Raw genomic sequence first — 57143 nt, forward strand, 5'->3', positions numbered from 1 at the left:
AAGGGCAACCTGCCAGGACAGGACGCAGAATACGCTGCTCAGCGCAATCGCTGCGGCCCCATAGACCGCGCCGGTCAGACCAAGAACAAAGGGAGCGATAGCGACCGCCGCCAGCACAAGGCTATATCCAAAAATCTGGTGACGGGTGGACTGGCGTCCAGCGACCACCGGCATCATCGGCACACCGGCTTTCGAATAGTCGCTGTTCACAAACAGCGCCAACGCCCAGAAATGCGGCGGGGTCCAGAAGAAGATGATCGAAAACAGCAACACCGGCATCAAGGTGACATCACCGGTAACGGCGGCCCAGCCGATCGCCGGCGGGAACGCGCCAGCGGCACCACCAATAACGATATTCTGGGGCGTGCTGCGCTTCAGCCAGATCGTGTAGATTACGGCGTAGAAGAAGATGGCAAATGCCAAGAACGCGGCGCTGAACCAGTTCACGGCCAAACCCATCAACAGCACGGAAAAGGCCGACAGACCGATACCGAAATGAAGCGCCGTTTCGCGATCCATACGCCCGGCCGGCAGCGGCCTTTGGCTGGTCCGCTTCATGACCGCATCGATATCCGATTCATACCATTGATTGAGCGCCGCCGAAGCGCCTGCCCCCAGGCTGATCGCGAGAATCGCGGTGAAGCCAATCACTGGATGAATGGATCCTGGTGCTGCCAGCAAACCGCACAGCGCGGTAAAGATGACCAGCGACATCACGCGCGGCTTGGTCAGCGCAAAGAGATCCTTCGCACTCGCCAGCCCCTGTATCGTTTGCGCCGCTGTGGTCATATGTCTTTCCAAGCCTTCGTCTGGTTGCTCAGATCACTTGATCTGAGGCAGCGTTTCGAACTGGTGGAACGGTGGCGGGCTGGACAAGGTCCATTCCAGCGTCGTTGCACCTTCGCCCCAGTAATTGCCTTCCGCCTTGCGTCCGGCCATCAGCGACCACCCGATGTTGACGAAGAAGACCAGAATGCCGACCAGCATCACGGCATAGCCGATCGAGCTGATCTGGTTCCAGTAGGCAAACTGCTCCGGATAGTCGGCATAACGACGTGGCATGCCTTGCTGTCCGAGGAAGTGCTGCGGGAAGAACAGGATGTTAACGCCGATAAAGAAGATCCAGAAATGGAGCTGCCCCAGCAGTTCGTTGTACATCCGGCCCGACATTTTCGGGAACCAGTAGTAGAAGCCGGCAAAGATCGAGAAGACCGCACCCAGCGACAGCACATAGTGGAAGTGAGCAACCACATAATAGGTGTCGTGCAGGTTATCGTCGATACCGCCATTGGCCAGAACAACACCCGTCACACCACCAACGGTGAACATGAAGATGAAGCCCAGCGCCCACATCATCGGGGTTTTGAAGGTCATCGAACCGCCCCACATGGTCGCGATCCACGAGAAGATCTTGATGCCGGTGGGCACCGCGATCACCATGGTGGCAGCAGTGAAATACATTTTCACGTTAACCGACATGCCGGTGGTGAACATATGGTGCGCCCAAACGACGAACCCGACCACACCGATGGCGACCATTGCATAGGCCATGCCGAGATAACCGAACACCGGCTTGCGGCTGAACGTCGCGACGATATGGCTGATCATGCCGAAACCGGGCAAAATCATGATGTAAACTTCCGGGTGACCGAAGAACCAGAACAGATGCTGGTAGAGCACCGGATCACCGCCGCCGGCCGCATCATAGAAGGTCGTACCGAAATTACGGTCGGTCAACAGCATCGTGATCGCAGCAGCGAGCACGGGCAACGAGAGCAGCAGCAAGAAGGCGGTAACCAGAACCGACCAGACAAACAGCGGCATTTTGTGCAGGGTCATGCCCGGCGCACGCATGTTGAAGATGGTGGTGATGAAGTTGATCGCACCGAGAATGGACGACGCGCCCGCAAGGTGAAGCGACAGGATCGCCATATCCACTGCAGGACCAACCGATCCGCTGGTCGAGAGCGGCGCATAGACGGTCCAGCCCGTGCCAGCACCCAGGCCGGTACCGCCCGGCACGAAGGTCGAGCCGAACAGCAGCAGGAAGGCGGGAACCAGCAGCCAGAAGCTGACATTGTTCATGCGCGGAAAAGCCATGTCCGGCGCGCCGATCATCAGCGGCACGAACCAGTTGCCGAATCCGCCGATCATCGCCGGCATGACCATGAAGAAGACCATGATCAGGCCGTGCGCGGTAATCAGCACGTTCCACAGGTGATAGGCCTCGTCGAGCGAGGCTTCGCCGCCGCCCATCAGGCCATTGTGGGCGGTCGCCCACATCTGCAGATACTGAATACCCGGTTCAGCCAGCTCAAGCCGCATCAAACCGGAAATCGCACCGCCGATAACGCCCGCGACAATCGCGAAAATCAGATAAAGGGTACCAATGTCCTTGTGGTTGGTCGACATGAACCAACGCTGGAAAAAAGCTGGCTTGTGATCCGCATCATGCGCGTGATCATCGATATGGCCATCTGCTGTGATAGTTGTCATTGTCACTTACCCTTATTGCGTAACTGGCGCAGAAGCTGCCGGTGCGGCGGCTTCGGTTGAACTGGATGCTGGCACCAACTGTGGTGCAACGACCGTCGAAGTCTCTTCGACTGCACCAGAGCCTTCAGCGCTGACCTCATTCACCGCTGCCTGTCCTTTTGGCGTTCCGCCATTGGCGCGGACCCAGTCGTTGAATTTTTCTTCCGAAAGCACTTCCACTGTGATCGGCATGAAGCTGTGGCGCGCACCGCAAAGCTCGGAGCACTGACCATAATAGACGCCTTCACGGTCGATCTGCAGAACCTTTTCATTGATCCGGCCCGGCACGGCATCAAGCTTGAACCACGCCGAAGGAATGGCAAAGCTGTGAATGACGTCAGCTGCGGTAATCAGCAGCTTGACCGGCTTGCCAACTGGAATGACCATCCGGTTGTCAGCAGCCAGCTGATACGGCTCGCCGCGCGCCTCGGCTTCCTCTTTGGACAGCATGTTGGAAATGACTTCGAAATCACCATTGTCGGGATAGCTATAGCCCCAATACCATTGATAGCCGGTCACCTTCACGGTGAGCGCATCTTCCGGAGCAGGTTCAAACTGACGGGCCAGCAGGCTGATCGACGGCACCGCGATGACCACCAGGATCAAAACCGGGATCACCGTCCAGATAATTTCGATGAAGGTATTATGGGTTGTTTTGGATGGTTCGGCATTGGCACCGCGCCGGAAACGAACGACAACCCAAAATAGCAGAAAGAGTACAACCAGACTAACACCGAACATCATCGGGATCAGGATCGTACTGTTAATCCAGCGAGCGGTCTGTCCGGTCGGGCTAAACTGTTCCTGAAAATTGACACCACCATCAACCGGCATACCGATGCCCGGCGTTGGTTTCATGGGCGTATATAGAGCTGGATCCAGTCCGGAAGCGGGCTCTTCCACCACCGTTGGCGCTTCTGCTGCTGGTGGATCGATAACAGGTGCCGCTGGCAACACCACTTGCGCAGATAATGCCGTAGGCGTGAGAATCAAGCTGATCGCCAGAATCCAAGCTTTTACAAAATGAGTCATATATCGCTCAACCCTATTTTACCCCAAGTTTCGGTAGTTTTCCGGCATCGGCTCACCATCAAAAAGTCAGCAAGCCCGGCCCGGATATCGTCCGATTGGGGCGGCTTATAGGCATGGTTGCCGCAACCCTCAAGCTACGGAATGGATATTTTTTCAGTTTTTTGCCTTTAATTTCTCTGGCAATGCAGCGGCAATATGCCCATTTGGGCAAAAGCAAGCAAAACAGAGCGGGATGGCAGAGTGACCGAAGACGAGATTTTAGACGAATTCAGAAGCAGCGACGCCTTGCTCGAGGGCCATTTCATTCTCTCTTCCGGACGCCACGGCGCGCAATATCTGCAGTGCGCGCGATTGCTGATGGACCCGCAGCGGGCAGCGCGTATGGCCAACGCCTTGGTTGCAAAAATTCCTCAGAATATCAGACGTTTGATCGATATTGTTGTCTCTCCTGCGATGGGCGGCGTGATCATCGGCCATGAGATGGGACGCGCACTGGGCCTCCATGCATTGTTCCTCGAACGCCCCGAAGGTACGTTTGAATTGCGCCGCGGATTCAGACTGGAACCGGGCCAGAAGGTGCTGATGATGGAAGACGTCGTGACCACGGGCCTGTCCTCACGCGAAGCCATTCAGGCCATTCAGAACGCGGGCGGTGAAGTGATTGCCGCAGGCGCATTGATCGACCGGTCAAACGGCGCAGCCCAGTTTGATGTGCCCTTCTTCCCGCTGCTGACGCTGGATATTCCCTCCTATGCGGCCGATGCGCTGCCGCCCGAACTGGCCGCGATTCCCGCAATCAAACCCGGCAGCCGCGCCGAGATCCCGGCCAAGTGACTATTTCATCCCCGCTCAGACTCGGCGTCAATATCGACCATGTTGCTACCATCCGTAACGCACGCGGCGGCGATCATCCCGAACCCGTCCGCGCAGCCCTGGTCGCGGCGGAAGCAGGTGCGGATGGAATCACCGCGCATCTGCGCGAGGACCGGCGTCATATACGGGACGACGACCTGACCGTGCTGATGGACACGCTGACCATCCCGCTGAACCTGGAAATGGCCGCAACCGACGAGATGCTGGCCATCGCCTTGCGCCACAAGCCGCACGCGGCCTGCATCGTGCCGGAGAACCGGGAGGAACGGACCACAGAAGGCGGACTGGATGCCGCTGGCCAGCACAACAGGCTCGCCGATTTCGTCGGACAGCTGAAAGAAGCCAATATTCGGGTCAGCCTGTTCATCGAACCCGATGCGCGCCAGATCGATGCAGCGATCCGTCTTGGCGCACCGGTCGTCGAATTTCATACCGGTCGCTATGCGGAACTTGCCGGATCCGAACGCGAAGCCGAATTGCGCCGGATATCCGATGCCGCAGCGCTGGCCGCCAAAAACGGCATCGAACCCCATGCCGGACACGGCCTGACCTTCGACAATGTCATCCCCATCGCAGCGATCCCGCAGCTGAAAGAATTAAACATCGGCCATTTCCTTGTCGGCGAAGCGATCTTCAGCGGCCTCGACGGCAGCATTAAACAGATGCGCCAGCTGATGGATGATGCGCGGTGACAATGGTGATGAATCTTTCCTCTCCGTCGCAGATGGGGAGGGTGACCGCCCGAAGGGTGGTGGAGGGGCCCATCACCCCAAGACCCAATTCTGCCCCCCACCCCTTCGTCGCCACCTCTCCAAAGCTTCGCTGCAGGGAGGATTTTTCATGATCATCGGGCTCGGCTCCGACCTCTGCAATATCGAGCGCATCCAGAACTCCCTCGACCGCTTTGGCGAGCGCTTTGAAAATCGTGTCTTTACCGAACTCGAGCGCGCCAAGGCTGCGCGGCGGCCATTTACCAAGGCCGGCACCTATGCCAAACGCTTCGCCGCCAAGGAGGCTTATTCGAAAGCCGTCGGCACCGGTTTCCGCGCCGGCGTCTTTATGAAGGACATCGGCGTCATCAATGCGAAGAGCGGCGCGCCGACTCTGGCCCTGACTGGCGGCGCGAAAAAACGCCTCGACGCGCTGACTCCGGCAGGATATGAGGCCGTTGTTCATCTCACACTCACCGACGATCATCCATGGGCACAGGCGTTCGTGATCATTGAAGCCCATCCGCTTTAGAATCAGACGTCGCATGGACCAGGAAACCAAAGACAAGAATATGGCACTAGACAATACCGCCGACAGCAACGCCGCCGACAACCGGGATGATGAAAAAACCGACTGGTTCGGTGAGATCAAGAGCATCGCGCTGCTGCTGCTTGCGGTACTGGCCTTCCACAGTCTGGTCGCCAAGCCCTTCTATATTCCTTCGGTCTCGATGATGCCCGGTCTGCTGGTCGGCGACCGCTTGATCGTCAGCAAATATGCCTATGGCTGGTCCTGGGTATCACCGACCTTTCATGTCGTGCCGCGGGTTTCGGGCCGCCTTTTCGGCAAAATGCCCGAACGCGGCGACGTCGTCATCCTGACCCCACGAGATCAGAGCAGCGACTATATCAAACGGGTGATCGGCCTGCCCGGTGACACGATTGAACTGCGCGGCGGCCAGGTATTTCTCAACGGCGTCGGCGTCAGACAGGAAGTGCAGCCTGACTTGCAGGTGCCAATTGATAAAAACAATCCCTGCAGCCCGAATGAATTTCCCGGCGCACGCGGCGTCGATGCGGCCGGCAATCCGGTTTGCAACCTGCCGATCGTGCGCGAGACCCTGCCCAATGGCGTGAGCTACAATATTATTGATCTCGGCCCGCAATATACCGATGACGTGGCGCCGGTCAAAATCCCGGAAGGTGAAGTCTATGTGCTGGGCGACAACCGCGACCTCAGCGCCGACAGCCGGGTCGCCAGTCCGCTGGGTCTCGGCGGTCCGATTCCCTGGGAGAATATCGGCGGCCGCGCGGAATTCATCACCTTCTCGCTGGATGGCAGCACGACGCTCAATCCATTGACCTGGTGGGGCGCCTTCCGCAGCGGACGGGCCGGCACCAGCCTGCGGCCCGACAAGGCGGTCACCACCAGCAAATAAACGTCAAACAATGTGACGCTTAGAGTTGCAGTCCTGCGGTTTCGTCCAGGCCTGCCATGATGTTGAGATTCTGCACGGCCGCGCCGGACGCGCCCTTGCCGAGATTATCCAGCCGGGCAATGAGCCGGGCATGATAGCCGCCGGCATTGCCGCAGACGAACAGCTCCAGCCGGTCTGTCGGGGCGTCCTTTTCGCTGATCAACAGCTCGGAAAGCCCGCTACCGCTCTGCACCGACACGATCTTCGAACCGGCATAAAAGGAACTGAGCGCGTCCAGTAACTGGTCCGCAGTGACCGATCCGATTGCTCCGAGATGCAGCGGGATATCCACCAGCATGCCCCGAAACGCCCGGATCACCGACGGCGCAAAAATGACATCATGGCTTAATCCGCCGTGGATCTTCATTTCCGGCATATGCTTGTGATCCAGATTCAGACCATAGCCACGAAACCCCAGATCGGGCTCCGCTTCAAAACGCTCGATCAGCGCCTTGCCGCCACCGGAATAGCCGGAGACAGCGTTTAACACATAGGGCCAGTCTGTCGGCAGCAGGCCGTTAGCGATCAACGGTGCGATCAGCGCCAGAAAGCCGGTCGGGTAACAGCCCGGATTGGACACGAACCGCGCATTGGCAATACGCTCGCGCTGCCCTTCGCGAAATTCGGCAAAGCCATATACCCAGCCCTCGGCGGTCCGGTGCGCGGTCGAGGCATCGATCACCCGCGTCCGGTCGTTGTCGATCAAGGCCACCGCTTCCCGCGCCGCATCGTCGGGCAGGCAGAGAATGACAAAATCGCTGTCGTTGATCGCCTCGCGCCGTGCGGCGAGATCCTTGCGCTGCGCTTCGGGCAGCGAAACCATATTAAATTCGCCCCGGCCCGATAACCGGTCGGCAATTTCCAGTCCCGTGGTGCCGACGGCACCGTCGATAAAGATTGTCTGCGTCATAAAAGCCTCAGGACAGCCGTTTGCGCGCCAGTACCGGCTGTTCATTGTCGGCGGCAAAGCGCGCAACCACGTCGGCCAATGGTTCGATCACCACCTGCATCGCGTGGGACGTCGAATGGATCATCCGGTCCTGGTCGACCATCAGGCCCACATGATCGGGGAAGAACACCAGATCGCCGCGCCGTAAATCCTCACCCTCGCCGATCTCCTCGCCCAGCGCGGCCTGCTGCTGGTCGCTGTCGCGCGGCGCTGCAATGCCGGTCAGCATCAGGATCATCTGGATCAGGCCCGAACAGTCCAGACCATCACCGCTGCGACCACCCCACAGATAGGGGGCCCCGATCAGCTGTTCGGCCAGCGCTGCCGTACCATTGCTGCCGTCGAAAACGACCTTGGTGCCAATTGGCTGCACATGACGGACATGGACAAAACCCTTGCCGGTCTTCAGAAAATTACCGCATTCGCTCGGTTCACTGCACGCGATCCGCGCGCCCATCGGCAGCCGCTTCATCACGCCCGATTTGAAATCCGGTTCGATGAAGATCAACGCCGCACGGGCCGACACCAGATGGGTCGGCTCCGCAGTCTTTTTCTGATGCTGCAGCGCATGAACCGGGACATAACCGACATAGCCGTCATGGACGCTATAGCCCCAGGCCCAGTCACCGGCGATATCCAGGACGTGAAAATCCTCGCCATGCAGCAATTCGGAAATCGCTTCATGATCCTTGCCGCCCTGCTTGCGGATCATCGCTTTCGGGGCCGAACAGCGCATTGGCATCGGCGCAGCATAATGCGGCGCAAACATCTTGCCGGCGAGCGCGATATCGGCAAGATCGCCGCGATGCGCAGTGATCCGCGGATCGAAATCCGCTTCCGGACCATTCAGCACGAACTTCGCGTGCGCGCCTGTATCTGCCGTTTCCATGTCCATGCGTACATTAATCCCAATAGCGATATGGATGTCGGCGTCTCTGCGGTTTGAGCACCAGGATAGAAACCGTCGACAATCGACGGCCTTTAGACGACCTGGGGCGGGTTAATCAAGCTGTGTCGCTCCGGCCCGCTTTCGCGACGCTCATCGCCGCTCCCGGAAGGATTCCTGATTGCGGAGATGCCTATTGAGCCACAACGCCCCATTTGCCGTCAAAGCGCGCCCAATAGCTGCCGCTGGACCAGCTATAGGTCCCGTCCTCGGCCTTGTAGGTAACGCGCACCGGCGACTGCATGTTGGCGTCCAACACCTGATAGACCCGGCCGCCCAGCACCGGGATGATGCTATAGCTTTCAGCTATTTCTGTGGTGCCATTGGTCAGCACCTCCCGCGCAAAGGCCTTGGCGCTATCCACCGGATATCCGAGCCGTTCGGCATCCCGGAACATCGGTGCCTGCAGGGCGAAAATCATATCGATATCGCGGGCAACGGCGGCCTTCTGGAAACTCTCGATCGCGTCTGCCAGTCCCGCGTCTCCGGCAATCTCGGCGCTCAGATATTCCGCGTCGACCGGCCGATCATGGACAAAAGTGAGAATCTTCGTACCAGGCGCGTCAAATTCGACTTCATCGACAAAGTCATCGCCCGGTATCGCCCCGCGACAGCCCTGGGTGATCGAAAAGCGCGCATCGTCGCCGTCATATTCGATCCGGATCTCATTCTCGCCCTCGACCAGCCAGTCGGTAAAGGTCCCACCGCCGCTGCCCGGTCCTTCTTCGGTGCGCAAATAGACGCCGTTGACAAATATCCTGGCGCTGCCCGATCCCAGCCGGTCCTGCAGACCATGCTCGGTGATACAGCTCTCCGCGCTCTCCCCCTGGGTTGCAGCAATCGTCGTCAGGGCAATGGCGGCGGCAAGCAGCCCGCGCAGGAGGTTCGGTGTGATCATGCGCCACATTTGCCGCAAATATCGCGGCGGTCAAGCCATGCTGACGTTTGTCCCGGAACGGTGGATCCGGAACCGCCGCAATAAACCGTTCGCCCTATCCTGCACTCGAGCCACCCCCACAAAGGACCAATCGGGCGACCATATTCATCGGCCAGCAATAATCGCCTGACCACTCAGATGGTTCATGCGGAATTTTTCCGGACAGCCCCCGTCCGGACCATTGGAAGGAGCACAATGATGAATCACATTACCCCCACCCGTACCACCGGCCTTCTGTTCGGCGCGCTGGCGCTGTCAACACCGGTCAGCGCCTACGCGCAGCAGGAAGACCGAGAGGATATCATCGTATCCGGCCAGCAGGAAATAGCCTATGCGGAACCGGATCTGGCCACCGCGCCCGCAGGACCGGAGATCGAAGGCATCATCTCCGCCCGTAGCAACGACCGACTGCAAATCACCGCTGAGGATGGCAACCGGACCGTCATCGCCCTCGCCGACGCCACCAGAATCAGGGCTAGCAAGGGCTTTCTGGGCCTCGGCCGCGAGACACTGGCTGCCGATTCGCTGCTTAACGGCCTGCCAGTGTCGGTCGATACCGTGCAATATGGTGGCGAACTGGTCGCCAGCCAGATCAGCCTGCGCAACAGCGACCTCAAGACCGCCACCATGATCCACAACGGCACTGCCCAGGGCTTTGCCGAGCAGACCGCGGCGACCGAGGCGCTGCGCGGCCGCATGGCCGATATCGACCAGTATAATGTGAAGGGCACGACCAACGTGAATTTCGACACCGGCAAGGCGGTGCTGTCCGAACAGGGCAAGGCCGATCTGTGCGCCACCGCCGAGGCCGCCGAAGCGATGGACAACGCCCTGCTGCTGGTCGTCGGCTACACCGATTCCACCGGCAGCGACGAGCTCAACCAGCGACTGAGCGAAAAACGCGCCGGCCGCGTCGTCAACTATATCCAGCAATATTGCGGCTGGAAGCCCTATCGCATGCTGACCCCGACCGGCATGGCCAAAGCCGACCCGCTGGCGAGCAACGACACCGCCTACGGCAAGGCCCAGAACCGCCGGGTCGCGGTCAATATCCTGGTCAGCAAGGGCCTCGACGGGCTGTGAGCCATACGGGATGCGCTCCGGCGCATCCCGGCACGGCCGCCGGGCGGGAGCCGTCATTTGCTTCGATGTCCGAAAATGGGTGGGGAGCGGTCATTCAAGATGAGCGATCCGTATGACAGCTTCGGGGCCGGAAGGGGCCTGGCAGGTTCTGGATTAAGACTGGCTATATCTGTCCCAAAAGCCCGCATTCGATTTTATTGACGCCGCCTTCGGGGTTCTCTCATGCTCTTTGGTGAAGACAAATCGGCATGCACGAAAAAGCTCGCAGAATCGTAGCTGAGGAGCCGAGGAGCAACCGGTCTAATTTCCAGATATTTCCCAAGGTCCCTCGGCGACATGACCTTGGTTTTGAGCATTTTAAACGGAGCCTTATTTCGATGGGTTTCGCACGCATCGAGCAAGGGCCAGTCTGAGGTTAGAAAGCAGAACAAATTGTTACGTTCGGCAGTCCGAATATGCCAACTGTCTTTGTCGCATCTCTCATTGCCGAGCTGATTTCCCAAGACGTTGAAAATCTGGTGGAATAATTGGTCGCCAGAGTTCCGCATTCGGGCCTGAGCTGCAGCAAGATGTTCAGCCAACAACTGTTTGGTGGTTTTTTGTGGCAGCGTAACAGGAGAACCGAAAACAGACCATCGAACGTTCCCGTCAATGCTGGGCATTTCAATACCCTGCAGCAAGGAATAGTCAAAATAGCTATAGCCACGGTACCGGCCAGGAGGATGAAACTCTCGTTCATCGATGAGTTCAGCCGAGCTATAAAGTTCTATCATCCCCTTTCTCGCAAGGTAGGCGATGCCCGTCAGGTACGGGAGAAAGTCGTAGTCATTCGGCCGACTTTTGCCATTCGCGGAACTTTTTGCTTCGGTTTCCTCTCGCTCTTTTTCCTCGTTATGAACCGGGACCCGCGCCGCGTAACCGGTGCCGCCCCCCTTGGGTCTCCGCCCTTCACCTGTACTGATCCAATATGTTTCGTGCGTCACCGCAAGTGCCAACACCGAACTATCGACGAGGACTTTAAGTGGACCCTCTCTCTTCAACCTCTGCTGAGCCCGCAAAGTGGACGCGTGCAGAACTAGCTGCGCGATAGAGGGCGACAATCGGTAGCGCGCCCAATTCCTGATTCGCTGAACCAACATGCGCTAATGTATGCAGCTTTCCTGCCCAAATCCAACATTTGGAGCGCGTCGAAAAATCGGCGGCCGAACAGGCGACCGCGATCGGGACGCTCCGCACTCGCTCTGATCGTCTGAATTGAGGGCGCAAAGCGGACATAAAACCGAGTTTCGGCGAATGTCTGATATTGGGGCTAAAACGTCCATTCCCGGCAAACTCCCGCTATCTAGCCCCCGAACCGCCCCTGCAAATAGCGCCAGCTCGCCCGCAGACCCAGCGCTTCGCCGCCCTGTGGCCGTCCCGGCTTGGCCGCCGGTCGCCAGGCGAACGTGTCGAAATGCGCCCAGGGCACCGATTCCGGCGTGAATTTCTTCAGGAACAGCGCGGCGGTAATACAACCGGCAAAGCCGCCGGAAGCGCTGTTCACGCAGTCGGCAATCGGGCTGTTCAACATCGCATCATAGCCGGACCATAAAGGCATCTGCCACAGCGGATCGCTTTCCGCTTCGCCCGCCTGCAGCAGGCCATCGGCCATATCCTTGTCATCGCAGAACATCGCCGGCAGATCGGGGCCCAGCGCCACCCGCGCCGCACCGGTCAGCGTGGCGAAATCGATGATCAGTTCCGGCTCTTCCTCGCCGGCCAGAGTCAGGGCGTCACCGAGCACCAGTCGGCCTTCGGCATCGGTATTGGTAACCTCCACGGTCAGCCCCTTGCGACTGTTCAGGATATCGCCGGGTCGCAGCGCGTTGCCGTCCACCGAATTCTCGACCGCCGGAACCAGCAGATGCAGATGGACCGGGAGCTGTGCCTCCATCACCATTCGGGCGAGCGCAATGGCGTGGGCCGCGCCGCCCATGTCCTTTTTCATCAGCAGCATGCCAGCGCCGGATTTCATCGACAGCCCGCCGCTGTCAAAACACACGCCTTTGCCGACAATCGCGATTTTCGGATGGTCGGCCTTGCCCCATTTCAGCTCGATCAACCGCGGCGCATGGGCGCGCATCGCCGCCTTGCCGACGCCGTGAATCATCGGGAAATGTTCCTCAAGCGTGTCGCCGCGCGTGACTTTCACTTCGCCGCCATGGGTTGCAGACAATTTGTCGACGATAGTTTCAAGCTTGTCCGGGCCCATGTCAGCCGCTGGCGTATTGACCATGTCCCGCACCATTGCGGTAGCTTCCGCCTGTCGCACCGCCTCGTCCTTCTGGGCGATCGCGTCGCCGACCAGCAGCACGCTCGGTCCCTGCCGGTCGGGCAAGTCCTTGTAGCGGTCGAATTCATGTTGCGCGATCAACCAGCCGAACAGCGTTCCCTTGGCGCTGGTCTCGGTCAGGCGATATTTACCCTCGGGCAGACCGTTGCCCAGCCTCGCAAGCGACCACGGATCGAGTTTTTCATGATCCTGCACACCGGCGACGACCGTGAAATCGTCCGCCACCGACTTGTCATCGCTCTTCGCCCCGTTGACCGGCAAAACCAGAAACGTATCGGGCTTGCCGGTAAATTGATTGGCCTTCACCAGCGCCCGGATCGAGTCCGGTTGCCCCTTCAGCCAGTCTTCAAAAATGCCGCTATCCACAATCTGGATGGAGCGTGCGGTCTGGCCGGTATCGGCCTCGATCAATGCCTTAAAATCAGTCATTTGCCCGCTATAGCCAGAGAATAGCCGAAGCGCGAGGGCCTATTCGGCAGCGATCGCTTCCGCTTGCTCGTGCTGCACCGGTCGCGCGCTTTTGACCGCTCCGGGCTTGGAAAAGACCATCACCCCGTCATCGACCGCCTTGTGCCGCAGATTGATAATGTCCTTCGGAAAATTCTGGTTGAGCTTCCACGGTTTGCGGTCGCCCTGTTTCGGCAGATGATCGATCGCCCGCTGGACATAGCCCGAGCTGAAATCCAGCATCGGCTCGGTTCCGATCGCCTCGTCCGTCGGCAGAGTCGGCGTCGCAATAGGCGTTCCGTTCCGGTGCATATAGTTGATCAGGCGGCAGACATATTCGCTCGTCAGATCGGCTTTCAGCGTCCAGCTGGCGTTGGTATAGCCCATGGTCATGCCGAAATTCGGAACGCCGGAGAACATCACGCCCTTGTAGTTGATCGTCCGGGCAAAATCGACCGGCTCGCCATCGACCGAAAACACTGCATTGCCGCCCATCGCCATTTTGAGCCCGGTCGCGGTCACAATCACATCCGCTGCCAGCGTCTTGCCGGATTTCAGCTTGATGCCGTCTCTGGTAAATGTCTCGATCTGGTCGGTGACAATCGACGCGCGGCCCGACTTGATCGAATCGAACAGATCGCTGTCCGGCACCAAGCACAGGCGCTGGTCCCACGGATTATAGCTCGGCGTATAGTCGGCCATATTGACGTCCGGCCCCATTTCCTCGCGCACCATCTCAAGCAGACGCCCCTTGAAGGCCGCCGGTTTCTTGCGCGCCAGATTGAACATGAACAGGCCGAGCAAGACATTTTTCCAACGTGTCAGAAAATAGGCCGCCCTGGACGGCAACAGCTTGCGCAGCCGCAGCGCCCATTTGTCTTCGCCCGGCCGCGAGACAATATAGGTCGGCGACCGCTGCAACATCGTCACATGCTCTGCGGTATCGGCCATCGATGGCACCAGGGTGACGGCGGTCGCGCCGCTGCCGATCACGACCACTTTCTTGCCGCTATAATCGAGATCGTCCGGCCAGAATTGCGGATGGACGATTGTGCCGGCAAAGTCTGCCTTGCCCGGAAAGTCCGGATCATGGCCTTCCTCATAGCTGTAATAGCCGGAGCACATGTGCAGAAAATTGCACTGTACGCTGCTGATAGAGCCATCGCCCTGCTGCAGGCTGACCGTCCACAGCGCTTCTTCGCTCGACCAGCTGGCATCGATCACCTTGTGGTTGAACCGGATCTTGTCCTGCAAGCCATATTCGTCGACGGTTTCGTGCAGATAGTTCAGGATCGACGGCGCATCGGCAATCGCCCGACGCGCGGTCCACGGTTTGAAATTGTAGCCCAGCGTATACATGTCGCTGTCCGACCGGATGCCCGGATATTTGAACAGATCCCAAGTCCCGCCCAGCCGCTCGCGCGCCTCGACAATGGCGAAGCTTTTGCCCGGACATCGCTTGGTCAGGTGAACCGCAGCGCCAATGCCGGACAGGCCGGCACCGACGATCAATATGTCGAGAATCTCATTTTCCATCGGCCTCTATTACTGACATTGATGTCAGTTGGCAATAGAGTGGTTTTGCCCGGCCCGATATGCAGTTCTATTCACCCGTCAGCGTGAGGCGGCGAAACAGGGCGGCGTCGAGCTTTTCATCGAAACGGCAGCCGACCTCCCCATCGCGGCACCACATCGCGGTCGCGGTGATCGGGCCGCTGCCTTCGAACCGCAGCCAGACCCTGCTGTCTTGGGCGAAGACCGCCTTGCTGGCCACCCGGCATCCATAAACCGAAAGTTCGATCAATCTGGCTGTTTTGGTGGATTTCCCATCGGGCTTGATCGCGGTGCGGCGGATCTCGACCGGGTGAAGATGGTGGGCTCGCTGCTCGATCCGTGCCGACTGCACGGTACGATATTGCGAATTCAAATAGCCCATCCCTAACCCCTTATGATGATTGGGCTTAGCGACTGCCAATCAACAAAGCGTTAAGCGAGGGCGCGGGCGATCAGCCTGCCAGGGCCTGAGTCATTCTGCGGCTTCGAGCGCCGGCTCGCTATCCTCCGCGCCGTGCTGCGAATTCGGCCCGTAAAACCGCAGAACCCCGTCGTCGATCGGATCGTTCAGCAGGATATTCTTGTCGTACAGATAATCCTGATTGAGCTTCCACGGCATCTCTGTGCTGTTGCGCGGCAATTCGTGGAGCGAGCGCTGGAGATAGCCGGAGGAAAAGTCGAACAGCTCCTCCTGCTCCAGCTCCTTGCCGAGCGCCGGATTGGCGATCCGGGTCGACGTCGCGTCCATATGATTGATCACCCGGCAGACATATTCCGAAACGATATCCGCTTTCAGCGTCCAGGACGCGTTGAGATAGCCGAACACGATCGCCAGATTGGGAATGTCGGAGAACATGCAGCCCTTGTAATAATAATGATCGGGCCAGCGCACCGGCTTGCCATCGACCGAGAAAGCAACCTTGCCGGCCACCGCCAGCTTTAGCCCCGTCGCCGTGACAATTACATCAGCGTCCAGCGTCTCGCCGGATTTCAGCCTGATCCCGTTCTCCGTCACCGTCTCGATATGGCCGGTCTTCAAATCGGCCCGGCCCGCGGCGATCGCCTTGAACATGTCGCCATCCGGCACCAGGCACAGGCGCTGCTCCCACGGCCCGTAAGGCGGCGTGTAATCGTCCTTCACATATTTCTCGCCAAGCTCTCTCTTCATCGGCTTTTCAAGCTTGTCGATGACTTTCTGCGGATTGTCGCGGGCGGTGCGGAAGGTGAGATCCTGCATCTTCACATTCTTCCAGCGGGTGATGCTATAGGCCCATTTGTCGGGCAGGATCTTGCGCAGGATATTGGCGAGCCAGTCTTTCGACGGCCGCGCCGCATACCAGGTCGGCGTCCGCTGCAGCATCGTCACATGGCTGGCTTTCTCCGCCAGCACCGGCACGATCGTCACCGCGGTCGCGCCGCTGCCGATGATCACGACCTTCTTGCCGGAATAATCAAAATCCTTGGGCCAGAATTGCGGATGCACGACATCGCCCTTGAAGTCGCCGATCCCCTCGATCTTCGCATCATAGGGATTGTCATAATCATAATAGCCAGCGCCCATATAGACGAAATTGGCGTGCAGGATGGCGGTGCTGCCATCGGCCTTCTCCGCCGTCACCGTCCAGCGCGCTTCCTCGCTCGACCAGCTGGCGGACAGCACCTTGTGGCCAAAGTGGATATGGCGTTCCAGATCATGCTTCGCCTTGATCCGGTGGAGATAGTTCATGATCGACGGACCATCGGCGATCGATTTCTGCTCGGTCCACGGCTCGAAACTGAAGCCCAGAGTGTGCATGTCGCTGTCGCTGCGGATGCCGGGATATTGGAACAAGTTCCAGGTCCCGCCAATTTCCTCGCGCCGCTCGACGATGGCAAAGCTCTTGCCCGGACATTTGTCGCGCAGATGGACCGCCATGCCGATCCCCGAAATCCCCGCCCCGACGATCAGCACATCGACAGAATCCGATGCCATGGTTTGTGTTTGCGCGCTCTGTGTAGCCATGCCGTCTCTCCCAGCTTTTGCCCGGTTATGCCATCACCCGCGACCAGTTGCAATTGACAATTTAATCGAACGGTTAAGGCGCGGGCCCGAGCGCCAGCCAAGGCGGCCATAGGCAGCCGGGAGCACGAACGGATCATGCCCGAAACGGTACGCTCCTTCTTCTTCTCCCGTGAGGGAGAAGGATACGAAGCCTTATCCGCAGGATTAGGCGCAGTTGGATGAGGGCGTTCTGCATTTTGAAGCGCAACCCAGCTCCGACTAGTCAGCAAGCTGCCAAGTCTCCTCATCCCTCTCCCGCAGGGGAGAGGGGAAAATCCAGAGAGAGGTTACTTAACACCCCCGCCAAAGCGTGATAGCGCCGCGCCATCGAAAGTCTTGTCCTCTTGATCGGCCTCGCCCTCGCCGCCACTGGCCTTACGCTGATGCTGCGCAGCGATCTGCCGTTTATTCGCGGCGAGACCCGCCGCGTCCCGGCCCAGATCGTCCGCCACCAGCTCATCCGCCGCGGCGGCGCCACCCTGTATAATGCGATCCTGCTAGTCCCGGACGAGCGCGGCGGCTTCATCGAGGTCCGCGATCCCCTGACCACGCCCTTCCCGACCCCGGTGATCGGCGAGCGGCTGACCGTCGTCCATCCCAAAGGCTACCCCGGCCTGGCGCGGATCCCCTATCCATGGTTCCGCGGCGGGATCTATGCGGGGCTGGGCTATCTGCTGGTGATCTGCGTGCTCGGGCTGACCGGCCTCGGCTGAAGCCATGGCCTCCGCCCCGAACAGCGGCTAGGGTGATCCGATGACGGAAAAGCACGGCATCCCGATCACCCGCCAGGCGGCAACGCCCGCCAAAGCCGCCGCAATCCGCGCTGCCGTCGCCCGCACCACCACACTCGGCCCCGGCGGCGACTCCTCGCGCCTCGCCACGCCGGAAGATGCCGCGCGGTTACACGAATTTCTCGAGGACCCGCGGATCCACGCCGCGATCTACACCCTGCCCCGCCCGCTGACCGTGGAGTCGGTGCGCGCCTTCATCTCCGGCCACCAGAGCGAGCGCGAGTGCGGCACCGGCCTGCTGTTCCTCACTTTCGACAAAGCCGGCCGGATCAGCGGCTACAGCGACCTGTGCCTCTGGCCCGAATGGGCGGCCGGCGAGCTCGGCGGCGCGATCCACCCCGACCGCCAGGGCCAGCGCCAGGGCAGCAGCGGCGCAAAGCAGAGCTTCGCCTGGATGTTCGACCATCTCGGCCTCGACCTGATCTGCGAAACCGCCGCCCCCGACAATATCCGCACCGCCCAGCTACTCGACCATCTCGGCTTCCGCCGGATGGGCGAGATCACCAGCCAGCGCCCGGACGGCACGACCAGGCCCTCGCTGGTCTGGGAGATCACCCGGGCGGAATGGCAAAAAACGCCAGGATGACAAAGCAACCTATTTCCCTTATTCCCAGCCCGTTACCAGCCGACGAAGAAGAATAGGACCATGCCCAGACTGATTTTGATGCTTGCCCTCTCGACCCTGTTCGGAACGGCCGCTCTCGCCGCTGACGGCAAGCCCGACATTAACCAGGTCTATCAGACCCACAGCAATTGCCACATTGCCTATGATCTGCTGACCGAAGAAGTGGCCGCCGGCAAGCGCCCCTCTGACGAGGAGATCAACTGGGCCAACAGCTATGAGGCAAAAACGCTCGAGGAAGGCGCATATTGCCCGCCCCCTCCGGACCAGCTCCGCGTGCGGGCTACCGACCATGTGATCAGCACCAAGACGGGTCTGGACCGGACCATGGCTTATGCCGGAAAACAGGATGATCCGGTCGCCACCTTCGAAGCGGGCTTTGCCTTCTTCCTGGGCAAATTCGGGGAAGAATCGCGGGCGGACGGCTATCAGCTGGTTGGCATGGCAGCAGACTGGGGCGACCCCATTGCCCAATTTTCGAAAGCGGTCTGGCTGTCCACCGGGAAAATCGGCGGCCAGCGGGACAATGCCGCCGCGCTGCCGCTGCTCGAGGCCGCTGGCGAGGCCGGGCATCTGGACGCCATGTTCAACGCCGGCCTGTTCCACATGAACGGTCTCGGCACCGCCAAAGACCCGAAAAAATCCTTCTACTGGTTTCGCAAGGCCGCCGAAGCCGGGCATCTCTATGCCGCGATCATGGCGTTTGACCAGATCAACAGCGGCGCCGGCGTCAAGCAGGACTTTGACCTCGCCTACCGCCTGTCCCGCAATATTGCGCAGGCGGGCTCATCTTATGGCATGGTGATGGCCGCCTCGTCGCTGCTGCAGGGCAAGGACCCCTATGACCATCAGGATGAAATTCTCTACTGGCTGGATCAGGCCAATATCCATGGCGATGCAACGATCCGTGCCCAGGCCCAGAAAGCCCGGAGCGCCGTCATGGCCGACTTTGACCGCCACAACGCTCCGCCGCAATATGTGCCAAAGCGGCGCAAGGCCTGCCCGATGCAGAAAGTCTGCCTGGTCGACCGGTTCAGCGGTGCCCAGAGCTGCACCACCCACAAGGATTACTGGAGCGACTGCGACTATTGACCGACGCCGGAGTGGCTGAGCAGGCGGCTAGGCGCAGTTGGATTAGACGAAGACTGTGTCTTTGGTGATGATGCCATCCAGAGCGGTATCGTACAAAGTGTGGGACGCTGCCCTCTCAATCGTATTCTAGTCTCAACCTGTCCCATTCATTTAACAACCACTGGAAACGGGCTTCGAAAATGCGTTGTTCATCACCCAACATTTGGACCCGACCGATTGAGTAATTTTCGCCCCTGATTACATCTAAAATACGAAGATCATCCTCCGGAACATTAGGAAAGGTATTACGCATAATCCATAATCCTATCCGGGCAGCTTCTAATGACAAAACCGGTTCCGGACAAAAGTAAGGATACATAAAGTGCTCTTCTTCAGTTCCGTCGCGTACCGAGAGAATATTATTCACTTTAACGGTAACGTCTAACGCTTCGTTTGGATAGACACCTGACAGCGCATCCGCCGGAACGAAAGGTTCGTTGGTCCACCGACGGCGTTCATTCCACCACAAGAGAAAGCCGTCTCTGAGCCTCGGATAAAGTCTTGCCCGCCGATAATTGGTAGCGATATGTTCCTCAACATCAGTGTGAAGATCATTGGTGCCGAACACGTGGTTTTTTGCCGAATACCAAAATGGAGAATAAAAGTCTGGCCCTCCACTTTCAATACCTGAGTCTCGCGCTATCGTATTTCTAATATCTTCACGCAATTTCGATGTTCGCAACCTATCGTCAGCGTACATCAACTGAAGCAGCTTCCTGAGCGGAATGTTTCGAATGGACATAACTTTATCTAACCTGTTGGAGGATTGGGATCGTTCCCATGACTATCGCTCTGGGCAATTTTCCCATCGCGATTGTGAATTCTAAATTCAGTCTGTTGATTGCGACTAATTTGGCGGCCTTCCTTCACAGCTTCACTTTTAGTTTCATAGTGGCCGCTAGCCCGCTGACTTCCGCCACGTTTCACATCCCAACCACCTTTAGGGTTAGGTACGACGTGATGGCTTTCGGGACCTTTTTTTGGCATTTCGAATCTCCTTATCGAATTTTTCTGTTCGATATATCGAACGACGAACGCCTATTGTCAAGAACATATTTGTTCGATATATATCGAACACCATTCAAGGAGACAAAAGATTAGGAATCATGGGTAAAACGCTAGGACAAAAATTATTGGAAAGCCGAACGCGTAAAGGTCTCTCCCTCGACGAATTGGCAAAGATTGCTGAAACAAGTAAAAGTTATTTGTGGGAGTTAGAGAATCGCGACGTACGAAAACCGTCTGCCGAGAAACTTGCGAAAATAGCAGATGCACTTGGTGAATCTGCAAGTTACTTGATGGACGATAAATCAGAACCTGATGAAGCCCAAAAGCAAGAAGCGTTTTTCCGAAAATTTAGTAAATTGGACAAGAACGATCAGGCTAAGTTCCAAGAAATGATAGAAATCTGGAGTAAGGAGAAATAAGTCTTCCAAAAACTCCATCTGGATGGGCAATCCATCTGACAAAAATGTTGACTGCCTTCAATGCAGCTCACGGACTTGATCGATTCCCGATCAACGTGGGACTGGTCGCTCAGGAGTATTCAAAAAGTGTGTTTCCTGACGAACCGATTACTTTAGTAGAAGGCAAGAACTTTACGGGCAGTTTTGAAGGAGCGCTAGTCAGGAACCCTATCAAACCGAAAGAATGGGGCATTTTTTATAATTCAGGACTAAGTTCCAAAGGGCGTATAAATTTTACTTTGGCCCACGAACTAGGTCATTATTTATTGCATCGAGCTTTGGTCATAAATGAAATCTCATGCTCCAAAACCGATATGCGGGCATGGGATTCTGAATACGGAAAAATGGAGAGTGAAGCTAATGAGTTTGCCTCCTTCCTGCTGATGCCACTTGATGATTTTCGTGCGCAAACAAAGTCTTGGAAAGTGTTTAGAATTCGAGATTTCGCGGCATTAGGCACACGTTATGAATCGTCAACTACTGCTACCATCTTAAAATGGCTAGAAATCACAACTAAGAGAGCAATGGTCGTGGTTAGCAAAGACGGCTTCATTGATTGGTCGTGGAGCAGCAAGCCATTACTAAAAAGTGGCGTCTATTTTCGCGCGAAACAGGAAACCATACCAATTCCGGATAAAAGCCTGGCTGCAAAGGGGCCCTCTGAAATATCAATTGATGGCGAATGGCTTCCAGAGGGTGTCTGGGCAGATCAAGAAGAAGTTTTTGAAACTGCTTTATTCTCTGATTTTCATAACCAGACGATTTCATTGCTGATATATCCAAATACCCCGCCGGGATATCAACGGTAAAGTCTCTCTTTCCTACACAAAACCAAATAGGTTATATTCCGTCCCTTTAACAAACCACTCCCAAACCCGCCGCACCCCCTGTGCCGCGCTCGGGATGGTTGCCGGAAAGGAATATGACCAATGACCTATCAGGATGAATTTGCGCGGCGGCTGGGCCAGGCGCGGGGTGCGGCAACGGGCGAAGGCGGGGCCAGCCGTCCCTGCGAGGCGCGCAGCGACGCGGCGATCCAAGGCGGGGAACGGCGCGCTGGATTGCTTGGCGGCGCTCGCAATGACGAACCAACGGACGAGAGGGAGAGACGTCATCCTGAACTCGTTTCAGGACCCCGGGCGGCCAGACCGGAAGATGGTGGGAAGACGGACGAGGTTGAGAGTGGTGAACACGCTCCCGATACGCCCGTTCGTCTCGAGCGCAGTCGAGAGACTGGTGATGGCGCAGAGGTGTCTCGACTTCGCTCGACACGAACGGATAGGGAGACACAACCACCCTCGTGCTCCGCGCTCGACGCGGAGCCCTGTGCTCAAAACACCAACGCCCCGGCAGACGCGCAGAGCTCCGCGTCAAGCGCGGAGCACAGCCCCTCCTCCTCCCGCACCCCTCGCCACGATGGCTGGCTCCCCGAATTGCGCGTCAAATTCCTCGAGGCCCTCGCCCGCACCGGCAATGTCGGGGCCTCGGCCTATTATGTGCAGCTCAGCCGCCAGTCGGCCTATGACCTGCGCCGCCGCGACCCGGATTTTGCCCGGGCGTGGCGAGCGGCGCTGGTGCTGGCGCGCGATGTGGCGGAGGATGCGCTGCAGGAGCGGGCGATCGAGGGCATTGAGGAGCCGGTCTTCTATCACGGCGAGTGCGTGGCGACGCGGCGGCGCTATGACAGCCGGCTGCTGCTGGCGCATCTGGCGCGGCTAGACAAGATCGCCGAGGAAATCCCGGCCCAGCGCGGCGCCGCCCGTTTTGAAGACATGCTGGAGGCGATCCGCACCGGCGATGACACCGCCCCGCTGATCGCCACCCCGACCGACGAAGAACTGGCCGCAGCCGCGGCCCGCGCCGAAGCCCTGCAGCCGCCGGTGGAGGAGGATGGCGACGAATTTTACGCGGTCACCTTCCCCGACCAGGACGGCCCGCCGGACTATTACCGGATGACCCCCGAGGAAGCCGCCGAAATGGAACGCGACGTCCCCGGCCTCACCGCCATCCCCACCGGCACCCGCAACGACACGGTCGCCTCCGCCCTGCACTACGAAGAACTCGCCCGCGCCGAGCTGGCGGAAAAAGCCGCCGAGGATGACCCCTGGGTGGAGGAGGGGGACGATGCGGAAGAGTTAAGAATATGACCCTGTAAAGTTTGTCAAGAATAGGTGCTGGAAAACCGGCCCTCGTCATCCTGAACTTGTTTCAGGACCCCGTATGTCTTCCCACCATGTTCCGGTTTGGACGGCTGGGGTCCTGAAACAAGTTCAGGATGACGACTCTATACGGAAGCAGAGTGATGATGAACACATTCACCGTTCGTCTCGAGCGCAGTCGAGAGACCGGTTATGGCAACGAGGTGTCTCGACTACGCTCGACACGAACGGATATGGAGGCCTCCCGACCTCGTGCTCCGCGCTCGACGCGGAGCCCTGCGCCCAAAGCACGATGGCAGATGGCCGCGCAGGGCTCCGGATCAAGTCCGGAGCACAGGGCGTGAGGACGGGATATGAAGCGCGATAAAAATATACAAAGAATCGTCATCTATCTTGTCATCCCCGCGCAGGCGGGGATCCAGATAGAGCTGACCGTAGCAACGAAAGCGCCGGTAAACTGGATTCCCGCCTGCGCGGGAATGACCAAAGGCCTAACCGGCAACCCCAAACAGATCATGCTCATCGGCATCTTCAATCACCGCATCGACAATATCACCCACGGCCAGATCCGCGCCCACATTGCGCAAGAAAACATTGCCGTCGATCTCCGGCGCATCGGCCTCGGACCGCGCGGTCGCCCCGATATCGCCATCTTCATCCGGCTCACCGATCTCGTCGATGATCACCGGCAGCGTACGGCCGATCTTCGCCTGCAGCTTGGCGGCGCTGATCCGGGCGGTTACTTCCATGATCCGCTGGTAGCGCTCTTCCTTGACCTCTTCTGGCACCGCGCCATCGAGACGATTGGCTTCGGCCCCTTCGACAGGCTCAAAGCGGAACGCGCCGACCCGGTCGAGTTGGGCTTCCTCGAGCCAGTCGAGCAGATATTGAAAATCCGCTTCGGTCTCGCCGGGAAAGCCGACGACAAAGGTCGAGCGGATGGTGAGATCAGGGCAGATATCGCGCCACGACTTGACCCGCTGCAGCACCTTGGCCTCGTTGGCCGGGCGCTTCATCCGCTTCAGGACATTGGGCGCGGCATGCTGGAACGGGATGTCGAGATAGGGCGTGATCTTGCGCTCGGCCATCAGCGGAATCACCTTGTCGACATGCGGATAGGGATAGACATAGTGCAGCCGGCTCCAGACGCGCTGACCTTCGGGCGTCCTGAGCTCGCCCAGCGCCGCCGCCAGATCGGTCATATGGGCGCGGACCTCGCGGCCCTGCCCGGTCGGACCATTCCACACCCGCGGTTCGTGCCGGATATCGACGCCATAAGCCGACGTATCCTGGCTGATCACCAGCAGTTCCTTCGTCCCCGCCGCAACCAGCTTCTCCGCTTCGCGCAGGATCGCATCGGGACGGCGCGACACAAGGTCGCCGCGCAGGCTGGGAATGATGCAGAAGGAACAGCGATGGTTGCAGCCTTCGGAAATCTTGAGATAGCTGTAATGGCGCGGCGTCAGCTTCAGGCCGGCTTCCGGCACCAGATCGACAAAGGCACCGCGCGCCGCGGGCGCTGCCGCATAGACCGCGGTCACCACATCCTCGTATTGATGCGCGCCGGTCACGGCCAGCACATCGGGGAAGCGCTTCATGATCACATCGGCTTCATTGCCCATGCAGCCTGTGACGATCACCCGGCCATTCTCGGCCATCGCCTCGCCGATCGCCTCGAGGCTCTCTTCCTTTGCGCTGTCGAGAAAACCGCAAGTGTTGACCAGCACCACATCCGCACCGGCATAGTCCGGCGACAGGTCATAGCCGTCGCTGCGCAGCTGCGTCAGAATCCGTTCGCTGTCGACCAAAGCCTTGGGACAGCCGAGCGAAACCATGCCCACTTTGGGCGGAGAGGGAATTTGGGTAGCCATAGGGCGCGGCCTTTAGGCCTGTTTGCCCGCCGAGTCACGATCAATGTTCGGCAACCCCCGCCCCGCCTCCATACGCACCCCCCGTACCCCGGCGAAGGCCGGGGCCCATCTAGGAACCATCACCCTTGCCCCATGGCCGAAGGACGAAACACCGTACCGCCAAAGCGCCCCCCAATTGCCCAAACCGCCGGATTTGGGTACAGGAGATGGACCCCGGCGCAGACCGGGACACATTCTGGGGAGGATGCAATGAACATATTTGACGTGAACTGGCTGGCCGTCGTGCTCGCCGCGCTGGCGGGCTTTGTCGTTGGCGGCATCTGGTATGGCCCGATCATGGGCAAGAAATGGATGGGCGCGGTCGGCCTGACCGAAGAGCAGATCAGGCAGGGCAATATGGGCGCGATCTACGGCGGTGCCTTTGCCTTCAGCCTGGTCGCCTCGTGGACGCTGGCCCACACGTTCGCGACCTATGCGATGGACCTGTCGTTCGGCGTCAAGATCCTGACTGCCTTTGGCGTCGCGCTTGGCTTTATCGTGCCGGCGATTGGCACCAACTACCTGTTTTCGCAGAAAAAACCAACGCTGTTCTTCATCGATGCCGGCTATTGGCTGCTGTTCTACATCGCGATGGGCGCCGTCCACGCCTGGTTCGGACAGGCGGCATAGGCGGTGGGTCGCGGTATCATCGACTTGATTTGGCCGGGAAGTCGCCGGGGCTGCCAACAAATGGGAGGGAGAGGCAGCGCCCGACTTGCTCTATCAATGGTTCACGCGGCGAACCGTTCCCGGCCCTCGTCAAAAAAGATGCCGCGGCGATGAACGCAATCAGCTCTTCGTGCGTAAGGCTCACATCAACAGGGATGAGCGAGAGCAGGAGCAGCAGCATGGAACTGGTGGATATTTTGCGATGGACCGCCAGCATCATCGGCATGATCGCCGCGCTGATGGTCGCGCTCAACGCCGGAGCAAAAATAACCGGCTGGGGCTTTGTCCTGTTCTGCGGATCGTCGGTCGTCTGGGTGACCAGCTCGCTGCTCGATGGCAACAACCCGCTGGCCGTGCAGAATGTCGTCTTGCTCGGGATCAACCTGCTCGGCGTCTACCGCTATCTGTGGCGCAAAGAGAAACCCAAGGCGGCAGGATGAAGCGGAGGTCAGCGCCCGGCCAGGGTGTCCGCTATGATCCGCCAGACCTTGGGGTTGAAGCCCAGCCCCATATGCCCGCCGTCGACGCGGATGTTGCGGGCGTGAGCGTTGTAGATATCCTTGGCGATCTCCGGTCCGACAATCCCGTCCCGGTTGGAGTAGAGCACGGTCAGCGGCTGCCGGATACCGATGCTGTTGCGCTCGTGGACTTCGCGCTCGAACTGGTCGAGCCGAATGCTCGCCGACCGCGCAAAGCGCTTGCCCGGCGTGGTATATTTCGGGCCGCCGATGATCGGCGTACCCATGGTGATCACCTCCCGCACCAAATGCGGCGACTGGCGAGCAACCTCGCGAGCGATGATCCCGCCGAGCGACCAGCCGATCAGCGTGAACGGCTGCTCGCCATTCTCGGCGAAGCGCGCCTCGGCGACAGCGGTGAAGCGCGCGATATCCTTGTCGACCGAGCCCCGGTTGCGGCCCAGCGACCAGTCGGCGACGTCATAGTTGATACGCTTGAGAAAGGCCTCCAGCGGGCGCAGCGACAGTTCGCTACCACCATAGCCCGGGATCAGATAGACTGGCCGGCCGTCGCCGCGCGGTGCCGTAATCAGGCGCGGCCATTGCAGGCCAAAGCGCACCAGATCGAGCGGCAGAGACAGTTCACCAAGCTGCGCCGTGCGGCTCGGCGGGCTCAACCCGGTCGGCATGTCTATGGATTCGGACATCATAAGGCTCCGTCGTTCGATCGCCAGAATAGATGTTTATCTCGCAGGCGCAACATGAACCATGGAACAGGCTTGTTCAGTCCGTCTTCTTGGCATCATTCTCGGATCCGTTGCCAGGAATGATCTCGACAATGATATCGCCCGCCTCCAGCGCGGCTGCTTCGTTTTCCCAGAAGCCATAGACAGCATCGCCGCGATAGATCCGCACGCCGAGGCCAGAGCCGACCACTTCGCTCATCGCCATACCGACCTCCGCTTCGGTGACCGCCCGCTGAACCAGCTTGACCCGGCCAGTGGCGGACGCCAGATCGCTCAGATAATCGGAAATCTTGGCCCCTTCACAACTGCCGGCGAGCAACAGACCCGCGAAACTGACAGGATTGATCACGGTCGTCGCGCCCGCCTGCCGCGCCAGCAGCTCATTGTCCGCCGCCTTGATCGAGACACTGATCGGCAGATGATAGGCCAGATGGCGGGCCGTCAGCACGATGAGAATGCTCGTGTCATCACGCCCTGCCGACACAATCAGCGATCTAGCACGCGATATCTTGACGTTCATCAACGCATTGTCCCGCGTTGCATCACCGTTGATCACCGCACAGCCGAGCTTCTCAGCCTGCGACAAGGCGTCGTCCGACGAATCGATGACAACGATTTCTTCCGGGTTGGTGCCCCGCGCGAGCAGCTCCTGCACCGCTTCGCTGCCGCTGGTACCGAAGCCGGCGATCACGATATGGTTGTGCAAATTGCTTTGGATCAGTTTCATGCGCCAATTGTCCCAGGTTCGTTTGAAAACAAAATTATAGGCCGTGCCGACAAAGATTAGCACGACGAAGATCCGAATCGGAGTCACAACCAGCGCGTCAAACATCCGCGCCCGCTCGGTCACGGGCGCAATGTCGCCATATCCTGTCGTGGTGATCGAGATCATCGTGAAATAGACGACATCAAGAAAGCTGACATCGCCGTCGTAGCTGTCCTGCAGACCATTGCGGTCAAAATAATGGACCGAAACCGCCATGCCAATCAGAGCCAGAACAAACGTGACTCGCCAGGCAATGTCGGCCCAGATCGGCAGACTCGACCGACGGCGCAGGGTGAAATAGTCAGAAATCTTGCGATTGGTATTGTTTGCCATGGTCTGGTCAGCCGCGTTTCGGCAAATGGATTGTCGGATCGACCGGTTTGCGGTCTTTGCGGATTTCAAAATGCAACTGCGGCTCCTCAACGTAGCCGCTTTCACCAGCAAGACCGATGATATCGCCGGCCCTAACCTTTTGGCCACGCGTCACGTTAAGCTTGTCAGCATGGCCGTAAGCGGTCACCCAACCCGATCCGTGGTTAATCAGAATAAGACCGCCAAACACGTCGATCTCGTCACCACTATAAGCCACCACGCCGTCGGCTGATGCCCGAATGGGTGTGCCCTTCGCGACACCGATGTTGAGGCCATCATTAATTTTGCCGCCCCCCTTGCTCCCAAAACTGGACAGGACGGTGCCATCGACCGGCCACAGAAACTTTCCGGAAAAGCCGGCAGGCGTAGCAATAGTCGTATTGGGACTAATGGCTTTCCGCCAATCCGAAGGTTCTTTGGCAGAGACACCGTCAGCCAGAGCCGGCTGACTACCGGTCACGATATCGTCGATGTCGAGAGTAAAGGCAGAGGCACGTTGTTCCAAGCTAAGATTAGCGGGATCGCTTGGCGCAGCGGAAGGTAAGAGCAACTTTTGACCAACACGCAGAATATAGGGAGCCTCCAGCGCATTTAGCGTCACAATTTCACTCCACGATGCACCATAGGCACGCGCGATAGCAATACCGGTCTCGCCCGAATTGACGGTATGATAGCGCCCGCCGGTAATTTTGAGCTGCTGACCAGGATGAATGATATAAGGATCGACCAACCCGTTGGCCAAGGCGATGATCTGTGAGCCGGCACCAGTTCGGTTTGCAATGCCCCGCAACGTGTCTCCCGGCTGGACGACATAGATTCCTGATTGCACGCTTCGCGCGTTGGGAATGACCGGTGCGGCCTGCCATGTCGAAGCGGGTGCCTTGTCCGGTGCCGTACCGAGCACCAAGGGGTCGGTAACCAATTGAGGCGGCGGGGGCGGGGGCGGTGCATATTCATCACGGCCCGGCGGAATGCAGCCCGTGACCGCCAGAAGCAATGTCAGGATCGCAATATGACGGATATATGATCCCATTAACCGATTATCCCCCTTGCCGTAACGCTTTTAGCAACAAAAGCGCAGCTTGCCAGCCCCACAGCCCAAAACATAGTAAATTCGCAGAACCAGAAGGGCAATCAGGGGTAAAGCTTTATCAAACCGTCCATTGAGTCATAATGGGTTAGGTCAAGATGAAGGGGTGTGATCGAGACAAAGCCATCGGCGATCGCTTCCAGATCGGTACTGTGCGCTGGTGTTTCGACCATCGGTCCTAAGCCAAACCAATGATATTCAAAGCCACGCGGGTCCCGATTGCTGACAATCTGCAAGCGGCCATAGTCACGAATACCCTGGGAGACGACCTGCACCCCTTTGACATCGTTTGCCGGCAGTGCCGGGAAATTGATATTTACGAGCGTCCGGTGATCCATGCGCTGATTGATCAAAGGGCGAAGAACCCTCTCACCCCAATGCGCGGCAGCATCAAATGGCACGTTGGCACCAATATCCTCGCGAGCATAGGCTTGGCTGAGGGCAATGGAAGGAATCCCCGCCAAGGCGCCTTCCATGGCGGCTGAGACGGTACCGGAATAGGTGACGTCTTCGCCCAGATTGGCACCACGATTGACCCCGGATAATATCAGATCGGGCGGGTCATCCTTCATAATTTTGGCCACCGCCATCATGACACTGTCCGTTGGCGTGCCATCGACTGAATATTGCTGATCCCCTCGCTTGCGTATCCGCAGGGGCCGGGTCAGCGTCAAAGAATGCCCAGCCCCCGAATTTTCATCGGACGGTGCAACGATCCAGATGTCGTTGGAAAAATGCGATGCTATATCGAGCAGGACTTTCATACCTGGAGCATCAAAGCCATCATCATTGGTCAGCAAAATACGCATCATGCAGGCTCCAGCTTTTCTATGCCGCCCATATAGGGGCGCAACGCAGAGGGAATGCTTACCGAACCATCGGCTTGCTGATAGTTTTCGAGAACCGCGACCAATGTCCGACCGACCGCTAAGCCGGAACCGTTTAGCGTGTGGACAAACCTGGTTCCCTTTTCCTCACTCTCCGGCCGGAACCTCGCATTCATCCGCCGCGCCTGAAAGTCACCGCAATTTGAAACGCTGGAGATCTCCCGATAGGTATTCTGGCCCGGTAGCCAGACTTCCAGATCAAAGGTCTTGCGAGCGGTAGCGCCCATGTCACCCGCACATAAAAGCATTTTGCGATAGGGTAGCTCCAGTCCTTTCAGGATCGATTCTGCAGCTTGTGTCATGCGCTCATGCTCGGCATCGCTGTTATCTGGATGAACGATGGCCACCATTTCAACTTTTTCAAATTGGTGCTGACGGATCAGGCCTTTTGTATCCTTTCCAGCAGAGCCCGCTTCACTTCGGAAACACAGCGTCAGCGCTGTCAACCGGATCGGAAGCTGCGCTTCATCCAAGATCTGGCCATTTACGCTGTTGGTCAGACTTACCTCCGCGGTCGGAATCAACCAGTGACCTTCCGTGGTCTGGAACGAATCTTCAGAAAATTTGGGAAGCTGACCCGTACCAAACATCGCCTGATCGCGGACCAGCACCGGCGGCGCACATTCCTGAAAGCCGTTTACCGTGGTTTGTTGATCCAGCATATATTGTCCGATGGCGCGTTGCAGCCTCGCCATCTGACCCCGCAGGAAGGCAAAGCGAGCGCCTGACATCTCCGCTGCTGTCTCGAAATCCAGCCCCAGCGCCGGGCCGATGTCGCTATGTTCTTTCGGATCAAAATCAAATTCTCCGGGACTGCCCCATCGCTCGACTTCGACATTGTCGTCTTCATTGTCACCAGGCGGAACATCTTCGGTCGGGAGGTTCGGCAATGCCGCCAGAACATTATGCAACCGGCCAGAAACTTCACGTTCCTTTTCTTCAAGTTCAGGCAGCTTACTTTTCAGCTCGGCCACTTCAGCCATCAACGCTTGCGCTGCTTCGTTATCACCCTGTGCCTTGGCTTTGCCGATCGCCTTGGATGCTTCGTTGCGACGTGCCTGACCGTTCTGCAGCTCCGTTTTAAGCCCGCGGCTCTCTTCATCCAGATCCAGCAAATCTTTGGCAACGGGTTCCACGCCGCGTTTCGACAAAGCTGCATCAAAAACGTCAGGGTTTTCGCGAATATATTTTATATCATGCATGGCGATTGCCTATGCCGAGCGTCTGTTTCACTTGCAAGACTACAAAGAAAAAAGCGGCGGGATTGCTCCCGCCGCTTTTTTGATTTCTATCCTCGCATGGAGATTAGGCAGAAACGGCCTGTTTTGCCTTACGTCTCCGAGCAAATAGTGCCGCGGCTCCCGCGCCAAAAAGCAGCACAACTGGCGGAGCCGGAACGTCCGTCCCGCCGTTGGAACCTCCTGAACTACCGCCCGAAGAGGAGCTTGAGCTGCTGCTCGAGGAACTGGAAGAACTACTCGAGGAACTGCTGGCACCGAAGCTTGAAGACCCGCCGGTCGCCCCCGATGAGCTGCTGGAAGAACTGCTCGACGAACTGCTGGAGGAACTGCTCGACGAACCGGAGCCACCGGAAGTACCATGGTCGTCACCACCGCTCGACGAACTACTGGACGAACTGCTCGAAGAGCTGCTGGATGAGCTCGACGAAGAGGAACTGCTACCGCCTGTCGATGTGCTGGTTGATCCGCCGGTGCTCGTAACGCCACCTGTCGAGGTACTGGTCGAGCCGCCGGTGCTCGTGAAACCGCCTGTCGATGTGCTGGTAGAGCCGCCGCTGCTGGTTGAGGAAATAACCACACTTCCGCCACCGGAGCCACCGCCGCCGCCAAAGAAACCACCGAAAAAGCCGCCGCCACCGCCGCCATATCCGCCGCTACCACCAATGACTACCGGGACAGAACCGCCACCGCCATCAAGTGGCGGAGCTGGAGGAATATAGGGAGGCAAAGGTACAGGAAGAGGTTGCTGTGCCGGACTCTGCGCGATTGTGACGACCGATGGCTGGCAAGCAGTGGTCGTTTTGGTCACAGTGCGCCGCGTACGTTTGATCTTGCGAGCGGGTTCACCGCGCTTGACCACGCGGGCGCGAACCGGCTTCTTTTTCGACATCTTTTTTACATAAGGCGCAGCAGGTGCCTCTGAAACATGCACAGCACCGCCACCAATCAAGGCCCCACCGCAAGTGCAGGCGCATAATTTTGCCAAAGCCATCCGTACCGACATAATTTCATCTCTCTTCCGCTATGATCCGGGCAAAGTAAGCTAGCCGTGTTATGCCAGCCGACCTTTTCGCCGCATCGATGTGCAGCAGAAAGACAGAATAATTGGTAAATCACAATTACATTAACGCTGTTTTTCGCCCGAAAAGTGCAAAAGATGTTAACAATATCTATCGATCAAGGGTTAATGTCCCGAATTGGAACCATTACGATCGGATTCATTTCAAAATCCGAGAAAATATCGATTCTTTCGTCCCGCAAATGAGAATCGAGGTAAAGCACCGGCTTAAGCAACAAATGTCAAATCACGTTGTGCTTGCCCGATGTATTCCGATTTCCGGATTATTGGAGAGAGAGCGATATTGCGCCTTGTTTCCAGTAAGTCCGCTGGGTATAGGCCCGCCCTATATGTGGTCCAGCTCTCCGGATTCGGGTAGGGCATGATGTTTGGAGAGTATGTTGGCATCCTCAGTAAAGAACGCATCCGCAAAAAACAGCGCAGATATTGTCCTTCCGGAAGGCTATGAACCGAGCGAAGACGAAGAGTTCATGAACGAAAGACAACTCGCCTTTTTCAAACGGGCCCTGAAAAAGTGGAAACAGGAAATCATTGATGAGTCTAAGGAAACCTTGGCGCATTTGCAGGATGGCCCGATCCAGGAAGCGGACCTAAATGATCGAGCCTCTAGCGAAACAGACTGGGGCCTAGAATTACGAACGCGGGATCGCCAACGCAAACTGACATCGAAGATCGACGCGGCACTGAGAAGGATTGACGAAGGCGAATATGGCTATTGCCAGGTAACCGGCGAACCAATTTCGCTGGATCGGCTTAAAGCCAGACCGATCGCAACAATGACTGTGGAAGCACAGGAAGCGCACGAACGGAATGAAAAAATTTCGCGCGACCAGTGATGCAATTTGGTCCGGAGTGAGAAAACTTAACAGCGCGCGACCGTAGCTGCTGGCGACATTCACAAGTTCCGCGCAATTGCGCCAAATTAGGCGAATTTTGACCGGATCCTTCATAAGATAAAGTCGAAAAAATTAACCAAATTTGCACTTATTGAGCTCTATCATTCGTGTAAGAGACATGATTTTACACGGGAAGCTCATGAAAGAACCATTTGACGATAATCTGAAAATGAACAGTCAGGCTCTTGGCCATCCGAAGCGAGAGCTGGGTCGGGACAGTCTGTTTCTGAAAGCAGAATTACACATCGTGGATGGTGAGGATTGTGGCGAAGTGCGCGTCCGCAATCTGTCGGCTGGCGGGCTGATGGCGGAAGCGCCGGTGCTCACCAAGCGGGGTGACAAGGTCGAACTGGAGTTGCGGAATATCGGTCGCGTTACCGGACATGTCGCTTGGGTCGCACAGGGCAGATTTGGCGTCGCATTCGATCATCCCATTGACCCCAAGCTCGCACGAAAACCGGTCGGACAGAAAAAATCAGAATTGCCGCGCTACCTGCGCCAGCCGTCTCAAAAACCATCCAATATTCGGCGGGGCCAAACGCCGCGCTAGTCCGTCGATCAACCGCCAAAAATAAGCTTGATTAGCACACCGTCCCTGCATAGGACCGTTTAACCAGTCGATTAAACGGGAGCAGGGCATGCCAGGACCATTAGCCGGTCTAAACATTATTGAATTCGCGGGAATCGGACCCGGACCCTTTTGCGGCATGATGCTCGCCGATCAAGGTGCCACAGTAACCGTTCTGCATCGTCCAGGCCGCGCTCCGGATCCGCGTCTCGCGCTGTCTCGCTCACGCAAGTTGGTGGCGATTGACCTGAAGTCGGACGCCGGCATCAAAACGGCCCGTGACCTTGTCAAGAATGCCGACGGTCTCATTGAAGGCTTCCGCCCCGGCGTTATGGAGCGACTGGGCCTTGGACCGGATGAGTTGCTCGCCGACAATCCACAACTGGTCTATGGTCGGATGACGGGCTGGGGCCAATATGGACCGCTCGCATCCGCAGCTGGACACGATATCAACTATATTTCGATATCCGGTGCCTTGCATGCTTTCGGGCGGAAAGGCGAGAAACCGACCCCCCCGATAAACATGGTTGGCGATTTCGGCGGCGGCGGCATGATGCTGGCCTTCGGGATGGTGTCAGCCCTGTTGCATGCAAAGACCGGTGGCGCTGGTCAAGTCGTCGACTGCGCGATGACCGACGGATCAGCGGCATTGATGGCCATGATTTTCGATTTTCACAACACCGGTCAGTGGCAGGATGAGCGCGGTGTTAATTTGCTCGACACTGGCGCGCATTTCTATGACACCTACGAGACATCGGACGGCAAATTCATTTCCATCGGATCAATCGAACCGCAATTTTATGCAGAGCTGCGGCAAGTTGCGGGTCTCGCTGACGATCCGGATTTCGACGCGCAGATGGACCCCAGGCAGTGGCCCGCGCTCAAGGCCAAGCTCACGGACCTTTTCAAGACCAAGACGCGCTCCCAATGGTGCGACCTGATGGAAGGCACAGATATTTGCTTTGCTCCGGTTCTTTCGCTGACCGAGGCCAAAGAACATCCGCATAATGTTGAACGGCAAACCTTCGTGGATGTCGGCGGATTGAAGCAGCCTGCACCGGCACCGCGCTATTCGGTGACGGTCCCGGACCCGCCCAAGCGACCTGTTTGAGCGGCTGCGGTTACCCTGTCCGCATAGCTCGGGCCGATCGGCAATTTGGTGCCATCGTGCAGCAGGACGTAGCGCTTGCGCCCTTGCCTACGCACCTCCGCAATAACATCCCGCCGGACGATCATTGACCGGTGAACGCGAACAAAGCGATCATCCGGCAACTGGCTCTCCAGAGAATGCATCGATTGGTGGACCAGGTAACTGCGACCAAAAAGGTACAGCCGCATATAGTCCCGCTCTGCTTCCACCCACTCGATATCCGAAACCGCCAGCTGTAACGCCCCCGCCCCGTCCTGCACCCACAGACTCGGAACAACGTCGGGATCCGCATCGGTTGCGGCGCGCTCCAGATTGGCGATCGCCCGCTCTACGGCCTCCCGCAACAAGGACTCCTTTACCGGTTTCAAGAGATAGTCCGTCGCTTCCAGCCGAAACGCCTGAACCGCATATCTGCTATGAGCGGTTGTAAAAATGATTTCCGGTGGGCGGGCCAGATCGTGACAAAATTCCGCCACTCTCAACCCTGAAAAATCGGGCATGTCGACGTCCAGCAACAGAATGTCGGGAAGACCCTGCCTGACTTTGTCTACAGCCTGTAAACCGCTGTTTGCCAGTTCCACGTCGCCGAAAAGTCCCGTGCGTTCGCACAATGCCCGGAGCCGCGAGCGAGCGAGTGGCTCGTCATCCACAATCAGAACAGATGGCGGATTTTTTGCCGTCATCAGATATCCTCAAATATCAGAGACGGATCGGGCAAAACTATCGTTGCGACAGCCATTCCATCCTTGCTGTTGGCCAGGAATAGCGATGCATTCTGCCCATATAATGCTTTCAGACGATCTTGGATGTTGGTCAGGCCTGTACCGGTTCCGGCGGTCCTGTCATCGGCTGTTCTGGGCGGAATTCTCACTCTGCCATCATTGGCGACGCTGATTCGCAGGCGATCACCGTCAACTTTTGCAGAGATGATGATATTGAACGGTTGATCAACCCCGGCAACGCCGAATTTGACCGCATTTTCAATCAGCGGCTGGACGATTAATGACGGTATGCTCCATCCGCGGGCGTCCGGCTCGATGTCGACCAGATATTGCAACCGTTCCGGGAAGCGCATGCGCTCTATCTCAAGATAGCGGACCTGCTGATCAATTTCCTGTTCCACCGTGATCATGTCCTCGGCTCCGCCGGTCAAGACCGCCCGCATATAGTCCGCGAGATCATCGACCAGTTTTTCTGCCTGTTCGTTTTGTCGATCAATGATGAGGCTGCTGACCGAATTGAGCGCGTTAAAAACAAAGTGCGGATTGAGTTGATAACGCAATGCACGCAGTTCACTCTCCCGATTCACTCGCTCCAATTGGCGACTATGCGCCATTACACGTTGCACGTCCTGACTATGCGACAAGGCCAGATACAGAGCGCCCCAGCTGGCCAAGATGAAATAACGGGTAAACGCCTCGTCCAGGATATAGGCCCAGTCGAAAGAGGTGAAGTCGATCGGATCGAGCAAATAGTATAGATCGAACAAGGCGGCTTCATGGTTGAATACGACATGATCCAGAATTGCGATATAATTCGCCAAAATCATGGTCGGCAAGGTGAGCATGAAAATCGCCGCCGCCATGCCGTGACCGCGAACCGCGATCAGTAGACGATAAAGCAACCACGTGAAGGTGATGCAAATGCTGGTCATGATGATCCGCTGAACAAGCAGCGCGTCAGCGTTGTTCTGCGTCAAATATAATATGCGGCTGCTAACAAACAGAAAATAGGCACCCCAAACGCCGAATATCGATTTGACCGCCAGATCTCGATTAATGGGGAACAGCCGGTTGAACAAAGACGCGGTTTTTGCCCCGGTCTGTCGCGCCGGTCGATTGGCGGGGCCGGGTGTCACGAACCCGGGATGCTGGCGTTTGCGCCGATGCCCCTGCGCGTACGCCAGTAGGTAGCGAAGCTCGCCAGCCAGTGACTGCCGGAATAATGCGGGGTGCGCACGGACTCCTCACCCGAATTGCCGTGCAAGCGCGCCGAAGCGAGAAGCGACGCTCGACGTGGATCGTCAACTGGCAGGCCAGCCGCGATGCCCTCCAAGGCCCAGGCCCGAGAAAGATTGAGACCGTCCAGATGCACCAACTTTCCATCGGTTGGGTCGTTCACAATGCCGACCGCAAGCCAGTCGTCACTGCCGTCGGTCGGAATATCGGGCAGAAAATCAGACAACCAAGTCGCATATTCGCTTTCATCCATAACCCGTCGCATCAGGTCTGCCTCCATCAGACAGGGAGAAAGAAAGTCCTCTCCCGATGGCTCGTAGGCCATCGGACAATTCCGGTCCTCGCGGTGGAATTTCAGCGCCTTTTGGCGAACTAGACTGGTCATTTCGCTGTCGCCGCTGTGCTCCGCCCAATCCAGGAAGAGTCCAAAAGCAAAGGCGGATTGGTTATGTGTTCCCAGGCGGATCGGATAAGCCAATTTGGGCAACCATTGCTTGATATTGCCTACGATGACCGTCTCCAGCGGCTCCAATCTGGCAAGCCATTCCTTCGCCTGCTCGGCTTTGCCACCATCACCGGCCGCAATTTCGCGCAATTCGGTGGTTAACTGCAAGAACCACGCAACGCCATATGGACGCTCGAATGCTGCTCGGTCGGCTCCTTTGAAATATCCAATCTCTCCGGCTATTTTTTCTGTGGTAAAATTCGCAGCGAGAGCGGCAGCAATCTCTTCGTCCATCTCTGGAACCAGATCCTGACCCCAAAGCCGCGTCAGCAACCAATGGCCGTGAACCGCGCTATGCCAATCGAAACAGCCATAAAATACAGGAGTCAGTTTCACGGGCTCCGCGACATCGGCAGCACTGCTCAATACATGGCTGATCTTGTTGGGATATTGTCTGTTGATGCAATTGAGCGCGATCCGTGCATAGGCTTGATCGGCGCTGCGGGGTGTCAGCGCATGGTCAGCCGGATCGGGCGCGGTATACCGACGCTCGAAAACATCGCGCTCCGGCGACGACAACTCCGGCGAAGACGCCTCCGACTGGTCTTCTGCAACCGAACAACCCGCCAACGCCGCGATCAGTATCGCAGTCATCCCTTTTTGATAGATCATCCAACGCTCCCCATAAAAGCAATTGCAATAGAGATAAATTGACCCATTGGCAAAAGACTATAGGGCAAAGAGCTCCTCCGCCATTGCCGGTTCCGGCTGGGCGATTAGCAGTGGAACTGACAATATCGCGACGCAACCCGCCATATTTCTAACCGGCAGCCCCCTGCGGCATATTACCACGATGTCGTTGACCGCCAGCATCGGCCTGCTGACGATGTTCGTCGTCGACTTTGCCGATCTGTTTTATATCGCGCAACTTGCGGACAGTTCCCTCACGGCGGCAATGGGCTTTGCAGCGACGATTCTGTTTTTCGCGACCGCGTTCCATATCGGGCTGATGATTGCGACCAGCGCGCTTGCGGCGCGCCACATCGGTCAGGGCAATGCGGATCAGGCGCGACGCTATCTGACCAACGTCATGGTACTTAGCATGGTGCTGATCGCGCCATTGGCGGTTATATTCTTTATTTTCGCCCCCCAAATTCTCGAACTCGCGGGTGCCGGCGGGGCCGCCAATCAGGCAGCCACCGGCTATATCCGGATCTACGCACCGTTTATGCCGTTCAGTGTCACGGCGATGGTCTGCTCCGGTTTTTTGCGGGCTCATGGTGCTGCCCGGCGGGCGATGAACGTGACCCTCAGCATGGGCATCACAAACGCCATTCTCGATCCGATATTCATCTTTGGCTTTGATTGGGGAATCAACGGTGCAGCAGTCGCCAGTGCTTGCGCCGCTATGGTTTCAGCTCTGTTCGCCATCAGGCCCATTCTCCAACATTATGGCGGTTTCGAACGGTTTTCCCTGCCCAGCTTCGGGCAGGACCTGCCTCCGATCATGACGATCCTGATTCCCGCAATTCTGACCAACCTTGCCACTCCAGTCGGCGGCTTCATTTCCTATCGGTTCGTCGCGGACTATTCCGACGATGTGATTGCCGGCTTTGCGGTTGTTGGCCGCGTGGTACCGGTTGCGTTCTGCCTGATGTTCTCGCTCTCCGGTGCCATCGGACCGATCATTGGCCAGAATTTTGGCGCGTTGCAGTTCGACCGGGTGCGAACCACCATAAGACAAGCGACGATATTTGCTTTCGGCTACACGCTCATCGTCTGGCCATTTCTCTATCTTTTCAGCGGTCCGATTTGCGACGCCTTCCATTTGACCGGCGAAGGGCGTCACGTATTTTGGCTATTTTCATCCGCGTTAACCCCGCTTTTCTTTTTTAATGGCATGCTATTCATCGGCAACGCTGCTTGTAACAATCTGGGCTATCCAACTTGGTCAACCGCAATGAATTGGCTGCGCAATACGCTCGGCGTGATCCCGTTTCTCTGGCTGGGCCGCGAATATTATGGCCTCGACGGGATTGTGCTAGCACCAGCAATAGGCGGGATAATTTTCGGGATAGCCGGGTATATGATTGCCCAATATCTGGTGAATTTACAGGAGCAGCGAGCTGGCTTGGCCGGTTAACCGATCGCTTCCGGGCGTCCCATCGTGGAACAGCGCTTTTTTGCTCCGCGCGGTATCAAAGAAATTCGCCTATCTGCGGCTCAAACTGCCCGCTTGGGCCACATCAATTATCATGGAAATTTGTGCGCGTACCACCACCCTACGTCCCGCCTTTGAGCATTCACATTCCCGATTACGGGCAGAGTGATTGGGCACGAGAACCGTTAACCATAACGGACGAGCGGCCTGCGGACGGGCAAAGCAAACACGGTCAGCCCGATGCCGCGGCCGCACAGGGTCCCAGACACTGGCACTCCTTTGCAAAATTGACGGTCCGCGAACGAATATTGACCATATTTGTTCTTTTGAGCTTGATTTTGATCCCTGCAACCATGCCGCAATCACGCGTTGATGCGCAGCAGTTCAACCCCAGCGACCCACGGCTGCAGTCCGTCGAGCGAGCAGAGGAAAATTTTGCCGGTTCGGCATTTTATTTCACCGATCCTGACTATGCGATTCCGCAGAATTACGGCGGTATCGGCATCGATCCGCTTGCCAGCCCGGGAGCCGGACTGGCTGACGGTCTGTCCGACATGACTGCTGACGATGCTGATCCGGCATCTCGCGCGGATCTGTTTCGGCCCACCGCTTTTCGCGGGTCTGTATTGGACAATAGCAGGGCGTTGCAATGTCTCAACCAGGCGATCTACTACGAAGCCGGCATGGAGCCCGATGCCGGTCAACGGGCTGTTGCACAAGTGATCCTGAACCGCGTCCGCCATCCAAGCTATCCCAACACCGTCTGCGGTGTGATCTATCAGGGCAGCGAACGCGCCAGCGGTTGCCAGTTCACCTACACTTGCGACGGTTCACTGCGGCGTAAACCGTCGCGTTTCCATTGGGAACGGGCCAGGAAGGTCGCGATCGAAGCTTTGGCGGGAAAAAGCTACACGACCGTTGGCACCGCCACCCATTATCATGCAAGCTATGTGTATCCCTATTGGGCGCCAAGCCTTCGGTTCCTTGGAACGGTCGGAGCGCATCGGTTTTACAGCTGGAAGGGCAACGCCGGCAAGGCCAGTGCTTTCAATCAGCTATATCGCGGCGGCGAGCCGGTCCCGGCACCAAAGCCACGACGCTATGATCTGGCGAAAGGTGGCACACCGCCGGCTTCTCTTGACCCGATAGCCTTGGAAAAAGCTTATGAGGAAGGCCGTCGCAAAGCCGAGGCGGAAGCTGCACAATCAGAGAAAGCGGCAGCTCTCGCGGCAGACACTGCGCGCAGACATGATCGAGCCGCCCCTGCAATAGATGTCAATTCGCCCCGGTCCTATCAGGCACCCAATTACAGTGCAGAAGCGAAGGCCAAAGGTGGCGAAAAAGCCTTTGCCGGACAAAATCTTCCGGAAGTTGGACGGATCAAACCTGAATTCCGCAACAGCGGAACCTGGAAGAAAAAACCGGGAAGCTAGTCTGGAGCACAGGTTTGGCGATAGTTTCGCTGGCAACCAACAATGGGTTTCCCTTGCCATTCCCCTTGACTCCCGACTAAAGGCTCTCGATTTTATTGGAAACGAAGCGGAGCGCTCTAATGGCGACGAATTGGACGGCAAATAGCTGGCGGAATTTTGAAGGATTGCACATGCCGCAATATCCTGACGCCACGAAATTAGAGGAAACAGAGGAGCTGCTTGGCAGCTACCCTCCTCTCGTCTTTGCCGGCGAAGCCCGTAGTCTGAAGAAAGATCTGGCCGATGTCGTTGATGGCAAAGCCTTTCTTTTGCAAGGCGGCGACTGTGCCGAGAGCTTCGCAGAATTCCATCCTAACAACATCCGCGATACGTTCCGCGTCATTTTGCAAATGGCGGTGGTACTGACCTATGCATCGAAGCTGCCGGTGGTCAAAGTGGGGCGGATGGCAGGCCAGTTCGCCAAACCACGCTCCTCTGGCACAGAAGTGCAGGATGGTTTGGAATTGCCCAGCTACCGCGGGGACATTATCAACGGCATCGAATTTGACAGCGCGCGTAGGGACCCGGATCCGGAAAGGATGGTCCGGGCCTATAACCAGTCCGCCGCCACACTCAATCTGCTCCGTGCATTCTCTACCGGGGGTTACGCCAATCTGAAACAGGTTCACGGCTGGACTCACGATTTCATGGCGCGCAGCCCCTGGGCGAAAAAATTTGAAGAAATGGCCGACCGGATCGGAGAGGCCTTGGCCTTCATGGAAGCCTGCGGGATCAATCCTGATACGGTTCCTCAACTCAAAGCCACGTCCTTCTATACCAGCCACGAAGCGCTGCTGTTGCCCTATGAAGAATGTCTGACGCGACAGGACAGCCTTACCGGTCAATGGTATGATACCAGCGCACATTTTCTCTGGATTGGAGACCGAACGCGGTTCGAGGGCTCTGCGCATGTCGAATTTCTGCGCGGCATCGGCAACCCGATTGGCATGAAATGCGGACCATCGCTGACACCCGATGCGCTATTGAAGATGCTCGACACGCTCAATCCGGAACGTGAGCCGGGCCGGATCACGCTGATTTCCCGCTTCGGACACGACAAGGTGATCAGTGGCCTGACCCCGCTCGTTCAGGCTGTGAAGCGGGAGGGTCATCCCGTTGTCTGGTCCTGCGATCCGATGCACGGCAATGTGATCAAGGCGGAAAGCGGCTACAAGACCCGTCCGTTCGATCGCATCCTGGCCGAAGTGCGCGGATTTTTCGCGGTTCATCGGGCAGAAGGCACTTTTGCCGGTGGCATTCACTGCGAAATGACAGGCCAGAACGTAACCGAATGCACCGGCGGCGGCGTAGCGATTACCGATGCGTCTCTGGGCGACCGCTATCACACCCATTGCGATCCTCGCCTCAACGCCGCGCAATCCCTGGAACTCGCGTTCCTGCTAGCGGAAATGCTCAATCAGGAACTGTCAGAGCGGACGCAAGAGGCCGCCTGATATGGTCGAAAAGGCAAGGCCCGAACGGATGCGCCCCGAAGATTATGCGACGGAAGAATCGCCGATGAGACGACGTGTGACCTATGTCCGCAGGGAAATCGTCAGCAAGGGCGTTGGCTTCGGCAGCGCTCTGGCGATCGCGATCAGCTTCACCACCCACAAATCCATTTTTTGGGCGATCATCCACGGCTTCTTCTCCTGGCTCTACGTCCTCTACTATGCGCTAACGCGGTAGGTGGCGGGCGGGACCAGCCTATTTGCGTGACATTGTTGGGCCGTGAGACTATCCAAAAGGCTGGAAAATCGGCAGGAAAACGTCATGATCCGATCATTCTTGGTTATTATAGCGAGCGCGATGGCGGTTGCCGGATGTGCCGGACCGATTGAAACCCGTGTCCAGAGCCATCAGCTTATTCCGGTCGTGGAACAAAAAGGCTTTGCCTGGTCTCCCATCAATCCAATCGCCAATCGTGACACGGCACTGGCCCGGGATTTGGTCGGCAAGCTGCTTGCCCAGAAAGGCTACCAGCAGGCACCCGATGCAGCAATATTGGTGCATGTCGCGCTTGCTGATCGACCGGCCGATATCGCGATTGATGCTGGTGACGATAAAACGGTGCGCCCTCTGGTCGCCGCGAAAGAGCAAAAAAGCTTTCAATCCTGCAAAGATCGTGAACACCGGTTGACGGTAAGCCTTTTTGACCAGAGCCGCGGCCAAAAGCTATATTCGGGCAGTGCCTCAGAATATCACTGCAATGGCACTATTGCACAATCTCTGCCGTTTCTTGTTGATGCTGCGCTATCCGGACTCGACGGTGGGACCAGCGATGTCCCTTTGACCGCAATTCGCACCCGTCAGGGCATAGAATGATTCAGTCTGCCGGCTCCTGAACGTCGTCCGCAAGCGGTAGCAGTACCGTGAAGCAAGCGCCGCCATCGCGACGATTCTCGCCGCGAATGTTCCCGCCGTGCCGCTCCATCACCTTTGCGACAAAATTCAATCCCAGCCCGGCACCCTTTATCGATGATTGTGCCATCAAGTCATCGCTGGCGAACCGCTCAAACAGTTGACCCAGCATCTGCTCGGAAATTCCTTCACCCTCATCGGAAATGGCAACCGAGACAAACGACTGTCGGTCCAATTCTGTCACCCGGATTAAAATTGTCACGACACCGCCATCGGGACTATATTTGATCGCATTGTCGATCAGATTGACAAAGGAACGGTACAGGCTCGAAGGCTCGCCGTTGACGAATGCCCCATCGGACTGATCGTCAATTTCACACCGTATATCACGTGCTTTGCAAAGCGGCCAAAGACCATCGCTGGCTTCCGCAACCAGGTCTGACAACAATATATCTTCACCCGCAAATTCGCTGGAATCGATCCGCGCGAGTCCGACAAAATTATCGGCGAGCGCTAACGTATGCCGGGCATGTCTCTTGATCCTGCCGGTGATTTCATCATCATCCTTCCCATCAAGAAGTGCCAGAATCGCCGCCTGTGGCGCACGCATATCGTGGGAAAGCAGTTGCAGGACCTCCTCCCTGAGCTCCGCCGCGTGGGCCATTTCTGTGATATCGGCAAGATAATGGATATGGCCCTTCAATATGCCGTCGCTCGACATAACGGGGGCGCGGCGCATCGCGAAAATTTCCCCATGATAGGATGTGAACTCGACATAATCCTGTTTTGTTGGGCGTTTCTTCAAATCAAGATAGTCTTTGACAGACTCCAGATCATCGGCCGAAACAAAGCGCTGAAGCATGTCATCGAGCGCCAGGTCGTGAGGACCGTCCTCCATTCCGGCCTGCGCCAGCTGATTGACGAATATTACCTTGCCGTCGAGATCTGTAATAAACATCGGGTCGGGCAAATTTCTTAGCGCATCGCTGATGAACCGGCGCAAATCGCGGACATGCGAAATAGCATGGGTCAGTTGCTCGGCCTGACCGGTTATAAAGTCTACTGGCCCAAGCTCCGAACGCATGATCGGAATATCAATGATCGACCGATCGAATTGCTGCAATTCGCTATCCATGAAATCGCTCGTCGCCTGTAGTCGGCGCCAGCCCCAAACCGGATAGACCAATATGACCCCCAAGAGAGCGGCTCCAGGGGCAAACCACAAAGAGAATTTGAGGAGGAGCGCACTGGTGAGCAATATCACCACAATCAAGCCAAATGAAACGACGATCGTCGTCCGCGGAGTCCACCGCCAGAAGCCGAGCAACAATATCCAGAGTGGCAATAGCGAAAGCGCAAGCTGCGCGGTCAAGGATAGAGGAGCGATAAAATCATCGCGCACGATCGCACTATAAAGATTCGCCATTATTTCCACCCCGGCAAGTGTCCCGCCGTCGCCAAGCGGGACGGGATATTGATCGCCGAGGCCATTCGCCGTTGCTCCCACCAACAGGATTTTGCCGTCGAGGAAAGCGGGCGGCACCTGTCCGCTGGCCAGGGCGGCAAAGGATACCGATTGGTATGCACCGCGACGGGCAAATGGCACTAGCAACGTTTGCTCACAATCTGCCAGTCGCTGATATGCGGGCGATGGGTGCCCCTCGACCGATCGATAAAGCATTTCCATCAAATGCGGCCAATCTGAGCCGGACGACTTGTCGCCAAAGCATAGCGCCGCACGGCGAACCACGCCGTCGGTGTCGAGCGGAAGATTGACGTGCCCCAAACCATCGGCCGCTTGCGCTAGAGGCTTGATCGGCAAGGCCACGTCATAATCAGCACCATTTCTGCCGGGCACCACGAAATGCAGCGGCAGAAATAGTTTCGATATGTTCGCCATAGCCCGAGCCAGTGCCGCATCTGCATCGGGATCACCTGCCTCACTTAGCAGAATATCGAAGCCAATCGCTTTTGGGTTTCCAACCGCAAGTTGCTCCAGCAACTCGGCATGCCGGTACCTCGGCCATGGCCATTTCCCATAAGCATCGAGACTGTCTTCATCAATCTCGACGATCATGATGTCGGTTGGCGGCGCAGGCCGATCAATAGCGGAAAGCTGGTCATAGACCAGATTGTCGAACGGGGAGACACTGTCCCAAAAAGACAGGGCAGCCACCAAGCAAGAGGCCAACGCCGCCACAGCCAGCCATTCTATCCCCAATCGTTGGCGCAGTCTCATCGGTGATTGGGCCTCCGCAGGGAATCGACCATAAGCTGGCCTTTGACAGTCAGTTGACCACCGTCAATTTTTCAAAATCGGTCCATTTTTCGATGGCCTGTAAATCCTCTGGATCATTGGAAAACTGAGTGACACCCACCCGCCAATAATATTCACCATCAGCCAAGTCCGAGAGAGTGACAGTATCTCCGCGTAGCCCGGTCTCATCAATGATCGGGATCGACGTTTTGCTATCCTTGAGGATCTGCAAACGATAAAATCTCTCGCCCTCGCCTTCGCCGAACCATTTGAAACGATAACCGAAATCACCAGAATCCGCGCTTCCGCCCAACGTACTGAGCTGGCGTTTGAAGGCATAAATTGCCGGCATGCCTTCAAACCCTCCCGGTGCCAAGGCCGTCACCTTGGCGAAATAGCGGCCGTTGGGAATGGTCTGGAGATCCAGCACTGTCCCCTGCCCTTCTGTTTCTGCCACAATGTCAATGAAACCTGCATCCGATGCAATCACCAGGCGATAGCCGATGGCCTGGGCACTGGGTGCTACAGAAAATTGCAAGTCGGTGTCCGACTGCACCTTGGCAGGATCCAGTAGCTCCGGTGGCGGCAGGAGTTCCGCTTTGACGATCGCGCCAGTGGCGGACGTCGCTGCTCCAGTGCCCGCAGGCACCGAAATTGCCGAAGTGCCGGATAGGCTCGTCCCGGCGGCTACAACCACCTCGCCCTCAATCGTTTCGGAAAAGACCGCACCGGACTGATCGTCCACCCTCGTACGATAGTCTGTACCGCGAACAGCGGAAACCGCAACCGGGGTCCGTACGCGATACCGGTCAGCCTTCTTTTCCAAGGGTGCGACTTTCGAGCGAATGCGCCCCTTGTCGACGGCGATTTCATAATCAATACTGTCGGTCAGCAGAATGCGGCGCAGCCGTGTGATCCGCACTTTGCTGCTCGATGGCAGCGACACGCGTGAGCCATCCTCAAGCTGCAGTGTCAGGAAACTCCGGGGTGCAGTGCTAATATCGCTTCCCTCGCCGATCTTGAGTCCGACAGCCGGCGCCAGATCCCGGCCGGCCGATTGAACCGAAATATTGCCACGAAAGGCGCTCAGTCTGGCTTCGCTCGGTCGATATTTCAGGAGGCGGACAGGAATCCGGAGGGGCTTTCCAAGGGGAATTTCATGCGGATCGGCAATCCCATTGATCCGTTGTACAATAACATAGTCCGATCGTTTGCGCAGATACTTGCGACCCAGGCTGAACAACGTATCATCACGCTGAAAGATATAGGTGACTTGCTCAGAATCTGGGTTCTTTTGAGCAGCGACTTCGCCAGGCAAAAACGCAGTGACGCACAGACACAAAACGGTCAGAAAACGTAGGCCGGATGCAGAAACAGAATCCCGGAAGTGTCCAGACACAATTATCCTCCGTTGCCAAATGTCTCCAATCTGTAGCCATAGCCGAAGACAGTGAAAATTCGAAACCCGTTTTCCGGTTTTAATGCCAGTTTGGACCTAATCCGGGACACATGCATGTCGAGAGTACGGGTAGCGAGATGGGCATTGGTACGCCAAACAGTTTCCATGATATAGCGCCGCGACAAGGTACGGTCCCGGTTACGGAACATTAGATCGGTAAGCTCGAACTCTTTTGCTGTCAGCGAGACTTCCTTGTCACCGTGTCTGACCGTCTGTTCGATACGATCCAGCAGATAGTCACCATATTCTGCCGTCGTATCCATTGCCGAGGCGCCGTTGTTTCTGCGCAACAAGGCATTGATCCGGGCGGCGATGACATTCTTGTCTTCTGGTTTGGTGATATAGTCGTCGGCACCTGCATTCAGTGCATCGCTGATATCCTGTTTCGCAGTCCGACTGGTCATCATGATCACCGGCGGCCGATCTTCGACTGCATCTTTCATCCAGTCCAATATTTGCATGCCATCCTTTCCAGGCATGTTCCAATCAAGAATTACCAAGTCAAAAGTGTCTCGCAACAATGCGCTGGAAAGGGACGTTCCATCCGGATAGCCCTTATAGATATATCCCTGACCTTCGACGATTTTACCCAAGATCTCGATAATCTCGGGATCATCATCCGCTATCGCTACCCGCATGTGAATTCTCCTAGTCCCTGTAACATTCTTATAGCGCGAAATTCGGCTATTAAGTCGTCTTCATGATCTGAGTTTTACTATCATTTACAGAGGTAACGCCAGCGATACGAACGCCGGTTTACAATGATTTACATAAATGCTCATTTTACCTATTATGAGCCGGCAAGCTCAGATCGCTTTTTTATCTTTTTGGATAGTAAACGAGGGCAAACGCCCTTCTTCAAGCAGACTTGCGGTGCACACGGCCGTTGGGGGGCAACCTAAACCGTCTCAAAGCGCCGATGGCGGGTCGCGGGCATTATATCTTCAAACCGCGACTAGAACGCCCAATCAAGCTCTAGCCGAAGTTGAAAATCTGGTGTTTTGCGGCTCAAAGGGGCAAAGGCTGACAATTCGACCGATGGCACCAGGCTGGCTTCATCAGCAGCGATGTGAAGAACGGGGCCCACCCAGTGTCGACCCTTGCTGTCGCCAGAGAGCTCGCCTCCCGTTTCCATCCCGACCGAGAAGTTGCCGCCAATTGCATGATCCACACGACCGACGTAGCTCGTCGAAAGAGCTGACCAATCACCGGGTTCGCCAGATACAATCAAATTACCAAGTACATTGAGTTCATCGCGAATATGTTCGATGATAAAATAGGTCTCAAACCCCACTCGCCCCGACCGATCGAAGATTACTGAGCTCTGGACCCCCAGTCCGGCCGCAGCGACTTCAGGGTCGACCAGAACCAGTTTTGCTTGCAGACCGATTTCCGAAAACTGCAAGGTCTCACCAGATTCCTGTTCAAACTCTATTTCCAATCCGACGGCAAGCGCGTCATTGATCCCATATTCGATCGTCGGCGCAAATTTCCATTCTCCCACCTCTCCGTTGCTTTCCGGCACAAATATCAGCTGGGATTCCAGCTCGAACATCGATTCTTCTATCTCCAGATTTTCTGCCTGATCGACGCGCCCTTCGGCAGCAATAGCTGGAAAGGTCCACGGCATAGCAACGGCTGCCAAGGCAGGTGACAAGCTTGACCTGAATACCACTTCGCTAAGCGGCTTGGCCGCTGCGAGTTCTGCGCAAATCACGCTCGTCCTGCGAACCGCCTTGTGAATCGCTATCGTCCGGCAATGCGAGTTGCCAGACATGGCTTGGCCGACCGTATAAAAATCCCTGGCCGATATCGCATCCGGAATCGATCACGCTTTTTGCGTTGTCATATGTTTCTACACCCTCGGCCGTCACCTGCAGCCCGAGATTGTGGGCCAACGCGGTTACGGCGCGAACGATAGATTGTGAGGCAGAATTAGACTCAATCCCGCGGACGAAGGATCGGTCAATTTTCAATTTATCGAACGGCAATTCGGAGAGATGCCGAAGGGAGGAATATCCAGTGCCAAAATCATCCAGAGAGATGTTGATACCCTGATTTTTGAGAGACAGGATGACATCCCGCGCGACATCAAGATCGGCAACCAATGCGCTTTCGGTTATTTCAATCTCAAGACGCCCCGGCGACACTCCTACATCCAGCAAGGTTTTCAATATACGCTCGACCAGCCACTCGTCATCAAATTGGACCGGAGACAGGTTCACCGCGAAACGCAACTCGGCGGGCCATTTTTTGGCTTCCAGAGCAGCGGCTTTCAAGACCACGAAGAATAGATCCGATATGAGACCGGTTTCCTCGGCGATGGTGATGAACTCCTCGGGCATGCGGATGGTACCGTCGGCCATATGCCAGCGGGCAAGCGCTTCAAAACCGACAATTCTGCCATCATTCAAATTAACCAGCGGCTGATAATATGGTTGAATTTTGTCGCTCGCTATTGCTTTGCGCAAATCCGTTTCAATCTGCGCGCGTTCGGCTGCCGCGAGTTCCATCCCCGACTCAAAAAATGCAATCGCATTGCGTCCGGTGCCCTTGCAGCGATACATCGCAGCATCCGCCTGCGCAAAAAGACTGTCGATAGAACTGTCCGGAACATTGGTCGTAACCACGCCGACACTCGCACTGATCACGACCGACAGGTCGCCCAACACAAAGGGATCTTCAAATACCGCAGAGAGTTTTTCGACTTTGCTGATGAGTTCGTCACCAGCCGCCACACCTTTCACCATCACACAGAATTCGTCGCCGCCGATCCGGCTGACCATCCCGTCACCACCGATGGCATCCCTCAAGCGCTCTCCCACCGCGAGCAGCAATTGATCGCCTGCAAGATGACCATACAGATCATTTACGGGCTTGAACCTGTTAAGATCGATCGCCAGCAAAGTGACAGGCGCGCTGTCCGCATTTTTAAGCGCAGCTTCTATTTCGATATTGGCTTTCCTCCGGTTCGGCAGGCCCGTCAGCGGATCGTGTAGCGCCATTTCATTTGCCTGCTTTTCAGCGCGAAGTCTGAGCTTTAGCTCCGCCCTGGCCTCCGACAGACGGCGCCAAGCGAAAACGCCTAAAGCGACCGGCAATAACAGTAAGCCGGTCAAGAACTCGTCAAATTGCCAATGCTCATGGCTTTCGGTGAAGGCAACAACTTGCTCAAAACCATCAACGGCGTGGGAATAAGAAAAAACGATCACATAGAGTATGACGATGATCGCCAAGTCTCGAACGGGCGCATATTTCTTCGCGCGCAGAAGACTACCAAACTTCAAAATATTCTCCCGGTCCTGTAAAAATACGCCCACAGTTCTCGGGATTCATTATAGAGAATAATGCTTAAGCTATTGCTAAATCCACAAATAGATTACAGACTCGGGTATTCCCCGCGCACAACAGCTGGTGTCACACTAACAGCAGTGTGGTAAAAAGTTTTCGATCACTGGTGAATTTGGTTGGGGTGGCAGGATTCGAACCTGCGCATGGCGGCATCAAAAGCCGCTGCCTTACCACTTGGCGACACCCCAATATTTGCGGTCCTGATTCTGGCATCCCGCGTCGGTGAACGGGCCTATTATCCAGTTTGCCCGCAAGGAGCAAGAGGCAGTTCTATCTATGTTTAGAACAGCCTTTTGACCCATCCATGATCGTCGGGCGCGATCCCGCGCTGGATATCGACCAGACGGCGCCGCAACTTCTCGGTCAATTGCCCCGGTCCGCCTCCGCCAATCTTAAATTCGCCGTCGGTAGAACGGACCGTGCCGACAGACGTGACAACCGCCGCCGTGCCGCAGGCAAAGGTTTCGACAAGCTTGCCGCTAGCAGCGTCCGCTTTCCATTGATCGATGGCATAGCGCTCTTCGGTCACCGTCAATCCTTCTTCACGGGCAAGGGTCATGATCGAATCGCGGGTAATGCCGGGCAAAATCGTTCCGCTGAGCGGCGGGGTTATCAGCCTGCCGTCATCCATCACGAAAAACAGATTCATGCCGCCCAGTTCTTCAACCCATTTATGCTCTGCAGCATCGAGGAAAACCACCTGATCGCAATTTTTCTCGATCGCTTCCGCTTGTGCAATCAAACTGCCAGCGTAATTGCCGCCACATTTTGCTGCGCCGGTGCCGCCCGGTGCGGCGCGACTGAACTGCTCCGAAACCCAGATTGTTATCGCCGAAGCACCGCTCTTGAAATAGCCTCCAGCAGGGGAAGCAATCACCAGATACAGATACTCCTTCGCGGGACGAACGCCCAGAAACACTTCGCTCGCGAACATGAATGGACGCAAATATAACGAGCCGCCTTCGACCGAAGGAAACCATTCGCGGTCAATTTCGACCAGCGCCTCGACTGAATCGAGAAACGCCTTTTGCGGCAGTTCAGGCATCGCCATCCGCCGCGCCGACTCCTGAAAGCGTTTTGCATTTTCTTCGGGCCTGAACAACGCGGTCGCGCCATCGCTTAGCCGATAGGCCTTCATGCCTTCGAAAATCTCTTGCGCATAGTGCAGCACCGATGAGGCAGGGTCCATCAAGATAGGCTCACGCTTCGTCACCTTGGCGTCGTGCCAGCCCTCGGCTTCGGAGTAGCGGATCATGGCCATGTGGTCGGTAAACAGGGAACCGAAACCGGGGTTCTCCAGCAGCCTGGCGCGCTCGCTAGCGAGCACCGGTGTCGCGCTTGGTTCGAGAGTGAATTTCAGGTTTTCCATATCTGCCATATTCTGCCACTTTCGGTTTGATTGATGCCGCCCAATGGAAGAAATGGAAGCATAATCCAATTGTCTTGCAATCCCCTAATCAGCCTGTCAAGATACGTCAACATGACTGACGTATCTCGCCCTGCCATATCTCCCGGAGCATCACCGCTTTTTCTGCGGGAAGACGAAATCCGTCGCGGGATTGAGCTGCTCTATTTCGGCTATACCAGACTGACGAACGCAGTTGATCAGGAACTCGCGAAACAGGGTCTCGGCCGGGCACATCATCGCGCCTTATATTTCATTGCCAGGCAGCCCGACCTGACCGTTGGCGAACTGTTGAAATTGCTGGCAATCACCAAGCAATCGCTCGGACGGGTGCTAAAGGAATTGCAGCAACAGGATTTCATTCTGAGTTCACCCGGAGTCATTGACCGGCGGCAAAAGCTGCTGCGCCTGACCGACAAAGGGGCTCAGCTGGAAACGGAATTGTTCAGGCAACTGCGCCAAAGACTGTCTTCCGCTTACGTCTCGGCGGGGCAGGAATCGGTAACCGGTTTCTGGCATGTTCTGGAAGGCCTGGTCCCGGAAAGCGATAAAAAGATGGTGTTTGACCTGCGCGGCGACAACGGCTGATCCGGGACGGGAGCGAGGTTGAAACCTCCTGTCAGGCTTCACCCATCGTATCAACCATGGCATGTTCGATCGCGTCCTGCGGGCTCTTGTCGCTCCACAAGACAAACTGGAAAACAGGATAAAACCGCTCCCACTCTTCAATCGCGAGATCGACAATGGTCTGGGCCTGGTCCAGACCCAGCATGCCGCTGCCACCGAGCAGCGTCGCATGACGAAACAGCAGGATATTATTGTTCGACCATAGATCGAAATGCCCCAGCCACAGCTGTTCGTTGATCAATCCCAGCGTCTCGTAAATGGCCGCAGTCTTTTCCTCGGGAACCCGGATCTCCGGCAGTAGAAGGATTTGTAGCACATGGTCTTCGTTGCGCCAGATTGCCCGCAACTGGTAGCTCGTCCAGTTGCCCTTTATCTCAACCGAAAGCTCGTCATCACTAACATGATTGACCGACCAGCCACGTGCTTCGAAAAAAGCGGCCAGCATGTCTACCGGTGGCGCTTCATCCTGATCGAGCTCTTGCCATTGGTCGTCAAGCATTACGGTTCCAGATCCTTTGCAGATGATGACCTAGTGGCCCACCCGCCGAACCAGAGCAAGGCAACCGAGCATCAGCCGCCAGATTGTTTGTGGGAACGCTGTGGATAATGACCGGCGATCAACCGCCGACCGGATTCGCGATCAGCTGTCTTTTTTGGAAGGCGGACTTTTCCGTGCAGCCGGCTTTGGCGTAGCCGATTTGCGAGCAGGAGCAGCTTTTGCTGCGGGCCGCTTCGATTCAGCTCCACTAGCTTTTTCGAGCGCTTCGACGCGTTTCTTCAGAGCATCCGCTTCGGCCCGGGCATTGGCTGCCATTTCCTTCACGGCTTCGAATTCATCCCGCGACACAAAGTCCATGCCGCCGAACCACTCCTTGGCGCGTTCCCGCGCACTCGCTTCGGCTTCGCGGCCAACACCGGCCACCGTGCCAGCCACTCCGTTCAATATTTTGGAAAGATCGTCGAAGAAGCGGTTTTGGCTCTGCATGTCATTAACTCCGTCACGGCTCGCTGGAGCCTGAATAAAAATATATACTATATCTGGGTTCTCGCGGCCGGAACCACAAGGGTCTCCGCTCCGGGATTCAACCATTCGATCTGTTTATTCAGAATCCCCGCGAAGCACAGCCACGCGAGATAGGGAACCATCAGCCAGGCAGCGGCCTTCCGGATCCGGCCGAAGACCAGGGTCGTTGCGAGCGCCAAAAGAAAGACAATCGCAAGCAACCAAAAAGCGGCAGAAACCTGATGCATGCCGAAAAACAGGACTGGCCAAAACAGGTTGAGGGCATATTGCACAAGGTACAGGATTATCGCCAAACCGCGCAAAGGTGCACTGCGGGCATGGAGCACCATCGCAAAGGCGGTTCCCATCAATATGTAAAGTAACGCCCAGGCTGCCCCAAAAGCAGCGCCGGGTGGCTGAGCCTCCGGCTTGGTCAAGGCCTGGAACCAGCGATTTTCATCGCCCGTATTGGCAAACTGGCTAAAGGTGAAGCCGAGCAGCACCGTGATAGGAACTACGAACAATATCCAGCGCAGCAAGGACATTCGCAGCTGGCCTTTTGAAGCAATCTGATTCACAGGGGCAGCATCCTCGATCGAAAATTACGCGAATCGTCCCAAAAGCTTTGTCCGGGACCCCAATATGTTTAACAATTTATGGGCGTTTGGCCAGTGCTAAGCGGATTCTGTCGCGATGAGATTCCCGCGCAGGGCGTGCGCCCTCCCTTGGTATTTTACCAATCATCGCCATGTTAAACAGACCGGCCATCGGACGGAAATGTTAGAAACCATTGATTGTGACGAATAGGACCGGCTGCTAGGCGATTTTTATGACCGACAAAACAAATTCGACCGAAGCCGAAACTCCGCGAGCACCGCTCAAAAAGATCGGTAACCTCCGGATGGTGTTCGAACGCGCCGTCCGCTATCCGAAGGAAATTGCCTTCGCCTTGCTTGCATTGTTCGTTTCGGCAATGGCTACGCTCGCGATACCGGCTGGATTCAAGACGATAATCGACAAAGGTTTCATGGCTGGAAACGGCGATGTCGCCCCATATTTTCAGGGCCTTTTGGGCATTGTTGCCGTACTCGCTGTGGCGACCGCTTTCCGTTTCTATTTTGTCAGCTGGCTGGGAGAACGCGTGGTGGCCGATTTGCGCCTCGCGGTACAGGCGAATCTGCTGCGCCTCGCTCCCGGTTTCTTTGAGGAGAACCGGCCGTCTGAAATTGCGTCGAGGATGACGTCTGACACGGCGATTATCGAACAGGTCGTCGGCACCACCGTATCGGTTGCCCTGCGCAATATCGTCATCGGAGTTGGCGGCATCATCTATCTGTTCACGCTGGCGCCAGCGCTAACGGCAGGATTGCTGATTGCGATACCCGTTATCATTTTGCCGATCGTTTTCATCGGGCGGAAACTGACCAATGTATCCCGATTCAGTCAGGACCGGGTGGCCGACGTCGGGGCTATGATTGCGGAAACGCTCGGTGCGATGAAAATCGTTCAGGCTTTCGGCCAGCAGGACCGCGAGCATGAACGGTTCCGCGGGGCGGTCGAAAGCACATTCGATACCGCCAAGCGACGGATCCGCTTGCGCGCTGCGATGACCGCCATTGTCATCGGCTTGATCTTCACCGGGATTACCATGCTGATGTGGCGGGGTGCTATCGGTGTCTCCGAGGGAACCATTTCCGGCGGAACGATCGCCGCCTTTGTGCTGACCGGTGGTCTGGTCGCCGGCGCTTTTGGCGCGCTGACCGAAGTCTATGGCGACCTGCTCCGCGGCGCGGGCGCTGCCGGCCGACTGGCAGAGCTATTGTCGGAGAAACCCGGGATTGCCGCTCCGGCTAATCCGATCGCGCTGCCGGAACCGTCGCGCGGCAAGATCGCCTTCGACAATGTTACCTTCGCCTATCCGACCCGGCCCGATACGCTGGCTCTGTCGAATTTTTCGCTGACCGTTTCGCCGGGGGAAACGGTCGCCGTCGTCGGGCCTTCGGGTGCCGGCAAATCGACGCTGTTCCAACTTGCCCAGCGTTTCTACGATCCCCAGGGTGGCTCGGTCCGGATCGACGGCGTGGCCTTGCCCTCGGCGGATCCTGCCGAAATTCGGGAACGGATGGCGCTGGTACCGCAAGACACCGTGCTGTTTGCCGCATCCGCCCGCGACAATCTCCGCTACGGCAAATGGGACGCAAGCGACGAGGAGATTTGGGAAGCAGCGCGCGTCGCCAACGCCGAGACATTCCTGCGCGCCCTCCCCGATGGACTGGACAGCTTCATGGGTGAAGCTGGAACGCGCCTGTCCGGCGGCCAGCGTCAGCGCATTTCGATCGCTCGCGCCCTGCTGCGCAACACGCCAATTCTGCTGCTTGACGAGGCTACGTCAGCGCTCGATGCCGAAAGTGAAAAGCTTGTGCAGGACGCTCTGGACCAATTGATGCAGGATCGCACCACGATTGTCATCGCCCACAGGCTGGCAACGGTGCGATCAGCGGATCGGATCATCGTTATGGAAGAGGGCCGGATTGTCGAACAGGGCGACCATGACAGTCTCATTGCCCAAAACGGCCTCTACGCGCGGCTCGCCGAATTGCAGTTCAGCAGCGCCGAAACAAGCCGGTCGAGAATTGGTGTGTGACGAAAGCCGCCGCCACAACGGCCACAAAAAAGGGGCCGCGAATCAATCGCAGCCCCCTTTTTATTAGCTTGGAAACCTAGTTTGGCGGACGGCTGGCTTTGTTGAAGCTGCCATATTGTTCGTTTCCTACGAAACCGAACTTGGTGACGCCGCTGTCCTTGATCACTGCAAGAGTACGGTCAGTCGTCAGATAGGCACTCAGGGGATCGGGCTGGAACTGAAGCTCTGGCTCCGGAACCATCGACTTCGTCTGCGCCAGATATTGTTTGACCTGATTCAAACTCACCGGGCTGTCGTTCCAGACGATTTGATTGGTTGCCGTGATACCCAAGCGGTTCTTGACCGGATCGATCAGAGGGGGGTCAGTCTCTGTATCGTCTGAAACCGGCAAGTCAATTTTCACCGCGTGCGTTTGCACGGGGATCGTGATGATGAACATGATGAGAAGAACCAACAAGACGTCGATAAGCGGCGTCGTGTTCATTTCCATCATTGGCTCGCCATCATCGCTTCCGCCACTCATAGCCATTTGTGCGTCTCCTTAACTTTAATATCTTCGGTTGTCGGCCGGTACTATTCGACGACAATCGGAGTGGAAATAAAGCCCACTTTTGCAAAACCAGCGCGCTGCATGGTGTAAATCGCGCCGCCGATGCACTTATAGGGCGTGTTGATGTCACCGCGGATATGAACTTCAGGCATATCTTCCGGTGTCATATTCTCGACGCCACCAAAGGAATCGATCTGATCTTCGAGCTGCTTCACCGCTTTTGTAACCAGGTCATTCGAATTGACAGGAACGGTATTCCAGTAAACGCGACAGTTGCCGCCTGGAGTAGCTCCTGAATATTCGGGATCACCTGGGTCACGTCCTGCGGCATCCGTCGTCGTAATCGACAGCAGCACATTTTCGCGCTTTGTCGTGGTTGGTTCAAACGGAAGCACCGGAAGTTCGAGCTTCACAGTCTGGATAACCACTGGAACGGCGATCAGAAAAATGATCAGCAGGACCAGCATAACGTCCACGAGTGGGGTGGTATTAATGTCGGATAGAGGAGTTTCCTCTCCGCCACCGCCCCCAAC

At 56.9% G+C, this 57143-nt stretch carries 57 protein-coding genes and 1 tRNA gene (2 of these 58 cut by a window edge); 24 read left to right on the forward strand and 34 right to left on the reverse strand.

Features of this window, described 5'->3' with window-relative positions:
* The 3 genes in view from ACN0WW_RS08050 to coxB are tightly spaced (at most 33 nt apart) and all read right to left on the reverse strand, a layout consistent with a single transcriptional unit that may run on beyond the window.
* A protein-coding gene (locus ACN0WW_RS08050; RefSeq protein ID WP_417611231.1) for a heme o synthase crosses the window boundary here: on the reverse strand, window positions 1-789 show its 5' portion. Its footprint begins 117 nt before the window's first position; only the first 789 of its 906 coding nucleotides appear in the window; it begins with the start codon at window positions 787-789; its stop codon lies off the left edge, out of view.
* A 33-nt stretch (window positions 790-822) separates the two neighbouring features.
* Window positions 823-2496, reverse strand: coding sequence for a cytochrome c oxidase subunit I (gene ctaD, locus ACN0WW_RS08055; RefSeq protein WP_417611233.1), 1674 nt, complete (start codon window positions 2494-2496; stop codon window positions 823-825).
* A gap of 12 nt (window positions 2497-2508) precedes the next feature.
* Window positions 2509-3567, reverse strand: coding sequence for a cytochrome c oxidase subunit II (gene coxB / locus ACN0WW_RS08060; RefSeq protein ID WP_417611235.1), 1059 nt, complete (start codon window positions 3565-3567; stop codon window positions 2509-2511).
* Window positions 3568-3807: 240 nt separating this feature from the next.
* Between coxB and pyrE the strand changes: the two genes are divergently transcribed.
* The 4 genes from pyrE to lepB all read left to right on the forward strand — a co-directional run bounded on the left by pyrE (window position 3808) and on the right by lepB (window position 6589).
* Window positions 3808-4401: an orotate phosphoribosyltransferase gene (pyrE, locus tag ACN0WW_RS08065; protein ID WP_417611664.1), complete on the forward strand. Its 594-nt coding sequence runs from the start codon at window positions 3808-3810 to the stop codon at window positions 4399-4401.
* A gap of 2 nt (window positions 4402-4403) precedes the next feature.
* Window positions 4404-5132, forward strand: a complete 729-nt coding sequence (locus ACN0WW_RS08070; RefSeq protein WP_417611666.1) for a pyridoxine 5'-phosphate synthase — start codon at window positions 4404-4406, stop codon at window positions 5130-5132.
* A 148-nt stretch (window positions 5133-5280) separates the two neighbouring features.
* On the forward strand, window positions 5281-5682 hold the full coding sequence (acpS, locus tag ACN0WW_RS08075) for a holo-ACP synthase (protein ID WP_417611237.1): 402 nt from the start codon (window positions 5281-5283) through the stop codon (window positions 5680-5682).
* A gap of 40 nt (window positions 5683-5722) precedes the next feature.
* Window positions 5723-6589 carry a signal peptidase I gene (gene lepB, locus ACN0WW_RS08080; RefSeq protein WP_417611239.1) on the forward strand — a complete coding sequence of 289 codons (867 nt, stop codon included), beginning with the start codon at window positions 5723-5725 and terminating at the stop codon, window positions 6587-6589.
* Window positions 6590-6608: 19 nt separating this feature from the next.
* Here the strand turns inward: lepB and argC are convergent, their stop codons facing one another.
* From argC to ACN0WW_RS08095, 3 genes are all read right to left on the reverse strand, one after another.
* Complete coding sequence (argC, locus tag ACN0WW_RS08085) at window positions 6609-7538, reverse strand: N-acetyl-gamma-glutamyl-phosphate reductase (protein WP_417611241.1); 930 nt, start codon at window positions 7536-7538, stop codon at window positions 6609-6611.
* A gap of 7 nt (window positions 7539-7545) precedes the next feature.
* Window positions 7546-8472, reverse strand: a complete 927-nt coding sequence (locus ACN0WW_RS08090) for an NlpC/P60 family protein (protein WP_417611243.1) — start codon at window positions 8470-8472, stop codon at window positions 7546-7548.
* 184 nt (window positions 8473-8656) lie between these two features.
* On the reverse strand, window positions 8657-9421 hold the full coding sequence (locus ACN0WW_RS08095) for a hypothetical protein (RefSeq protein WP_417611245.1): 765 nt from the start codon (window positions 9419-9421) through the stop codon (window positions 8657-8659).
* Window positions 9422-9658: 237 nt separating this feature from the next.
* On the opposite strand from ACN0WW_RS08095, the gene ACN0WW_RS08100 reads away from it, so the two are divergent.
* Window positions 9659-10543 (forward strand): OmpA family protein, encoded by an 885-nt coding sequence (locus tag ACN0WW_RS08100; RefSeq protein WP_417611668.1) that lies wholly within the window; start codon window positions 9659-9661, stop codon window positions 10541-10543.
* Window positions 10544-10737: 194 nt separating this feature from the next.
* Here the strand turns inward: ACN0WW_RS08100 and ACN0WW_RS08105 are convergent, their stop codons facing one another.
* From ACN0WW_RS08105 to ACN0WW_RS08125, 5 genes are all read right to left on the reverse strand, one after another.
* Complete coding sequence (locus ACN0WW_RS08105) at window positions 10738-11526, reverse strand: hypothetical protein (RefSeq protein ID WP_417611247.1); 789 nt, start codon at window positions 11524-11526, stop codon at window positions 10738-10740.
* A 359-nt stretch (window positions 11527-11885) separates the two neighbouring features.
* Window positions 11886-13304 (reverse strand): leucyl aminopeptidase family protein, encoded by a 1419-nt coding sequence (locus ACN0WW_RS08110; protein ID WP_417611249.1) that lies wholly within the window; start codon window positions 13302-13304, stop codon window positions 11886-11888.
* 39 nt (window positions 13305-13343) lie between these two features.
* On the reverse strand, window positions 13344-14858 hold the full coding sequence (locus ACN0WW_RS08115; RefSeq protein WP_417611251.1) for a flavin-containing monooxygenase: 1515 nt from the start codon (window positions 14856-14858) through the stop codon (window positions 13344-13346).
* Between the two features lie 67 nt (window positions 14859-14925).
* On the reverse strand, window positions 14926-15258 hold the full coding sequence (locus ACN0WW_RS08120; protein WP_417611253.1) for a hypothetical protein: 333 nt from the start codon (window positions 15256-15258) through the stop codon (window positions 14926-14928).
* Window positions 15259-15348: 90 nt separating this feature from the next.
* The gene (locus ACN0WW_RS08125; RefSeq protein ID WP_417611255.1) at window positions 15349-16878 is read right to left on the reverse strand and encodes a flavin-containing monooxygenase; all 1530 of its coding nucleotides are present in this window, start codon (window positions 16876-16878) and stop codon (window positions 15349-15351) included.
* 383 nt (window positions 16879-17261) lie between these two features.
* Between ACN0WW_RS08125 and ACN0WW_RS08130 the strand changes: the two genes are divergently transcribed.
* From ACN0WW_RS08130 to ACN0WW_RS08140, 3 genes are read left to right on the forward strand one after another with little or no spacing between them, the layout of a single operon-like run.
* On the forward strand, window positions 17262-17630 hold the full coding sequence (locus tag ACN0WW_RS08130; RefSeq protein ID WP_417611257.1) for a hypothetical protein: 369 nt from the start codon (window positions 17262-17264) through the stop codon (window positions 17628-17630).
* Between the two features lie 40 nt (window positions 17631-17670).
* On the forward strand, window positions 17671-18294 hold the full coding sequence (locus ACN0WW_RS08135) for a GNAT family N-acetyltransferase (RefSeq protein WP_417611259.1): 624 nt from the start codon (window positions 17671-17673) through the stop codon (window positions 18292-18294).
* 60 nt (window positions 18295-18354) lie between these two features.
* Entirely contained in the window at window positions 18355-19422 is a 1068-nt protein-coding gene (locus tag ACN0WW_RS08140) for a tetratricopeptide repeat protein (RefSeq protein ID WP_417611261.1), read from the forward strand.
* 115 nt (window positions 19423-19537) lie between these two features.
* Here the strand turns inward: ACN0WW_RS08140 and ACN0WW_RS08145 are convergent, their stop codons facing one another.
* Complete coding sequence (locus ACN0WW_RS08145) at window positions 19538-20203, reverse strand: hypothetical protein (RefSeq protein ID WP_417611263.1); 666 nt, start codon at window positions 20201-20203, stop codon at window positions 19538-19540.
* 8 nt (window positions 20204-20211) lie between these two features.
* Window positions 20212-20448 carry a DUF2188 domain-containing protein gene (locus ACN0WW_RS08150; protein WP_417611265.1) on the reverse strand — a complete coding sequence of 79 codons (237 nt, stop codon included), beginning with the start codon at window positions 20446-20448 and terminating at the stop codon, window positions 20212-20214.
* Between the two features lie 119 nt (window positions 20449-20567).
* Between ACN0WW_RS08150 and ACN0WW_RS08155 the strand changes: the two genes are divergently transcribed.
* The 3 genes from ACN0WW_RS08155 to ACN0WW_RS08165 all read left to right on the forward strand — a co-directional run bounded on the left by ACN0WW_RS08155 (window position 20568) and on the right by ACN0WW_RS08165 (window position 23074).
* A complete protein-coding gene (locus tag ACN0WW_RS08155; RefSeq protein WP_417611267.1) occupies window positions 20568-20888 on the forward strand; it encodes a helix-turn-helix domain-containing protein in 321 nt (106 codons plus the stop codon).
* A gap of 44 nt (window positions 20889-20932) precedes the next feature.
* Window positions 20933-21736 carry an ImmA/IrrE family metallo-endopeptidase gene (locus ACN0WW_RS08160; RefSeq protein WP_417611269.1) on the forward strand — a complete coding sequence of 268 codons (804 nt, stop codon included), beginning with the start codon at window positions 20933-20935 and terminating at the stop codon, window positions 21734-21736.
* A 624-nt stretch (window positions 21737-22360) separates the two neighbouring features.
* On the forward strand, window positions 22361-23074 hold the full coding sequence (locus ACN0WW_RS08165; RefSeq protein ID WP_417611271.1) for a hypothetical protein: 714 nt from the start codon (window positions 22361-22363) through the stop codon (window positions 23072-23074).
* A 503-nt stretch (window positions 23075-23577) separates the two neighbouring features.
* Here ACN0WW_RS08165 and rimO read toward each other — a convergent pair.
* On the reverse strand, window positions 23578-24957 hold the full coding sequence (gene rimO / locus ACN0WW_RS08170) for a 30S ribosomal protein S12 methylthiotransferase RimO (protein ID WP_417611273.1): 1380 nt from the start codon (window positions 24955-24957) through the stop codon (window positions 23578-23580).
* Between the two features lie 249 nt (window positions 24958-25206).
* Between rimO and ACN0WW_RS08175 the strand changes: the two genes are divergently transcribed.
* Together ACN0WW_RS08175 and ACN0WW_RS08180 are read left to right on the forward strand one after the other, a co-directional pair.
* On the forward strand, window positions 25207-25626 hold the full coding sequence (locus ACN0WW_RS08175) for a DUF1761 domain-containing protein (protein ID WP_417611275.1): 420 nt from the start codon (window positions 25207-25209) through the stop codon (window positions 25624-25626).
* 218 nt (window positions 25627-25844) lie between these two features.
* A complete protein-coding gene (locus tag ACN0WW_RS08180) occupies window positions 25845-26105 on the forward strand; it encodes a hypothetical protein (RefSeq protein WP_417611277.1) in 261 nt (86 codons plus the stop codon).
* A gap of 8 nt (window positions 26106-26113) precedes the next feature.
* On the opposite strand, the gene ACN0WW_RS08185 is transcribed toward ACN0WW_RS08180, so the two are convergent.
* From ACN0WW_RS08185 to serS, 5 genes are all read right to left on the reverse strand, one after another.
* Complete coding sequence (locus tag ACN0WW_RS08185) at window positions 26114-26833, reverse strand: esterase/lipase family protein (RefSeq protein ID WP_417611279.1); 720 nt, start codon at window positions 26831-26833, stop codon at window positions 26114-26116.
* 73 nt (window positions 26834-26906) lie between these two features.
* Window positions 26907-27968 carry a potassium channel family protein gene (locus ACN0WW_RS08190; RefSeq protein ID WP_417611281.1) on the reverse strand — a complete coding sequence of 354 codons (1062 nt, stop codon included), beginning with the start codon at window positions 27966-27968 and terminating at the stop codon, window positions 26907-26909.
* Window positions 27969-27975: 7 nt separating this feature from the next.
* On the reverse strand, window positions 27976-29040 hold the full coding sequence (locus ACN0WW_RS08195; protein WP_417611283.1) for a peptidoglycan DD-metalloendopeptidase family protein: 1065 nt from the start codon (window positions 29038-29040) through the stop codon (window positions 27976-27978).
* Window positions 29041-29141: 101 nt separating this feature from the next.
* Window positions 29142-29906 (reverse strand): 5'/3'-nucleotidase SurE, encoded by a 765-nt coding sequence (gene surE / locus ACN0WW_RS08200; RefSeq protein WP_417611670.1) that lies wholly within the window; start codon window positions 29904-29906, stop codon window positions 29142-29144.
* Window positions 29906-31186 (reverse strand): serine--tRNA ligase, encoded by a 1281-nt coding sequence (gene serS, locus ACN0WW_RS08205; protein WP_417611285.1) that lies wholly within the window; start codon window positions 31184-31186, stop codon window positions 29906-29908. Before serS ends, surE begins: the two co-directional genes overlap by 1 nt.
* A 209-nt stretch (window positions 31187-31395) precedes the next feature.
* Here serS and ACN0WW_RS08210 point away from each other — a divergent pair, with 209 nt between their 5' ends.
* The 4 genes from ACN0WW_RS08210 (at window position 31396) to ACN0WW_RS08225 (ending at window position 34878) form a co-directional block, all read left to right on the forward strand.
* Window positions 31396-31944: a hypothetical protein gene (locus ACN0WW_RS08210; RefSeq protein ID WP_417611287.1), complete on the forward strand. Its 549-nt coding sequence runs from the start codon at window positions 31396-31398 to the stop codon at window positions 31942-31944.
* A gap of 736 nt (window positions 31945-32680) precedes the next feature.
* The gene (gene dksA / locus ACN0WW_RS08215; RefSeq protein WP_417611289.1) at window positions 32681-33139 is read left to right on the forward strand and encodes an RNA polymerase-binding protein DksA; all 459 of its coding nucleotides are present in this window, start codon (window positions 32681-32683) and stop codon (window positions 33137-33139) included.
* 199 nt (window positions 33140-33338) lie between these two features.
* Window positions 33339-33749, forward strand: a complete 411-nt coding sequence (locus ACN0WW_RS08220) for a PilZ domain-containing protein (protein WP_417611291.1) — start codon at window positions 33339-33341, stop codon at window positions 33747-33749.
* Window positions 33750-33837: 88 nt separating this feature from the next.
* Entirely contained in the window at window positions 33838-34878 is a 1041-nt protein-coding gene (locus ACN0WW_RS08225) for a CaiB/BaiF CoA transferase family protein (RefSeq protein ID WP_417611293.1), read from the forward strand.
* Here the strand turns inward: ACN0WW_RS08225 and ACN0WW_RS08230 are convergent.
* The 3 genes from ACN0WW_RS08230 to ACN0WW_RS08240 are packed head-to-tail and all read right to left on the reverse strand — an operon-like array spanning window position 34836 to window position 37992.
* On the reverse strand, window positions 34836-35600 hold the full coding sequence (locus tag ACN0WW_RS08230; RefSeq protein ID WP_417611295.1) for a LytR/AlgR family response regulator transcription factor: 765 nt from the start codon (window positions 35598-35600) through the stop codon (window positions 34836-34838). The two genes, ACN0WW_RS08225 and ACN0WW_RS08230, sit on opposite strands and share 43 nt — an antisense overlap.
* Entirely contained in the window at window positions 35600-36775 is a 1176-nt protein-coding gene (locus ACN0WW_RS08235) for a sensor histidine kinase (protein ID WP_417611297.1), read from the reverse strand. Before ACN0WW_RS08235 ends, ACN0WW_RS08230 begins: the two co-directional genes overlap by 1 nt.
* Window positions 36772-37992 carry a DUF2891 domain-containing protein gene (locus tag ACN0WW_RS08240; RefSeq protein WP_417611299.1) on the reverse strand — a complete coding sequence of 407 codons (1221 nt, stop codon included), beginning with the start codon at window positions 37990-37992 and terminating at the stop codon, window positions 36772-36774. Before ACN0WW_RS08240 ends, ACN0WW_RS08235 begins: the two co-directional genes overlap by 4 nt.
* Before the next feature lie 46 nt (window positions 37993-38038).
* Between ACN0WW_RS08240 and ACN0WW_RS08245 the strand changes: the two genes are divergently transcribed.
* The 5 genes from ACN0WW_RS08245 to ACN0WW_RS08265 all read left to right on the forward strand — a co-directional run bounded on the left by ACN0WW_RS08245 (window position 38039) and on the right by ACN0WW_RS08265 (window position 43278).
* Window positions 38039-39463 (forward strand): MATE family efflux transporter, encoded by a 1425-nt coding sequence (locus ACN0WW_RS08245; RefSeq protein WP_417611301.1) that lies wholly within the window; start codon window positions 38039-38041, stop codon window positions 39461-39463.
* Window positions 39464-39789: 326 nt separating this feature from the next.
* Window positions 39790-40914, forward strand: coding sequence for a cell wall hydrolase (locus ACN0WW_RS08250; protein ID WP_417611303.1), 1125 nt, complete (start codon window positions 39790-39792; stop codon window positions 40912-40914).
* A 119-nt stretch (window positions 40915-41033) separates the two neighbouring features.
* Window positions 41034-42407, forward strand: coding sequence for a class II 3-deoxy-7-phosphoheptulonate synthase (locus tag ACN0WW_RS08255; protein ID WP_417611305.1), 1374 nt, complete (start codon window positions 41034-41036; stop codon window positions 42405-42407).
* Between the two features lies 1 nt (window position 42408).
* A complete protein-coding gene (locus tag ACN0WW_RS08260) occupies window positions 42409-42642 on the forward strand; it encodes a hypothetical protein (protein ID WP_417611307.1) in 234 nt (77 codons plus the stop codon).
* Window positions 42643-42726: 84 nt separating this feature from the next.
* The gene (locus ACN0WW_RS08265) at window positions 42727-43278 is read left to right on the forward strand and encodes a hypothetical protein (protein ID WP_417611309.1); all 552 of its coding nucleotides are present in this window, start codon (window positions 42727-42729) and stop codon (window positions 43276-43278) included.
* 1 nt (window position 43279) lies between these two features.
* On the opposite strand, the gene ACN0WW_RS08270 is transcribed toward ACN0WW_RS08265, so the two are convergent.
* From ACN0WW_RS08270 to ACN0WW_RS08300, 7 genes are all read right to left on the reverse strand, one after another.
* Window positions 43280-45553 carry a CHASE2 domain-containing protein gene (locus tag ACN0WW_RS08270; protein WP_417611311.1) on the reverse strand — a complete coding sequence of 758 codons (2274 nt, stop codon included), beginning with the start codon at window positions 45551-45553 and terminating at the stop codon, window positions 43280-43282.
* A 49-nt stretch (window positions 45554-45602) separates the two neighbouring features.
* Window positions 45603-46970: a FecR domain-containing protein gene (locus tag ACN0WW_RS08275; protein WP_417611313.1), complete on the reverse strand. Its 1368-nt coding sequence runs from the start codon at window positions 46968-46970 to the stop codon at window positions 45603-45605.
* Window positions 46971-46972: 2 nt separating this feature from the next.
* Window positions 46973-47668 carry a response regulator transcription factor gene (locus ACN0WW_RS08280; RefSeq protein WP_417611315.1) on the reverse strand — a complete coding sequence of 232 codons (696 nt, stop codon included), beginning with the start codon at window positions 47666-47668 and terminating at the stop codon, window positions 46973-46975.
* Window positions 47669-47985: 317 nt separating this feature from the next.
* The gene (locus ACN0WW_RS08285; RefSeq protein WP_417611317.1) at window positions 47986-48585 is read right to left on the reverse strand and encodes a hypothetical protein; all 600 of its coding nucleotides are present in this window, start codon (window positions 48583-48585) and stop codon (window positions 47986-47988) included.
* Window positions 48586-48709: 124 nt separating this feature from the next.
* Complete coding sequence (locus ACN0WW_RS08290; protein ID WP_417611319.1) at window positions 48710-50317, reverse strand: putative bifunctional diguanylate cyclase/phosphodiesterase; 1608 nt, start codon at window positions 50315-50317, stop codon at window positions 48710-48712.
* A gap of 177 nt (window positions 50318-50494) precedes the next feature.
* Window positions 50495-50569 (reverse strand) — tRNA-Gln (locus tag ACN0WW_RS08295).
* A gap of 92 nt (window positions 50570-50661) precedes the next feature.
* Entirely contained in the window at window positions 50662-51759 is a 1098-nt protein-coding gene (locus tag ACN0WW_RS08300; protein ID WP_417611321.1) for a branched-chain amino acid aminotransferase, read from the reverse strand.
* Between the two features lie 102 nt (window positions 51760-51861).
* Here ACN0WW_RS08300 and ACN0WW_RS08305 point away from each other — a divergent pair, with 102 nt between their 5' ends.
* A complete protein-coding gene (locus ACN0WW_RS08305; protein WP_417611322.1) occupies window positions 51862-52374 on the forward strand; it encodes a MarR family winged helix-turn-helix transcriptional regulator in 513 nt (170 codons plus the stop codon).
* 31 nt (window positions 52375-52405) lie between these two features.
* On the opposite strand, the gene ACN0WW_RS08310 is transcribed toward ACN0WW_RS08305, so the two are convergent.
* From ACN0WW_RS08310 to ACN0WW_RS08320, 3 genes are all read right to left on the reverse strand, one after another.
* On the reverse strand, window positions 52406-52912 hold the full coding sequence (locus ACN0WW_RS08310) for a YbjN domain-containing protein (RefSeq protein WP_417611324.1): 507 nt from the start codon (window positions 52910-52912) through the stop codon (window positions 52406-52408).
* A 141-nt stretch (window positions 52913-53053) separates the two neighbouring features.
* A complete protein-coding gene (locus tag ACN0WW_RS08315) occupies window positions 53054-53398 on the reverse strand; it encodes an accessory factor UbiK family protein (RefSeq protein WP_417611326.1) in 345 nt (114 codons plus the stop codon).
* Window positions 53399-53445: 47 nt separating this feature from the next.
* Complete coding sequence (locus ACN0WW_RS08320; RefSeq protein WP_417611328.1) at window positions 53446-53994, reverse strand: TspO/MBR family protein; 549 nt, start codon at window positions 53992-53994, stop codon at window positions 53446-53448.
* Between the two features lie 251 nt (window positions 53995-54245).
* Here ACN0WW_RS08320 and ACN0WW_RS08325 point away from each other — a divergent pair, with 251 nt between their 5' ends.
* A complete protein-coding gene (locus tag ACN0WW_RS08325; RefSeq protein ID WP_417611330.1) occupies window positions 54246-56060 on the forward strand; it encodes an ABC transporter transmembrane domain-containing protein in 1815 nt (604 codons plus the stop codon).
* Between the two features lie 76 nt (window positions 56061-56136).
* On the opposite strand, the gene ACN0WW_RS08330 is transcribed toward ACN0WW_RS08325, so the two are convergent.
* Window positions 56137-56589 (reverse strand): ExbD/TolR family protein, encoded by a 453-nt coding sequence (locus tag ACN0WW_RS08330; protein ID WP_417611332.1) that lies wholly within the window; start codon window positions 56587-56589, stop codon window positions 56137-56139.
* A 44-nt stretch (window positions 56590-56633) separates the two neighbouring features.
* Window positions 56634-57143, reverse strand: the 3' portion of a protein-coding gene (locus ACN0WW_RS08335; protein ID WP_417611334.1) for an ExbD/TolR family protein. Its footprint extends 12 nt past the window's final position; only the last 510 of its 522 coding nucleotides appear in the window; its start codon lies off the right edge, out of view — the gene reads right to left on this strand; its stop codon occupies window positions 56634-56636.

Origin of the sequence: Parasphingorhabdus sp., assembly GCF_048269865.1 — a bacterium.
Classification (GTDB): Bacteria; Pseudomonadota; Alphaproteobacteria; order Sphingomonadales; family Sphingomonadaceae; genus Parasphingorhabdus.

Coding starts and splice junctions, on each gene's coding strand:
- ctaD (WP_417611233.1), bottom strand. CDS start 2,496: ATGACAACTATCACAGCAGATGGCCATATCGATGATCACGCGCATGAT.
- coxB (WP_417611235.1), bottom strand. CDS start 3,567: ATGACTCATTTTGTAAAAGCTTGGATTCTGGCGATCAGCTTGATTCTC.
- acpS (WP_417611237.1), top strand. CDS start 5,281: ATGATCATCGGGCTCGGCTCCGACCTCTGCAATATCGAGCGCATCCAG.
- lepB (WP_417611239.1), top strand. CDS start 5,723: ATGGCACTAGACAATACCGCCGACAGCAACGCCGCCGACAACCGGGAT.
- argC (WP_417611241.1), bottom strand. CDS start 7,538: ATGACGCAGACAATCTTTATCGACGGTGCCGTCGGCACCACGGGACTG.
- ACN0WW_RS08090 (WP_417611243.1), bottom strand. CDS start 8,472: ATGGACATGGAAACGGCAGATACAGGCGCGCACGCGAAGTTCGTGCTG.
- ACN0WW_RS08095 (WP_417611245.1), bottom strand. CDS start 9,421: ATGATCACACCGAACCTCCTGCGCGGGCTGCTTGCCGCCGCCATTGCC.
- ACN0WW_RS08100 (WP_417611668.1), top strand. CDS start 9,659: ATGAATCACATTACCCCCACCCGTACCACCGGCCTTCTGTTCGGCGCG.
- ACN0WW_RS08110 (WP_417611249.1), bottom strand. CDS start 13,304: ATGACTGATTTTAAGGCATTGATCGAGGCCGATACCGGCCAGACCGCA.
- ACN0WW_RS08115 (WP_417611251.1), bottom strand. CDS start 14,858: ATGGAAAATGAGATTCTCGACATATTGATCGTCGGTGCCGGCCTGTCC.
- ACN0WW_RS08120 (WP_417611253.1), bottom strand. CDS start 15,258: ATGGGCTATTTGAATTCGCAATATCGTACCGTGCAGTCGGCACGGATC.
- ACN0WW_RS08125 (WP_417611255.1), bottom strand. CDS start 16,878: ATGGCTACACAGAGCGCGCAAACACAAACCATGGCATCGGATTCTGTC.
- ACN0WW_RS08135 (WP_417611259.1), top strand. CDS start 17,671: ATGACGGAAAAGCACGGCATCCCGATCACCCGCCAGGCGGCAACGCCC.
- ACN0WW_RS08140 (WP_417611261.1), top strand. CDS start 18,355: ATGCCCAGACTGATTTTGATGCTTGCCCTCTCGACCCTGTTCGGAACG.
- ACN0WW_RS08145 (WP_417611263.1), bottom strand. CDS start 20,203: ATGTCCATTCGAAACATTCCGCTCAGGAAGCTGCTTCAGTTGATGTAC.
- ACN0WW_RS08150 (WP_417611265.1), bottom strand. CDS start 20,448: ATGCCAAAAAAAGGTCCCGAAAGCCATCACGTCGTACCTAACCCTAAA.
- ACN0WW_RS08155 (WP_417611267.1), top strand. CDS start 20,568: ATGGGTAAAACGCTAGGACAAAAATTATTGGAAAGCCGAACGCGTAAA.
- ACN0WW_RS08160 (WP_417611269.1), top strand. CDS start 20,933: ATGTTGACTGCCTTCAATGCAGCTCACGGACTTGATCGATTCCCGATC.
- rimO (WP_417611273.1), bottom strand. CDS start 24,957: ATGGCTACCCAAATTCCCTCTCCGCCCAAAGTGGGCATGGTTTCGCTC.
- ACN0WW_RS08175 (WP_417611275.1), top strand. CDS start 25,207: ATGAACATATTTGACGTGAACTGGCTGGCCGTCGTGCTCGCCGCGCTG.
- ACN0WW_RS08180 (WP_417611277.1), top strand. CDS start 25,845: ATGGAACTGGTGGATATTTTGCGATGGACCGCCAGCATCATCGGCATG.
- ACN0WW_RS08185 (WP_417611279.1), bottom strand. CDS start 26,833: ATGATGTCCGAATCCATAGACATGCCGACCGGGTTGAGCCCGCCGAGC.
- ACN0WW_RS08190 (WP_417611281.1), bottom strand. CDS start 27,968: ATGGCAAACAATACCAATCGCAAGATTTCTGACTATTTCACCCTGCGC.
- ACN0WW_RS08195 (WP_417611283.1), bottom strand. CDS start 29,040: ATGGGATCATATATCCGTCATATTGCGATCCTGACATTGCTTCTGGCG.
- surE (WP_417611670.1), bottom strand. CDS start 29,906: ATGCGTATTTTGCTGACCAATGATGATGGCTTTGATGCTCCAGGTATG.
- serS (WP_417611285.1), bottom strand. CDS start 31,186: ATGCATGATATAAAATATATTCGCGAAAACCCTGACGTTTTTGATGCA.
- dksA (WP_417611289.1), top strand. CDS start 32,681: ATGTTGGCATCCTCAGTAAAGAACGCATCCGCAAAAAACAGCGCAGAT.
- ACN0WW_RS08220 (WP_417611291.1), top strand. CDS start 33,339: ATGAAAGAACCATTTGACGATAATCTGAAAATGAACAGTCAGGCTCTT.
- ACN0WW_RS08225 (WP_417611293.1), top strand. CDS start 33,838: ATGCCAGGACCATTAGCCGGTCTAAACATTATTGAATTCGCGGGAATC.
- ACN0WW_RS08230 (WP_417611295.1), bottom strand. CDS start 35,600: ATGACGGCAAAAAATCCGCCATCTGTTCTGATTGTGGATGACGAGCCA.
- ACN0WW_RS08240 (WP_417611299.1), bottom strand. CDS start 37,992: ATGATCTATCAAAAAGGGATGACTGCGATACTGATCGCGGCGTTGGCG.
- ACN0WW_RS08255 (WP_417611305.1), top strand. CDS start 41,034: ATGGCGACGAATTGGACGGCAAATAGCTGGCGGAATTTTGAAGGATTG.
- ACN0WW_RS08260 (WP_417611307.1), top strand. CDS start 42,409: ATGGTCGAAAAGGCAAGGCCCGAACGGATGCGCCCCGAAGATTATGCG.
- ACN0WW_RS08265 (WP_417611309.1), top strand. CDS start 42,727: ATGATCCGATCATTCTTGGTTATTATAGCGAGCGCGATGGCGGTTGCC.
- ACN0WW_RS08270 (WP_417611311.1), bottom strand. CDS start 45,553: ATGAGACTGCGCCAACGATTGGGGATAGAATGGCTGGCTGTGGCGGCG.
- ACN0WW_RS08280 (WP_417611315.1), bottom strand. CDS start 47,668: ATGCGGGTAGCGATAGCGGATGATGATCCCGAGATTATCGAGATCTTG.
- ACN0WW_RS08285 (WP_417611317.1), bottom strand. CDS start 48,585: ATGTTCGAGCTGGAATCCCAGCTGATATTTGTGCCGGAAAGCAACGGA.
- ACN0WW_RS08300 (WP_417611321.1), bottom strand. CDS start 51,759: ATGGCAGATATGGAAAACCTGAAATTCACTCTCGAACCAAGCGCGACA.
- ACN0WW_RS08305 (WP_417611322.1), top strand. CDS start 51,862: ATGACTGACGTATCTCGCCCTGCCATATCTCCCGGAGCATCACCGCTT.
- ACN0WW_RS08310 (WP_417611324.1), bottom strand. CDS start 52,912: ATGCTTGACGACCAATGGCAAGAGCTCGATCAGGATGAAGCGCCACCG.
- ACN0WW_RS08315 (WP_417611326.1), bottom strand. CDS start 53,398: ATGCAGAGCCAAAACCGCTTCTTCGACGATCTTTCCAAAATATTGAAC.
- ACN0WW_RS08325 (WP_417611330.1), top strand. CDS start 54,246: ATGACCGACAAAACAAATTCGACCGAAGCCGAAACTCCGCGAGCACCG.
- ACN0WW_RS08330 (WP_417611332.1), bottom strand. CDS start 56,589: ATGGCTATGAGTGGCGGAAGCGATGATGGCGAGCCAATGATGGAAATG.